The sequence below is a fragment of the Pseudomonas sp. HMSC065H01 genome (assembly GCF_001815235.1).
Lineage (GTDB): Bacteria > Pseudomonadota > Gammaproteobacteria > Pseudomonadales > Pseudomonadaceae > Pseudomonas > Pseudomonas aeruginosa.
Window position 1 is genome coordinate 113,563 of record NZ_KV819899.1, and the last position, 55,217, is coordinate 168,779.

A 55,217-nucleotide genomic window follows, 5' to 3' on the forward strand; every position below is an offset into this window, starting at 1 on the left:
TCGAGCGTGAAGTCAAGCGCGTCGGCTACATCGTGGTGAGCAGTGACCGTGGTCTGTGCGGCGGTCTGAACATCAACCTGTTCAAGTCCCTCGTCAAGGACATGAGCGGCTACCGCGAGCAAGGGGCGGAAATCGACCTTTGCGTGATCGGTAGCAAGGGCGCTTCGTTCTTCCGCAGTTTCGGCGGCAACGTCGTGGCAGCTATCAGCCACCTCGGCGAAGAGCCTTCGATCAACGACCTGATCGGCAGTGTCAAGGTGATGCTCGACGCATACCTCGAAGGCCGTATCGATCGCCTGTTCGTGGTCTCCAACAAGTTCGTCAACACCATGACCCAGAAGCCGACCGTGGAACAGCTGATTCCGCTGGTGGCCGATGACGATCAGGAGCTGAAGCACCACTGGGACTATCTCTACGAACCCGACGCCAAGTCGCTCCTCGACGGGCTGCTGGTGCGTTACGTGGAATCCCAGGTGTACCAGGCCGTGGTTGAGAACAACGCCTGTGAGCAGGCGGCCCGGATGATTGCAATGAAGAACGCTACCGACAACGCCGGCGAGCTGATCAGCGATTTGCAGCTGATCTACAACAAGGCGCGTCAGGCGGCGATCACCCAGGAAATCTCGGAAATCGTCGGCGGCGCTGCCGCGGTGTAAGAACAGGTTCAAAATTCAGAGGAACCAGACATGAGTAGCGGACGTATCGTTCAAATCATCGGCGCCGTGATCGACGTGGAATTCCCGCGCGATGCCGTGCCGAGCATCTATGAAGCCCTGAAGGTTCAGGGCGTTGAAACCACCCTGGAAGTCCAGCAGCAGCTGGGCGACGGCGTGGTTCGTTCCATTGCGATGGGTTCCACCGAAGGCCTCAAGCGTGGCCTGAACGTGGACAGCACTGGTGCTGCCATCTCCGTGCCGGTCGGTAAAGCGACCCTGGGCCGGATCATGGACGTACTGGGCAACCCGATCGACGAAGCCGGTCCCATCGGCGAAGAAGAGCGCTGGGGCATCCACCGCGAAGCTCCGTCCTATGCCGACCAGGCTGGCGGCAACGAGCTGCTGGAAACCGGCATCAAGGTGATCGACCTGGTCTGCCCGTTCGCCAAGGGCGGCAAGGTAGGCCTGTTCGGCGGCGCCGGCGTGGGCAAGACCGTCAATATGATGGAACTGATCCGTAACATCGCCATCGAGCACAGCGGTTATTCCGTGTTCGCGGGTGTGGGCGAGCGTACTCGTGAGGGTAACGACTTCTACCACGAGATGAAGGACTCCAACGTACTGGACAAGGTAGCCCTGGTATACGGCCAGATGAACGAGCCGCCGGGCAACCGTCTGCGCGTCGCACTGACCGGCCTGACCATGGCCGAGAAGTTCCGTGACGAAGGCCGTGACGTTCTGTTGTTCATCGACAACATCTACCGTTACACCCTCGCCGGTACCGAAGTATCCGCACTGCTGGGCCGTATGCCGTCCGCGGTGGGCTATCAGCCGACCCTGGCCGAAGAGATGGGCGTTCTGCAGGAGCGCATCACCTCCACCAAGAAAGGCTCGATCACCTCGATCCAGGCCGTATACGTTCCCGCGGACGACCTCACCGACCCGTCCCCGGCGACCACCTTCGCCCACCTGGACGCGACCGTCGTACTGTCCCGTGACATCGCCTCGCTGGGTATCTACCCCGCGGTCGACCCGCTGGACTCGACCTCCCGTCAGCTCGATCCGCTGGTGATCGGCCAGGATCACTACGACACCGCTCGCGGCGTCCAGTATGTTCTGCAGCGCTACAAGGAGCTGAAGGACATCATCGCGATCCTGGGCATGGACGAACTGTCCGAAGCCGACAAGCTGCTGGTGGCGCGCGCTCGTAAGATCCAGCGCTTCCTGTCCCAGCCGTTCTTCGTAGCGGAAGTCTTCACCGGTTCGCCGGGCAAGTACGTTTCCCTGAAGGACACCATCGCTGGCTTCAAGGGCATTCTCAACGGCGACTACGATCACCTGCCGGAGCAGGCGTTCTACATGGTCGGCGGTATCGAAGAAGCGGTCGAGAAAGCCAAAAAACTGTAATCCTGTGCGCCCGGCGACGGGCGCTCATGTGAGGCAAGCGTATGGCCATAACAGTCCATTGCGACATCGTCAGCGCCGAGGCGGAGATCTTCTCCGGCCTGGTCGAGATGGTTATCGCGCACGGCGCTCTGGGTGACCTGGGTATCGCCCCGGGCCACGCGCCGCTGATCACCGACCTGAAACCGGGCCCCATCCGCCTGGTCAAGCAGGGCGGCGAGCAGGAGGTGTACTACATCTCCGGCGGTTTCCTCGAAGTCCAGCCGAACATGGTCAAGGTCCTCGCCGACACCGTGGTTCGTGCCGGCGACCTCGACGAAGCGGCCGCCCAGGAAGCCCTGAAGGCTGCCGAAAAGGCGCTGCAGGGCAAGGGCGCCGAGTTCGACTACAGCGCCGCTGCCGCGCGTCTGGCCGAAGCCGCAGCCCAGCTGCGCACCGTCCAGCAACTGCGCAAGAAGTTCGGCGGCTGATTTCCAGCCGGTACTTCTAGCGGTGTCAGGGAAAAGGGTAGCCTGTGGGCTACCCTTTTTTCGTTTTGCATCTTCACTCACAGGTTTTGCCTGTGACCACCAGGAACGGTAGTCCAGTCCATGTCCCTTGAAATCGTGATTCTCGCCGCCGGCCAGGGCACCCGCATGCGTTCGGCCCTGCCCAAGGTCCTCCATCCCATTGCCGGCAAGCCGATGCTCGGCCACGTCATCGACTGCGCGCGCCAGTTGCAGCCGGAACGGATCCACGTGGTGATCGGCCACGGCGCGGATCTGGTGCGTGAGCGGATGGCCGCCGACGACCTGAATTTCGTGCTCCAGGCCGAACAGCTCGGTACGGGCCATGCGGTGGCCCAGGCCCTGCCGTTCCTCAGTGCAGACCAGGTGCTGATCCTCTACGGCGACGTGCCGCTGATCCAGCTGGACACCTTGCAGCGCCTGCTGGCGCAAGTCACCCCGGACCAGTTGTCGTTGCTCACCGTCGACATGCTCGACCCCACCGGCTACGGCCGCATCGTCCGTGACGACCAGGGCGCGGTGCAGGCCATCGTCGAGCACAAGGACGCGACCCCGGCGCAGCGCCAGATCGGCGAGATCAACACCGGCATCCTCGCGGTGCCGGGCAAGCGCCTTGCCGACTGGCTCGGCCGCCTGTCCAACGACAACGCCCAGGGCGAGTACTACCTGACCGACGTGATCGCCATGGCGGTCGGCGACGGCCTGGTGGTGGCCAGCGCCCAACCGCTGGACGCGATGGAAGTGCAGGGCGTCAATGACCGCATGCAACAGGCCCAGCTGGAGCGTCACTACCAGCGCCTGCGCGCAGAGGAGCTGATGCGCCAGGGCGTGACCCTGCTCGATCCGCAGCGCCTGGATGTCCGTGGCGAAATCTCGGTCGGCCGCGACGTGCTGATCGACGTCAATGTGGTGCTGGAAGGCCGCGTGGTGATCGAGGACGACGTGCGCATCGGACCGAACTGCGTGATTCGCGACAGCGTCCTGCGGCGTGGCGCGGTGATCAAGGCCAACAGCCACCTGGAAGGCGCGGAGCTGGGCGAGGGTAGCGATGCCGGTCCGTTCGCCCGCCTGCGTCCGGGCAGCGTGCTCGGCGCTCGGGCCCATGTCGGCAACTTCGTCGAACTGAAGAATGCCCGCCTGGGCGAGGGCAGCAAGGCCGGCCACCTGAGCTACCTGGGCGATGCCGAGTTGGGCGCCAACTGCAACATCGGCGCCGGCACCATCACCTGCAACTACGATGGCGCGAACAAGTTCCGCACCGAGCTGGGCGACGATGTGTTCATCGGCTCGAACAACTCGCTGGTGGCGCCGCTGAAGATCGGCGATGGCGCGACGACCGCGGCCGGCTCCACCATCACCCATGAGGTTCCGGCGAAGAACCTGGCCTTCGGCCGCGCCCGGCAGAAGAACCTGGAAAACTGGAAGCGCCCGGAAAAAATCAAGAAGTAACGGAGCGGCACGGATGCCGAAGCCTGCGAAACGGATCGTGCTGGGGCTGCTCATAGCCTGGGCGGTGCTGCCCGAATGGCCGCGGATACCCGTCGAAGGCGCCAGTGCCCGCGACTGGAATCCGCGAACCTTCTGGTTCGAGCCCTGGGGGCGCTCCGGAGTGCACAAGGGCATCGACATCTTCGCCCGCAGCGGCACCCCCGTACGCTCCGCCAGCTACGGCCTGGTGCTCTATCGCGGGGAGATCGCTCTCGGCGGCAAGGTCGTCCTGGTGCTGGCGCCCAAGTGGCGCCTGCATTACTACGCCCATCTCGATAGCCTCGACGCCTATCCGGGCCAGCCGGTCCTTGCCGGTTCCCGCCTGGGTACGGTCGGCACCACCGGCAACGCGCGCGGCAAGCCGGCCCACCTGCACTACGCGATCATCACCTTGCTGCCCTATCCCTGGCTGGCCGACGACAACACCCAGGGTTGGAAGAAAATGTTCTATCTCGATCCCGATACGGTGCTGCCGAGCCGATGAAAAGTCATTGACGGGAAGCGCCGGATAAGTTTTGATTCGCACACTTTTCTTTCGAAACGAAACTTAAGTGATCTCGAAACGTAATACGCCGCAACGTCGCCATGCCATCCTCGCGCTGCTTTCCGAGCAGGGCGAGGTCAGCGTGGACGCACTCGCCAAGCGCTTTTCCACCTCGGAAGTGACCATCCGCAAGGACCTCGCCGCCATGGAAAGCCACGGCCTGCTGTTGCGTCGCTACGGCGGTGCGGTGCCGATGCCGCAGGAACTGATCGGTGAAGCTGCGCAGCCCGTCTCGCCCTACAAGCAGGCTATCGGTCGCGCCGCCGCGGCGCGCATCCGCGAGCATGCGCGGATCATCATCGACAGTGGCAGCACCACCGCGGCGATGATCCCCGAACTCGGGCACAAGCCGGGCCTGGTGGTGATGACCAACTCGCTGAACGTGGTCAACGCCCTGCGCGAACTGGAGCACGAGCCGGTGCTGCTGATGACCGGGGGGACCTGGGATCCGCATTCCGAGTCGTTCCAGGGACAGGTTGCCGAGCAGGTGCTGCGTTCCTATGACTTCGACCAACTATTCATCGGTGCCGACGGCATCGATCTCGAACGCGGGACGACCACGTTCAACGAATTGCTGGGCCTGAGCCGGGTGATGGCCGAGGTCGCCCGCGAGGTGATCGTCATGGCCGAGGCCGACAAGGTCGGTCGGCGCATTCCCAACCAGGAGTTGCCCTGGAGCAGCATCCATACCCTGATTACCGACGAGCGCCTGGATCCTTCCGCGCGCGAACAGATAACCGCCCGGGGCGTCACGCTGATCTGCGCCCCGGTCGAGGCCTGAAAGGAGAAAGACCCCATGTGTGGAATCGTAGGCGCGATCGCCGAGCGCAACATCACCCCCATCCTCATCGAAGGCCTCAAGCGCCTCGAGTATCGCGGCTACGACAGCGCCGGCGTGGCGGTCTTCGATAACGAAGGCAGGCTGCAGCGCTGCCGCCGGGTCGGCAAGGTCGCCAGCCTGGAGGAAGGCCTGGCCGGTACGCCGCTGCTCGGCCGCCTGGGCATCGCCCATACCCGCTGGGCGACCCACGGCGCGCCAACCGAAGGCAACGCCCACCCGCATTTCTCCAGCGACGAACTGGCGGTGGTGCACAACGGCATCATCGAGAACCACGAACCTCTCCGTGAGCGGCTCAAGGGCCTGGGCTACGTGTTCACCTCGCAGACCGACACCGAGGTCATCGTCCACCTGCTGCACCACAAGCTGCAGTCCATCGGCGACCTGACCCTGGCGCTGAAGGACGCGGTCAAGGAATTGCACGGGGCCTATGGGCTGGCAGTGATCAGCGCGGCGCAGCCGGACCGCATCGTCGCCGCTCGCAGCGGCAGCCCGCTGGTAATCGGCCTCGGGCTTGGCGAGAACTTCCTCGCTTCCGACCAACTGGCGCTGCGCCAGGTGACCGACCGCTTCATCTACCTGGAAGAAGGCGATATCGCCGAGATCCGTCGCGACAGCGTGCGCCTGTGGGATGTCCAGGGCAACGACGTGCAGCGCGAGACCGTGCAGTACCACGAAGGCGCCGAAGCCGCCGACAAGGGCGAGTACCGGCACTTCATGCTCAAGGAAATCCACGAGCAGCCCAGCGTCGTGCAGCGCACCCTGGAAGGCCGCCTCGGGCAGAACCAGGTAATGGTGGAAAGCTTCGGCCCGCAGGCGGCGGAGCTGTTCGCCAAGGTCCGCAACGTGCAGATCGTCGCCTGCGGCACCAGTTACCACGCCGGCATGGTCGCCCGTTACTGGCTGGAAAGCCTGACCGGGATTCCCTGCCAGGTGGAGGTCGCCAGCGAGTTCCGCTACCGCAAGGTCGCGGTGCAGCCGGATTGCCTGTTCGTCACCATCTCCCAGTCCGGTGAGACCGCCGACACCCTGGCTGCCCTGCGCAACGCCAAGGAGCTGGGCTTCCTCTCCAGCGTGGCGATCTGCAACGTTGCCACCAGTTCGCTGGTGCGCGAATCCGACCTGACCCTGCTGACCCAGGCCGGCCCGGAAATCGGCGTGGCCTCGACCAAGGCCTTCACCACCCAGTTGGTCGCCCTGCTGCTGCTGACCCTGGGCATCGGCCAGGTGCAGAAGCGCCTGGCCGATGGCGTCGAAGCCGAGCTGGTGGACGAACTGCGTCGCCTGCCGACCCGGCTGGGCGAGGCGCTGGCGATGAACCGGACGGTGGAGAAGGTTTCCGAGCTGTTCGCCGAGAAGCACCACACCCTGTTCCTCGGCCGTGGCGCGCAGTTCCCGGTGGCCCTGGAAGGCGCGCTGAAGCTCAAGGAAATTTCCTATATCCATGCCGAAGCCTACCCGGCCGGCGAACTCAAGCATGGCCCGCTGGCGCTGGTGGACAGCGACATGCCGGTGGTTACCGTGGCGCCGAACAACGAGCTGGTGGAGAAGCTCAAGTCGAACCTGCAGGAAGTCCGCGCCCGCGGCGGCGAACTGGTGGTGTTCGCCGACGAAGGCGCGGGCATCGAGGCTGGCGAGGGCACCCATGTGGTGGGCATGCCGCACATCGGCGACGTGCTCTCGCCGATCCTCTACACCATCCCGTTGCAATTGCTCTCGTACCATGTCGCCGTGCTCAAGGGCACCGACGTCGACCAGCCGCGCAACCTGGCCAAGTCGGTCACCGTCGAGTAACGCCGGCCGCGTGCCCGAGAAGCCGGGGCAGGCATGCGGCCCCGGCGCTCGCCGTCAATCGCGCAACGGCAGCGTCTCGTCGCTCCTGCGGCTGGCGAACCAGTCCAGCACGGTGAGCCAGGCGCCGATCCCCAGGCCGATGCCCAATACCCACAGGGTGGCGGGCGGCCCCTTCAGCTCCAGCAGTCGCACAGCCAGGGGCACGCTGGCGAGAATGGCGATGTTGTTGAACGTCTCGGCGAACGACAGCACCATGCCCTTGTCCGGCCCGGAGCGCGAGGCGAGTACCACCGTGCCCGCCGGCGCGCCCAGGCCCAGCGCGGCGCCCCAGGCGCCCAGGCAGCAGAGCGCCACGGGCAACGGTAGCGGCAGGAGCATGAAGGTCGACATCGATAGCACCAGGAGCGCCAGCACCAGCAGGAGCATGTCTTCGTCGCGCTTCAGATAACGTCGCAGGTAACCCGCGGCGAGGTTGCCCACGGCCAGGCCCACGCCGAAGGCGGCGATGCTGACGCCTATCTGCGCGGTGCTGAAGCCGTAGCGCTGGCGCAGCACCTCTCCCGAGAGAAGCAGGCCGGCGACCCCGGTGCCGTTCCAGGCACCCTTGGCGATCAGTGGCCTGAGGATGCTCCATTGCCTGCACCAGCCCAGCGCATGGCCCTCGGCGCGCGGTGCCACGGCTTGCACGGGAAGGCGCTGGCGTGCCATCAGGAAGACCAGCACGCAACCGCACGAGACCATCAGGAAGGGCGCCGCCCAGCCGAAGAAGTCCGAGAGGAGGCCGGCCAGTGCCGGGCCGGCGGCAATGCCGAGGGTCATGCCGAGCATCACCTGGCCCATGGCACCGGCCTGTCTTTGCGGGGCGACCACCTCCGCGACCAGGGCGAAGGTGGTCGGGATGATGATTGCCGAGGCGATGCCCCCGATCACCCGCAGGACGACGGCAATTTCCAGGGTCGGGGCGATGACGATGGCCAGAGTATCGACCGCGAAGAGGACCAGGGCGAGCAGCAGCAGCTTCCTGCGTTGCATGCGGTCGGAGAAGTAGCCCAGCAACGGCGCGGCGATCGCATAGGAGAACGCGTAGCTGGAGATCAGCCAGGCGGCGCCGCTGGTAGTGGTGTGGAACGCCTGCGCCAGCGGCCCGAGCATGGAGGACAGCATGAACTCGGTCACGCCGACGAAGAATACGGCCATCGACAGGGCCAGCAGGAACAGGCCGTCGAGCTTCTGTGAAGGCGGGGAAATTTTCTGGTTCATGATGTTCTCTTTGGCTGAATGAGCGGACGAACGCCAAGGGGGCGCCGGCTCGTGGAGCCGGCGACAGGGTCAGGGATGAACCGCTCGGGCTATGGAGGGCATGGCTGTTTGGTTGATGCAGGAACGGCGGGGAGAAAAGAAGAGAACGGAGGGAGATTCTGGGGGCCAGTGCACGATTTCGGAGAAGGCTTCGGCGTATCGCCTCAAGCGGCTCTCCCCGGAATCCGCTCGGGGCTCGGGAGTGCTGGAGAAACTATCCTACCGGAACGTTAGCCGAATTTTGCACTCCTGCCGGATATGGCGACGTTCGCTCCCACTTTGGATTGATACTCGGATCAGACCATGTCCGGCAACCGGTCAGCGGAACGGTTTCCAGAAGCGCTCCAGCGCCGCCGCCAGCAGTTCCGTATCGCCGCGCGAGTCGCCCCAGGCGCGCAGGGAGTATTGGGTCAGCGGACCGTAGTGCCGCTCCAGGCGGCAGACTTTCTCGTCGCGCCGGCAGTTGCGGCCGACGATCCTGCCGGTCAGTACGCCGTCTACCACTTCCAGCTCGGTGGCGATCAGGTGCACGCCGAGCTTCTCGGCGAACGGCCTGAGTAGCAGCGAAGGGGAGGCGGAACAGATGGTCACGGTGCTGCCGCTGCTGACCTGGTCGGCCACCGCGGTCAATGCGTGGGGACGCATCAGTGTTTCCCAGAAGCGGTTCTGGTAGGCCAGCGCCCGCTCTTCCAGCACATGTACAGGCACATCGGTGAGGAAGGTGGCGATCAGGCGCGCCTTCAGGTCGTCGCGGTTGATACGCCGGCAGAGATAGGCCAGGCTGGGTCCTGCCATGCGCAGCATGCGGCGGACGAACACCCGGTTGCCGAAGGCGAAACGCAGGAAGGGCACGAAGCTGTCTCGGTATGTCAGGGTACCGTCGAAGTCGAATACGGAGAGAAAGCGTACTTCGCGTGTTTCGAGGGATACGGTCTCGTTCATCGGCATTCCTTATGTCGCTTCCGCTTCCTTTGACAGGGTGTATGCGTCATTCCGTTATTGCAGAAAGGGAAAGTTTGTATATCAGAACTGTCAACTATCCATGGGCAGACTGGCTGCTAACCTGAATCGGAGTGCTCAGGGGTTTTGCATCGATAGATAGGAGGCTAAGTAGTCGATAGCAAAACTCTATCAGGTACTGGACTATAGTGTTCCCGTCTTGTGACCAGGAGGTTTGGCATGATTGCACAGCTCCCCTCTGAGTTGCTGTCCCTGCAACTGCCGTTGCGGATCCGCATCGGCGATGCTCAGGCGTTCGATCTGGGGCCGGATCCACAGGTAACCATGGTCATTCGCGACCCCTCGCTGCTAACCGAGATCACCCATCCCAGCCTCGATGCGCTGGGCAAGGCCTACGTCGAGAAGCGTCTCGACATCGAAGGACCGATCAGCCAGGTCATCGGTATCGGCGATGCCCTCAGCGAAGCGCTCGGCGAACCCGATGGCGGCGCGCCGCCGGTTCGCGAAAGCCACGACAAGGACACAGACGCCGAAGCCATCCATTACCACTACGACCTGTCCAACGACTTCTACCAGCTCTGGCTGGATCCGGAAATGGTCTATTCCTGCGCTTATTTCGAGACCGGCAAGGAAGACCTCGCCACCGCGCAACTGGCCAAGCTCCGTCACCTGTGCCGCAAGCTGCGTTTGCAGCCGGGCGAGAAGCTGCTCGATGTCGGTTGCGGTTGGGGAGGGCTGGCGCGCCTGGCCGCTCGCGAGTTCGGCGTCGAGGTCACCGGCATCACATTGAGCAAGGAGCAGCTGGCGCTCGGCCGGGAGCGAGTCAAGGCCGAAGGCCTGGAGGACCGAGTCACCCTCAAGCTGCTGGATTACCGCGACCTGCCGCGCGATGGCCGCTTCGACAAGGTGGTCAGCGTCGGCATGTTCGAGCACGTCGGGCACGCCAACCTGGGGCTGTACTTCCAGCAACTGTACGAGGCGGTGCGTCCCGGCGGCCTGGTGATGAACCACGGCATCACCTCGCGCTACACCGACGGCCGCCCGGTTGGCAAGGGGGCCGGCGACTTCATCGATCGCTACGTGTTTCCCCACGGCGAGCTGCCGCACCTGTCGCTGGCGGTGGCGCGGATGAGCGAAGCCGGGCTGGAAGTAGTCGACGTGGAAAGCCTGCGTCTGCACTACGCCCGGACCCTGGACTTCTGGAGCGCCAACCTGGAAGCCAGGCTGAAGGAGGCGGCTCGCCTGGTGCCCGAGGAAACCCTGCGGATCTGGCGGCTGTACCTGGCCGGATGCGCCTACGGCTTCAAGCGCGGCTGGATCAACCTGCACCAGATCCTCGCCATTCGCCCCCACGAGGATGGCTCCCACGAGCTGCCCTGGTCGCGGCGCGACCTGTACGCCTGAACGCCGGCGACCGGCTCCCTTGCGGAGCCGGTCGCGCAATCGGTCCTTGCTGATTGTCCTGCGTGGCGGGGCGGTCTAGTCTGCACGAAGTCCTGCGCGGTCGAAGGAAGCCGGGACGCTTCCGCGACAGCGCGACAACAACGATAAGAACAGGAGACTTCCCATGTCGCTGAGCAGACGCTTCGGTCTTTTCACGCTTGCCGCAACGGTGACCTTCAGTACCGTGGTCTTTGCCGCGCCGACCTTCATCAATATCCTCACCGGCGGCACCAGCGGGGTCTATTACCCCATAGGGGTCGGCCTCTCGCAGATCTACGGGCACGATATCCAGGGCGCGAAAACCTCGGTGCAGGCCACCAAGGCTTCGGTCGAGAACCTCAACCTGTTGCAGGCCGGGCGTGGAGAACTGGCGCTGGCGCTGGGCGACTCGGTCGCCGACGCCTGGAACGGGGTCGCCGACGCCGGCTTCAAGGCGCCGTTGAAGAAGCTGCGGGCTATCGGCAATACCTATCCGAACTATATCCAGGTAGTGGCCAGCCAAGCCTCGGGCATCAAGACCCTGGCCGACCTGAAAGGCAAGCGCATTTCGGTGGGCGCGCCCAAGAGCGGTACCGAGCTGAACGCCCGGGCGATCTTCAAGGCCGCCGGCCTGAGCTACGAGGACATGGGCAAGGTGGAGTACCTGCCCTACGCCGAGTCGGTGGAGCTGATCAAGAACCGCCAGCTCGACGCTACGCTGCAATCCTCCGGCCTGGGCATGGCGGCCATCCGCGACCTGGCCTCGACCATGCCGATCACCTTCGTCGCGATCCCGGCGGACGTGGTGGCGAAGATCGACAGCCCGGCCTACCACGCCGCGAGCATTCCCGCCGGCACCTACGACGGCCAGGAGCAGGACGTGCCGACGGTGGCGATCGACAATATCCTGGTCAGCCACTCCGGGGTCAGCGACGAGCTGGCCTACCAGATGACCAAGCTGATGTTCGACAACCTGCCGCGCCTGGTCACCGCCCATGCTGCCGCCAAGGACATCGCCCTGGACAAGGCGGCGAAGAACCTGCCGATTCCGCTGCATCCCGGCGCCGAGCGCTTCTACAAGGAGAAGGGCGTACTGCCCGAGTGAGGCCCGTTTCTCCGTAGCCCCGGTCCGTGCGGCGGACCGGGTTCCCCGCGTTTCCGGCTGTAGGGAGTCGATGCATGAGCGATCATCAGAACGGGCTGCACCTCGAGGCGGAAAACTGGCCGCGCGCGTTGTTCGCCGTGGCCCTGGCCTTTTCCGTGTTCCAGGTCGTCACCGCGGCCTTTCCCCTGATTTCCACCCAGGTCCTGCGGGCAATGCACGTCGGACTGCTGTTGCTGGTGGTGTACATCAGCTATCCCGCCTTCGGCATAGGTCGCCCCTGGCAGCCGCTGGCCTGGTTGCTGGGCATGGCCGGCCTGGGCACGGCGGTCTACCAGTGGGTTTTCGAGGGCGACCTGATCCAGCGCTCCGGAGAGCTGACCCAGGCCGACATGGTCGTCGGCGTGGTGCTGATCGTCCTGGTCTTCGAGGCGGCGCGACGGGTGATGGGCATCGCCTTGCCGATCATCTGCGCGCTGTTTCTTGCCTATGGCCTGTTCGGCGAACACCTGCCGGGCGACCTGGCCCACCGCGGCTACGGCTTCGACCAGATCGTCAACCAGCTGTCGTTCGGTACCGAAGGTCTCTACGGCACGCCGACCTACGTATCGGCCACCTACATCTATCTGTTCATCCTGTTCGGCGCCTTCCTCGAGCAGGCCGGCATGATCCGCCTGTTCACCGATTTCGCCATGGGCCTGTTCGGTCACCGGGTCGGCGGGCCGGCCAAGGTCTCGGTATTCTCCTCGGCGCTGATGGGCACCATCACCGGCTCCGGCGTGGCCAACGTGGTCACCACCGGACAGTTCACCATCCCGCTGATGAAGCGTTTCGGCTACAAGCCGGCGTTCGCCGGCGGCGTCGAGGCGACCGCGAGCATGGGCAGCCAACTGATGCCGCCGGTGATGGGGGCGGTGGCGTTCATTATGGCCGAGACCATCAACGTCCCCTACGTGGAGATCGCCAAGGCGGCGCTGATCCCGGCCCTGCTGTATTTCGGCTCGGTGTACTGGATGGTCCACCTCGAGGCCCGCCGGGCCGATCTAAAGGGCCTGCCGCGCGAGCAGTGTCCGAGCGCCTGGGGTGCCGTCCGCGAGCGCTGGTTCCTGCTGATTCCGTTGCTGGTGCTGATCGCGCTGCTGTTCTCCGGGCGCACGCCGCTGTTCTCCGGAACCATCGGCCTGGCGCTGACCGCCATCGTCATCCTCGGTTCGGCGATCATCCTGCGGGTGTCCTCGCTCGGCCTGCGCATCGCCTTCTGGGTGGCGCTGGGGCTGCTCTGCGCGGGGTTCTTCCGCCTCGGCATCGGGTTGATCTTCGTCGTGATCGCGGCCCTGGCCCTGGCCTGCTGGTTCGTCCGTGGCGGCCGGGAAACCCTGCGCATCTGCGTCCGCGCCCTCGCCGAAGGTGCGCGACATGCGATTCCGGTGGGCATCGCCTGCACCCTGGTGGGAGTCATCATCGGGGTGATTTCGCTGACCGGCATCGCCACCACCTTCGCCAGCTACGTGCTCGACCTGGGACGGGAGAACCTGCTGCTGTCGCTGGTCCTGACCATGGTCACCTGCCTGGTCCTGGGAATGGGCATCCCGACCATCCCCAACTACATCATCACCAGCTCCATCGCCGCGCCGGCGCTGCTGGAACTGGGGGTGCCGCTGATCGTCTCGCACATGTTCGTCTTCTACTTCGGCATCCTCGCCGACCTCACCCCTCCGGTGGCGCTGGCCTGTTTCGCGGCCGCGCCGATCGCCAAGGAAAGGGGATTGAAGATCAGCTTCTGGGCGGTGCGCATCGCCCTGGCGGGTTTCGTGGTGCCGTTCATGGCGGTGTATTCCCCGGCGCTGATGCTGCAGGAAGGCGGTTGGGGGGCGACGCTCTATGTCACCTGCAAGGCGGTGCTGGCCATCGGCCTGTGGGGCATGGCTTCCATCGGCTACCTGCAGGGGCCGCTGGCCTGGTGGGAGCGCCTGGTGGCGTTCGCCGCGGGGGCCAGCCTGGTCCTGGCCTTGCCGATCAGCGACGAGCTGGGCTTCGTCCTCGGCGCGCTGGTGATCGGCTGGCACCTCTGGCGCCAGCGTGCGCGCGAGGCGGTGGCGTGATCGCGCTGTGTCTGGGCATGGCCGGCAGCGTCTGGGCGACGCTGCCGCTGCAGTCGTTCACCCTGGCCTGGCAACACACGGTCGAGAAGGTGCTCTGGGAAGAAGACTATCGCCTGAGTGAGCGCGGCCTGCTGCTGGAAGAGGCCCGGGTGCGGGGCAGCGGGGCGGGGATGGAGATTCCCGAGGGCGCCGTGCTGCGTGACGGCGCCTGGCATTACCACCGTGGGGTGCCGCCGCTGCAACCGTTGCGGCTGGGGCGCACACCGGAGGCCGGCGACTACCGGATCTGCCGTCAGGGGCGCTGCGATGCGCTGGCGCGCTGGATCGGTCCGCCGGACCCTGAGCGCCCGGCGGTCGAACTCTGGGCGTGTCCGATACGGGACCCGAGCGACTGAACGTCCTGTGGATAACCCTGAGACGCCAGTCCACATCCATAAAAACGACGAAGCCGGAGCTGCTTCCGGTCATAAGGAAAACGTCCATGCGTAGCTGTATATCAGTCTTCCGGCCGGCCCTTCTGGCACTGTTCGTCTCGGCAAGCGGCTCGGCCGGCGCCGACGCGGCTGTGGAAAACCCGCGGATCGGCCGTGCCGCCGATCTCTATGAACTGATCCCGGAATACCAGCCGGACACCTACCGGAACATGGACAAGGTCTATCCGACCCGGGTTATCCACAAGGGGACCAAGGTCCGTCCGCTGCCGGCGGGTGTGGCCATCGCACCGCGCTACCGGATCGGCGGCGAGGAATACGGCGTCGACGATTTCATGCGGCGCAACCGCGTTGGCGGGGTGCTGGTCCTCAAGGATGGCAAGGTCGCCCTGGAGCGCTACGGCCTGGGCAACGACGAACGCACGCGCTGGACCTCGTTCTCGGTGGTCAAGTCGATCTCCTCGACCCTGGTGGGCGCCGCCGTGCAGCAGGGCCTGCTGGCTCTCGACCAGCCTGTGGACAAGTACCTGCCGAGCCTGGCCGGCTCCGCCTACCAGGGGGTGACGGTGGAGCAGGTCCTGCAGATGAGTTCCGGGGTCCGCTGGAACGAGACCTATCGCGATCCGAAGTCCGACCGCAGGCAGATGTTCGACGCCCAGCTCGCCGAACGTCCCGGTGGCATCCTGCGGCTGCTGGCGAGCCTGCCGCGGCAGTACCCGGCCGGTACCCACTTCACCTACAGCACCGGCGAGTCGCACCTGCAGAGCGAGCTGCTGCACGCGGCAACCCGCATTCCGGTGAGCGACTACCTGTCCGAGCGGATCTGGGCGCGAATGGGCATGGAGAGCGACGGCTTCTGGCAACTGGAATCGCCGGCCGGGCAAGAGATTGGCAGCAGCGGCTTGAGCGCGACCCTGCGCGACTATGGCCGCTTCGGCCAGTTCGTCCTCGAGAACGGGGTGATCGATGGTGAACGCATCCTTCCCGAAGGTTGGGTCGATCGTGCCAGTCGCGTCGAGGCTTCTTCCCATCTGGCCCCGGGCAAGCTCTACGATGGCGAATACGCGCTCGGCTACGGCTACCAGTGGTGGACCTTCCCGGTGGGCGCCAAGGCCCTGCCCGAGCATGACGGCGGGGCCTTCGAAGCCCAGGGCATCTTCGGCCAGTACCTCTACATCAACCGCAAGGAGAAGATCGTGGCGGTAGTCTGGAGCGCCTGGCCGAAGCCGGAGATGGACGATCGCGAGGAGGAGACCTATGCCTTCCTTGGCGCGGCGGTGAAAGCCCTGCGCTAGGGTCGTGGGCGAACGGATATCCACAGCAGGCTGTGGACAAGACTTCAGCGGGAAAACCGCAGGGGCAGTCCCTGGCAATCGTCGGACAGGCGTCCCGCGTGCCAGGCGAGTTGCCCGGAGACGATGGTGGTATCGATCCGATGGTGGAATGCCCGGTGGCGGAACGGCGTCCAGTTGCAGCGCGACAGCAGCGGCATGGCGCTGGCCAGCGCCGGGTGCTCCAGTTCGCTGACCAGCACCAGGTCGGCCCAGTAGCCTTCGCGGAGGAAACCGCGATCGGCGATGGCGAACAGTTCGGCGACCCGGTGGCTGGTCTTCGCCACCAGGGTGGCCAGCGACAGCCAGCCTTCGCGGACCAGCTCCAGGAGTGCCGGCAACGCATGCTGGACCAGTGGCAGGCCGGCCGGCGCCTGTGGATAAGCCTGCTGCTTCTCGGCCCAGGCGTGCGGCGCGTGGTCGGTGCCGATCACGTCCAGGCGGTTGCCGGCCAGCGCCCTGCGCAGGGCGTCGCGGTCCTCGCGGCTCTTGATCGCCGGGTTGCACTTGAGCAGATGGCCGAGGCGGGCGTAGTCGCTGTCGTCGAACAGCAGGTGGTGGACGCAGACTTCCGCGGTGATGCGTTTCTGGCACAGCGGCTTGTCCTCGAACAGGGCCAGTTCGCGCGCTGTGGATAAGTGCAGGACATGCAGCAGCGTGCCATGTCGTTGCGCCAGTTCCACCGCCAGGGCGGTGGAACGGTAGCAAGCCTCGGCGTCGCGAATGCGCGGGTGGGCGGCTGCCGGAATACGTTCGCCGAAGCGTTGTCGCCAGCGCGCCAGGTTGGCTTCGATCCGCGGCGTGTCTTCGCAATGGCTCAGCAGCAGGGTCGGAACGCTGGCGAACAGGCGCTCCAGAGTCGGCAGGTCGTCCACCAGCATGTCGCCGGTGGAGGCGCCCATGAACACCTTCACCGCGGCGACCTCGCGTGGATCGAGGGCGGCCACGGTGTCGAGGTTGTCGCGGCTGACGCCGAAGTGGAAACCGTAGTTGGCCACGCTATGGGCGGCGGCGAGGCGCTTCTTTTCCGCCAGCGCTTCGAGGCTCAGCGTCGCCGGGCGGGTATTGGGCATGTCCATGAAACTGGTGATGCCGCCCGCCACGGCGGCGCGGGATTCGCTGGCGATCGAGCCCTTCTGTGGATAACCCGGCTCGCGGAAGTGCACCTGGTCGTCGATCATTCCCGGCAGCAGGTAGCGTCCGGCGGCATCGATCTCCCGGCTGGCGCCGCAGTTTTCCAGGCAGCCGGCGATGCGTTCGATGCGACCGTGGCGGACCAGCAGATCGCCTTCGCGTACCTGTCCCTCGTTGACCATCCGGGCATTGCGGATCAGCAGGCTTTGCATGTTCAGAACTCGTTCTGCAGCGACTTGTAGCCGCGTACCAGGTCGACGTTGGTGCGCGCCACGTCTTCCGAGAACTCGCTGGCCGAAACGCTGACCCGCGGCATGCTCGCCAGGTCGGTGCGCGGACCGATGCGCTCGGTGGACGGTACGTAGAAACCCGCTGGCAGGTCGCAGCCGTCGACCACCGCGTTGTGGCGGACCACGCAGCCATCGCCGACCCGGCAGTTGAACAGCACGCTGTTGAAGCCGATGAAGACCCGGTCGCCGACTTCGCAAGGACCGTGGACGATGGAGCGGTGGGCGATGGAGCTGTGCTCGCCGATGGTCACCGTGGCACCCGACTTGGAATGGATCACCACGCCGTCCTGGATGTTCGAGTTGGCGCCGATCACGATCGGTTGCATGCCGCCGTCGGCGTCGACTTCGTCGGCACGGATCACCGCGTAGGGACCGACGAAGACGTTGGCCTGGATGATCACCTTGCCGCAGATGATTGCGGTCTTGTCCACATAGGCCGATTCGTCGATCACCGGCAGGTCGCCGGAGGGATTCTTGCGGATCATGCGGCACCTCGCTGCCAGTGGCTTTCGGCGACGGCGTCGTGGGCATGCAGGCTTTCCGCATGGACGACCCGTACGGAGAACCGGCTCGCCTGTGGATAACCCTGCAGGGCGCGGTGCAGCCGACGCACCGCGTCTTCGCAGAACATCAGGTTCTGTCCGTTGGCGAGGGCGAAGGCCTGCTCGTCGGCGCGTTTCACCGCAGTCTGCACCGCGGTGCCGAGGGCGCTTTCGCCGAGATCCGCCAGCTCTTCCAGGGGCAGTCCGATGCAGTCTTCCGCCAGGCCGATGCGCAGGTGCGCGCTGCTGCGCTGGCTGTGCGGGGTGGCGACGATGCCGGCGCTGCTGCCGAGCCAGGCGAGCACGCTGGCATGATCGAGCGGCTGTCCGGCGAAGTCCTGGTCGAAGCGCTCCTGGATCAATTGCCGGGCCAGTGCCGCCGAACAAGGGCAGGTCGAGGAGTAGGTCAGCTCGAGATGGACTTCGGCCTGGAAGTCATCGCCTTCCAGGCGCGTGTCCAGCACCAGTGGATAACGTTTCCAGCCGCTCAGCGGGCTGACCAGCGCCGGACGCCGCAGCAGCGGCGCGAGGCGCAGGCGCAGGTAGGCGCGACGCGACAGGCCGGCGTGGCTGTCGAGGAAGCGTTGCAGGACGGCGCGCAGGCGGGAAAGGTCTAGCTCGCCCTGTTCCAGTTCGGCCAGCGCCAGGTAGAGGCGCGACATATGGATGCCGCGGGCCTGCGGGTCGTCCAGGCTGACACCGGCATCGGCTTCGGCGGCGACCCTCTGCCCGCCGATCTGCACGGGAAGGGCGATGCCCTGCATGCCGACCCAGTCCAGGGGAAGATCGGCGGTGGTGGTCTGGCGGGCGATATCGGGAAGCGTCAAGGCATTCATGGAGAACTCGAAGAAGGGTAGGCAAGGCCTGGAAATGGCTTGAATGTTATAATATAACGTATTAGCTAATGCCGACCCTTGCAATCGGGTATTTCGTCGATGAAGCGCCGTCGTCTCCTGCAAAGCCTGCTCGCCGGCCTGGCCCTCCAGCCGTTCCTGGCCGCCAGCGCCAATGTACGGATCCGCCAGGCCCGGGCCTGGAATTCCTCGGAAAGCTGGCGCCTGGTGCTGGAACTGGACGGCCCGCCGCGTTATCGAACCTTTCCCCTGCAGGCCCCCGAGCGGTTGATCCTCGACCTGCCCGACGCGCAATTGCTCGCAACGCTCTCCGAGCTGCCGCTGGACGGCCCCGTGCGCGCCATACGCAGTGGCCAACTGGGTGGCGGCGGGACGCGCATCGTCCTCGATCTGCGCCAAGCGGTCAGGCCGCGCAGCTTCGCCCTGGAACCGCAGGCGGGAAAGGGCCATCGCCTGGTCCTGGACCTTTATCCACAGGCGCTGGCGGCTCCCCCCGAGCCGATGCTGGCGCTGGCCCGCCCGCTACCCTCGACGGGCCGCGACATCCTCGTGGTGGTCGATGCCGGCCATGGCGGCAAGGACCCCGGCGCGGTCGGTAGCAAGGGCGAGCGCGAAAAGGACGTGGCGCTGGCCATCGCCCGCCTGCTGGCGCGGCGGATCGACCGCGAGAAAGGCTTCAAGGCGCGCCTGGTGCGCAACGGCGACGTGTTCGTTCCGCTGCGCAAGCGGCCGGAAGTGGCTCGGCGCTACAACGCCGACATGTTCGTTTCGGTGCACGCCGACGCGGCGCCGCGACTGACCGCCTCCGGCGCATCGGTATATGCCCTCTCCGAGCATGGCGCCAGCTCGACCATGGCGCGCTGGATGGCCGATCGCGAGAACGGCGCCGACCTGATCGGCAACAGCGGCAACCTGCCGCTACAGGGCCGCGACAAGGTACTCGCCGGGGTGATCCTCGACATGGCCCTGAGTTCGACCATCGCCAGCAGCCTGGACCTCGGCCACAGCGTGCTCGGCCAGTTGTCGGACGTCACCGCGCTGCACCAGAAGCGTGTCGAGCAGGCCGGCTTCGCCGTGCTCAAGTCGCCGGACATCCCTTCGATCCTGGTGGAGACCGGCTTCATCTCGAATCGCGGCGATTGTCGCCGGTTGATGGACGAACGCCATCGCCAGCGCCTGGCCGAGGCGATCTTCGCTGGCGTGCAGGGCTACTTCCGGCAACGCCCTCCCGCCGGCAGCTACCTGGCGGCGCTCAGCGCGCAGTCTCCCGGCTAGGGCCTTCGCTGCAGCCGCTGACCCGCCCGCAGGTCAGGCGTTGGCGCTGGCCCGATGAACTGCTCAGGCGGCTGACGTTGGTCCAGCCGATGTTGCGGCTGAGGCCGACCCAGATTTCCCCGTCGCTGGCGATGCCGCTGAAGAAGGTCAGGCGCCCGTAGCGCGTATTGGTCTGGGCCCAGCGTCGTCCGCTCGCCGCGTCGTAGCCGCGCAGCCAGGTGTCGTTGCCGCCGGTGGCGACGCTGTAGTGGTTGCCCAGCCGATCCATGCAGGCCAGAACGGTGCGCAGGTAAGCGCATTCCGCCGGGCGGGTGCCGGGAAGAAAGCCCTGCGCCTGTGCCGCCGGAGCGAGCAGCAGGAGGGCCAGGCAGTAAAGGCGGAGGACGCGGCGCATCGGTGGATCCCGGGATGACGTGGGCCCAGGGTAGCCGGAAGGCGATTGGCGGGCCATCGATTGTGGTGTTAATTGTTATAGTATAACGTTTTAAATTTCCCAGGTTCAGCCTATGACCGAACAGGAACTGCTTGCCCAGCCCGACGCTGCCTACATGGACGAAGCCCAGCAGGACTTCTTCCGCGACCTGCTGCTGCGCCAGCGCCAGGAACTGCAGGCGCGCATCGAAGGCGAATTCGGCGAGCTGCGCGATCTCGAACGCCCCAGCGACGAGGCCGACCTGGCTTCCCGCGAGGAACAGCGGCAATGGCAACTTCGCCTGCTGGAGCGGGAGAAGAAGCTGCTCGACAAGATCGACGAAGCGCTGGAGCGCCTGGCCCGCGGCGACTACGGCTGGTGCCAGGAAACCGGCGAGCCGATCGGCCTGCGCCGCCTGCTGTTGCGTCCCACCGCCACCCTCTGCATCGAGGCGAAAGAGCGCCAGGAGAAGCGCGAACGCCACGTGCGGCACAACTGAAGAGGTTACCAACCGTGAACCAACGCCTACCTGTCACCGTGCTGTCCGGCTTTCTCGGCGCCGGCAAGAGCACGCTGCTCAACCATGTGCTGAAGAACCGCGAGAACCGCCGGGTTGCGGTGATCGTCAACGATATGAGCGAAATCAATATCGATGGCAGCGAAGTCCAGCGCGATGTCAGCCTGAACCGCGCTGAAGAGCGCCTGGTGGAGATGAGCAACGGCTGTATCTGCTGCACCCTGCGCGAAGACCTGCTGGAAGAGGTCGGCCGTCTCGCCCGGGAAGGCCGCTTCGACTACCTGCTGATCGAGTCCACCGGGATTTCCGAACCGATGCCGGTGGCCGAGACCTTCACCTTCCGCGACGAGCTGGACCGCAGCCTGTCCGACGTGGCGCGACTGGATACCATGGTCACGGTGGTCGACGGGATGAATTTCCTCCGCGACTACCAGGAGGCCGCCAGCCTGGCCAGCCGTGGCGAAACCCTCGGTGAGGAGGATCAGCGCTCGATCACCGACCTGCTGATCGACCAGGTCGAATTCGCCGATGTGATCCTGGTCAGCAAGATCGACCTGATCTCCAGCGAGCAGCGCGAGGAACTGCTGGCGATCCTGCGCCAGCTCAATGCCGAGGCGGAGATCCTGCCGATGGTGATGGGTCAGGTGCCGCTGGCGAAGATCCTCGATACCGGTCGCTTCGATTTCGATCGCGCGGCGTCCGCGCCGGGCTGGCTGAAGGAACTGCGCGGCGAGCACCTGCCGGAAACCGAGGAATATGGCATCGCCTCCATGGCCTACCGGGCGCGCCGGCCGTTCCACCCCGCGCGCTTCCACGCCTTCCTGCACAATCCGCTGAAGCAGGGGCGGCTGCTGCGCTCCAAGGGCTTCTTCTGGCTCGCCAGCCGGCCCCGCGAGGCCGGCAGCTGGTCGCAGGCCGGCGGCCTGATGCGCTACGGCCTGGCGGGCCGCTGGTGGCGCTTCGTGCCGACCGGACAGTGGCCACAGGACGAAGAGGGCCTGCGGGCGATCATGCGGCACTGGGAGGAAGGCGTCGGCGACTGTCGCCAGGAGCTGGTTTTCATCGGTCAGAACCTGGACTTCGCGGCCCTGCGCGCAGCCCTGGACGCCTGCCTGCTGGATGACGCCGAGATGAACCTGGGCATCCCCGGCTGGCAGGGCCTGGACGACCCCTTCGAGGACTGGGGGCACGCCGCATGAGCGCACTGCCGCAGGAAAAACCGTTGCCGTGCCAGGCGTTCGATGACGACCCCCAGGTGCTGGCCGAGGTGCTTCGCGAGGGCGTCAACCTGGCGGTCTGGACACGCCGGTTGAGCCCGGCGCTGCGCGACTTCGCCGCCGCCCTGGTGCGCAACCGGCCGGGACTGGCGCTGAGCCAGACGCTGGAGATGGAAGAGGAACGGCTACCCGTCTTGGACGGCCTGCTCGACGCGCAGCAACTGCCGGGACAAACCGATTTCCTCGACGACCTGGGCTGGCTGGTCGAGGCCTTCTCCTGCCTGACCGGGGCGCGGCGTATCGGCCTGCGCCTGCGCGTTCTGGATAAACCGATGTGCCCGCGTTTCCACGTCGACCACGTGCCGCTGCGGCTGGTCACCACCTACCAGGGCGCCGCCAGCGAATGGCTGGACGAGTCCGGCCTGGACCGTCGGCTGCTTGGCGGAGCGCAGGCTGAAGTTGTCGATGAACAGCTTATCCACAGCTTGTCCACGGGCGACGTGGCGCTGCTCAAGGGCGAACGCTGGGAGGGTAACGAAGGTGCCGGGCTGGTGCATCGCTCGCCGCGAGCGGAGCCTGGGCTGGCGCGCCTGCTGTTGACCCTGGACTGGCTTGCCTGAGCCTGTGGACAAGTGTCTTTCGAGGAATAAAAAAAGGCCATCCGCAGATGGCCTATCACCAAAAAGTCGTCCTACCTTGGGGATGGGGACGAAGGGTGCTGAGGTACCCGACTCCCATTTAGCCCTGACGCTGTGACAGGCTGATGACGCGCTCAGGGCTTTTTCGCGGCGCTAGGCTCTTCCCAGCGACCTTGGCTCTGGCTGGCGCAGAACGGCTCCAGGTAGCGTGCGTCGGTCGCGATGCCGTAGTAGAAGATGTCCTGCCGATAGGGCGCGTTGGGTACCCTGGCGTCGCGGCAGACACCGAAGGCGCCCGTCGGACACTCCTCGGCGAACGTCACCTCGACCTTCTGGCCCTGCAGTTGTGGCTGGCAGAAGCCTTCGTGGAACAGCTTGGCCGGGATGCTGCGGTTCTGCTGGCAGACCTTCACGTCGAGATTCTTCGCCTGGCTATGGACGATGCAGGCTTCGGCCAGGGCCAGGCCCGGCAGGCAGGACAGGAAGAACAGGAACGGACGCATGCGAGGACTCCATTGCAGACGGGCGCGACTCTAGCACGGGGCCTGGCTCCCCGCAGGCAAGGACCGCATTGATCCACAGGCTTTCACATTCCGGTTGCGCAGATGCTTCGAGAGATACCCACACACCTGATCGGCGGCCCCCTGGGGGCCGGCAAGACCAGCCTGATCCGCTCGCTGCTGGCGCAGAAGCCGGCGGGCGAGCGCTGGGCGGTGCTGGTCAACGAGTTCGGCGAGATCGGCCTGGATGCCGCGCTGCTGGCCACGGACGTCGACGGCGTGGCCATCGGCGAGGTGGCGGGCGGGTGCCTCTGCTGCGTCAATGGCGTGCCGTTCCAGGTGGGGCTCGGTCGCTTGTTGCGTCGGGCACGGCCGGACCGGCTGTTCATCGAACCCTCCGGGTTGGGACATCCGCAGGCGCTGTGGAAACAGCTGCAGGCTCCTCCCTGGTCCGGCGTCCTGGCCCTGCAACCCCTGGTAGTGGTGCTGGATGCCGCGGCGCTGGCCTCCGGCCAACCGCTGCCGGAGGCACAGGAACAGGCGCTGGAAGCGGCCGGCATGTTGCTGCTGAACAAATCCGAAACGCTCGACGCGACGCAGCGCTGCGCCGTGCGTGCGCGCCTGCCGGTCCTGCCGTTGCGCTGGAGCGTGCGCGGTCACCTGGCATTGCGCGATCTGCCGACCAGCGTTGCCGGGGAAGGTAGCGCGACGACCTGGGCGGCCCTGCCGGAGGCGCCTGCTCAGTTGGGAACGGTGCTGCCCGCCGAGCGACCGCTGCGCGCCGTGCGCGAGCAGGACGGCCAGTTCGCCATCGGCTGGCGGCTGGCGCCGTCGGTGCGTTTCGATCGGGTCGCAGTGGACGCCTGGCTGAACCGTTTGTCCGGACTGCGGCGGGCCAAGGCGGTGCTGCATTGCGCGGACGGTTGGTATGCAGCGAATGCCGCGCCGTTTGTGGATAACTGGGGCAAGTCCTCGTGGCGGCGGGATAATCGGCTGGAACTGATCCTCGCCGCAGGCGCGGATGAAGAGGCGCTCGAAGAGGCGTTCCTGGCGTGTCGGATGGTCGCGGAATGATCCGCCAAGGTTGCCCTGAGGATGCGACTGAATGATAATAATTATCAGAAGACTCTACTTCCTTACCTTTCACTTCTCCGCAGGTCGCCCTCATGTCGCCACAGCCTTCACGGTCGCCTGACCGTTTTTCGCTGGCCGCGCTCGCCGAAGACCACCCCACCGCTCCCGCCCAGGGAGACGAAAGCGAGTCCCTGCCATGCGTGAATGCCCAGCGCGGAGAACCCAACCTGCGCGTGGTGGACTGCTCCGGCGCGCGCCGCGACGAGGAAGTGGCGGTCGAGGAAGTGCTGATCCCCTACGCCCATGGCAGCGATCCCGAAGACGTCCCCGGCGAGCCGCCCAAGTCGCGCTGGTGGTTGTCCTCCGGCGCGGCGGTGGCGATGCATGTGGCGATCATCGGTGCGCTGGTGTGGGTGATGCCGACCCCGGCCGAACTCAACCTTGGCCACGGCGAACTGCCGAAGACCATGCAGGTGAATTTCGTCCAGCTCGAGAAGAAGGCCGAGCCGACCCCGCAGCCGCCGGCTGCCGCGCCGGAGCCGACGCCGCCGAAGATCGAGGAACCCAAGCCGGAGCCGCCGAAGCCGAAGCCGGTGGAAAAACCCAAGCCCAAGCCGAAACCCAAGCCCAAACCGGTGGAAAACGCCATTCCCAAGGCCAAGCCGAAGCCGGAACCCAAACCCAAGCCGGAACCCGAGCCGAGCACGGAGGCATCCAGTCAGCCCAGCCCGTCCAGCGCCGCCCCGCCGCCGCCCGCACCTACCGTCGGGCAGAGCACGCCCGGCGCGCAGACCGCGCCCAGCGGCTCGCAAGGTCCGGCCGGCCTGCCCAGCGGCAGCCTCAACGACAGTGACATCAAGCCGTTGCGCATGGATCCTCCGGTCTATCCCCGGATGGCCCAGGCCCGGGGTATCGAAGGCCGGGTGAAGGTGCTGTTCACCATCACCAGCGATGGCCGCATTGACGACATCCAGGTGCTGGAGTCGGTGCCGTCGCGCATGTTCGACCGCGAAGTGCGCCAGGCCATGGCCAAGTGGCGTTTCGAGCCGCGTGTCAGTGGTGGCAAGATCGTCGCCCGCCAGGCGACCAAGATGTTTTTCTTCAAGATCGAGAAGCGCCGCTGAGGCGGTTCTCTGACAACGAAAAGAGCCGCGCCTTCGAGCGCGGTTTTTTTATTCCCGGTAGGTCTCGCAGACGGGGCTTCGCTGCCTGGGGACGGCAGGCCCCTTGCGCTGTTCCACCGTGGGAACGCGAGGAGATCGGCGTTTGCGCGCCAAGGTTCCAGCCCCGCCGGAATGACGAGCCGCAGGGCGAATAACCGCTTGCGGTTATCCGCCGTGGAACGCAGGGACACCGGATGATTACGCCGCCGGCGTTGCGCGCCCTAGGGCTCCGGTCGGGATGCCGTGCCGTAGACCAACAGTCGGCGGGTGTGGGGGAATCGGTTGCCGCGCCAAAAAGCAGGACGGCGACCCGAAGGTCGCCGTCCTGTGGATAAAAAGGCCCGGAGTGTGTCGGGGCCATGAGCACGAGGCTCAATCAATCGGTCGTGATCTTCGAGTGCTTCTGGGTGTCTTTCATGAACACATAGACCAGCAGCGAGCAGGCGATACAGGCGGTGACGTACCAGTAGAAGCCGCTCTCCAGGCCGACGCTCTTGAACCACAAGGCAACGTATTCGGCGGTGCCGCCGAAGATCGACACGGTCAGGGCATACGGCAGGCCGACGCCCAGGGCGCGGATCTCGGTGGGGAACAGTTCGGCCTTCACCACCGCATTGATCGAGGTGTAGCCGCTGACGATCACCAGCGCCGCCATGATCAGGAAGAACGCTCCCCACCAGCTGTCGACGCTGTGCAGGGTGCTGAGGATCGGGTAGGTGAAGACGGTGCCGAGTACGCCGAAGGCGATCAGGATCGGCCGCCGGCCGATCTTGTCGGAGAGGGCGCCGACGATGGGCTGCAGCAGCATGAAGAGGAACAGGGTGGCAGCCGAGATCATGGTCGAATCGGTCTTGCTCATGCCTACCGTGTTCACCAGGTACTTCTGCATGTAGGTGGTGTAGGTGTAGAAGGCCAGGGTGCCGCCCATGGTCAGGCCGACCACGGTCAGCACTTCCTTCGGGTGGCGCAGCAGGGTGCGCAGCAGGCTTTCCTTCGGCTCTTCCTTCTTCTTCGAGAAGGACTCGGTCTCTTCCATGCCGCGACGCAGGAACATCGCCACCACTGCGCACAGCGCGCCGATGAAGAAGGGGACGCGCCAGCCCCAGCTTTCCAGTTGTTCTACGGTCAGGGTCTGTTGCAGGACGATCAGCACCGCCAGGGCGATGAGCTGGCCGGAAATCAGGGTCACGTACTGGAAGCTGGAGAAGAACCCGCGCTGTTCCTTGTTCGCCATCTCGCTCAGGTAGGTGGCGGAGGTGCCGTATTCGCCGCCGACCGACAGGCCCTGGAGCAGGCGCGCGACCACCAGCAGGATCGGCGCGGCGACGCCGATGGTTTCATAGCTGGGGGTCAGGGCGATGATCAGCGAGCCAAAGCACATCAGCAGCACTGAGGCCAGCAACGCCGCCTTGCGGCCCTTGCGGTCGGCATAGATACCCATCAGCCAGCCACCGATCGGGCGCATCAGGAAGCCCACGGCGAAGATAGCTGCGGTGTTCAGCAGTTGGGCGGTCATGTCGCCCTGGGGGAAGAATGCCTTTGCGAAGTACAGCGAGAAGGCGGCGTAGACGTACCAGTCGTACCACTCGACCAGGTTGCCGACGGAACCGCTGAAGATCGACTTGATGCGTTGCGAAGTGGTGCGGGGCTGGGCAGACGCGGAAATGGCGTTGGCGCTTTCCATCGTGTTTCCTCTTTTCGTTGTTGTCTTGGATGTGCTGATCAGGGCGCAGCACACCGGCACATCGCGAGGGCGACGTATTGGATGGCTCGATAGCAGGTGCCGTGCCAACGCGGGAAAGCCGCGTGGGGACTGGGTTGGAAGAGGAGCGGGGTGGTCTTGGCCGAGCGGGAGTCCGCCGACCGGGAGAGTGGATAAGCGGAAATCCGCCGATCCTTCAGGGCAAAGGGTCCGATAGCGACACCAGGTGCAGGCGAGGGCGAATAACCGCAGCGTGGTTATCCGCCGATTCGACGGCAGGCCGGGATCGCTTGGCTCTCAGTGGCTGCCCTTTTCCTGGTCGAGGGTTTCCATCAGCGCGATCTGCATCCGCGAATGCACGCGGATCAGCCAGCGCCAGAGCACTGCGATCACCAGGCCGGCGACCAGCACCACTACGACCAGCAACTCGCCCGGCGGCAGGATGCTCGAGCTGAGCGCCGCCAGCAGCACCATCATGCCGGCCAGCGACAGCAGCGGGATGATCTCGGAGATCACCCGACGTACCCGCGCCGTATGGCGTCCGGCTTTCTCCGGCTTGACCCCGAGTTCGGCCAGCAGCATCGACAGGGCCTTGAGCTTGCGGTACGCGGCGATCAGGAAGGCCAGCGAGACCAGCAGCGCGCCGCCCCAGATCAATGCCTTGTGTAGCCCGTCGTAGGCGACCCACTGGCTCATCCAGGCGGAAAGCGTATCGGCGAAATAACCGCCGGCGAGGAAGATCGCGATCACCAGCGCCAGGTTCACCCCGACCTGCAGCAAGATGCGCCGGATCATCGCCGCCAGCACCGCACGGTCGCCCTGCGGCTGGATGCTGCGCAGCCAGTCGCCGTAGTGGCCGAAGATCCTCGCCATGCGCTGCGGCATGGCGTTGGCCAGGTGCTGCGAGAGCGGGTCGGCGGCGCGGATCAGGTACGGGGTGAGCAGGGTGGTGATGGCCGAGACCGCTACCGCCACCGGGTAGAGGAAGTCGCTGGTGACTTTCAGAGTCATGCCCAGGGCGGCGATGATGAAGGAGAACTCGCCGATCTGCGACAGGCCCATGCCGACCCGCAGCGAGGTGCGTCCGTCGTTGCCGGCGATGAACGCACCCATGCCGCAGGAGAACATCTTGCCGAGCACCACCGCGACGGTGATCAGGGCGATCGGCCAGGCGTACTCGACGAGGATCTTCGGGTCGATCAGCAGGCCGATGGCGACGAAGAAGATCGCACTGAACATGTCACGGACCGGCTCGATCAATCGTTCGATCTGCACCAACTGGCGCGACTCGGCCATGATCGCGCCGATCAGGAAGGCGCCGAGCACCATGCTGTATTCCAGCTTCACCACCAGCAGGCAGAAGCCGAAGCACAGGCCGAGCACGGTGACCAGCAGCATCTCGTTGCTCTCGAACTTCGCCACGTAGGCCAGCAGGCGTGGCACCAGGAGGATGCCGACGACCAGCGCGACGATCATGAACAGGCTGAGCTTGCCGACCGTGGAGAACACCTCGCCGGTTTCCACCGAACCGCTCACGGCGATTCCCGACAGCAGGGCGATGATGCCGATGCCGAGGATGTCCTCGACGATCAGCACGCCGAAGATCAGTTGGGCGAAGCGCTCGTTCTTCATCTTCAGGTCGCCGAGCGCCTTGACGATGATGGTGGTGGATGAGATCGCCAGGATCGCGCCGAGGAACAGCGAGTCCATGGTGCTCCACTCGAAGAAGCGACCGATCTCGAAGCCGATCCAGATCATCAGGACGATTTCCAGGAACGCCGCGATGAACGCCGTGGCGCCGACCTGGAAGAGCTTGCGCAGGCTGAACTCCAGGCCGAGGCAGAACATCAGGAAGATCACCCCGAGTTCGGCCAGGGTCTTGATCGTGTCTTCGTCGTGGATCAGTCCGAAGGGCGGGGTGTGCGGGCCGATGATGAAGCCGGCGACGATGTAGCCGAGGACCACCGGTTGGCGCAGGCGGTGGAAGAGGATAGTGACCACACCCGCCACCAGCATGATCACGGCGAGGTCCTGGATGAAATCGACGGCATGCATGGCGGCGGTCCTCGCTCGGGGAATGGGTCGGCAGACGCGGCGACCGGGCGGCCTCGCAGACCCGCAGACTAGCATCCGCAAGTGCTTGATCGGTGGGCTGAAAAAAACTGTAACAGACGTTTCGGCGAGGCTCTGCGTTGTGCTTCCCGGGTCGCCGGGCGGATCTTCGCGCGCCGATCCGCGTGCATGCCTGTCGTCCCCGGCAACGAGGGTGTACCCTGGCGCCGACCCGCGAGCCAGACGCGGCGGGCGAAAAAACGGCGGCCGGGGAGCAATAGCCCGAAACAAAATCCGGCTGGTCCTGTCGCCCGTACCGCCGCAACATGGCGCGCGTCGATTCCCCCAAGAGAGAAAGACTACAATGCAGCGTGTTCTCAGCATCGCCCTCGCCTTCTGCCTGGCGCTGACCGTCAGCCTGGATGCCAATGCCAAGCGCTTCGGCGGCGGCAAGAGCCTCGGCTCGGCACCCAGCCACCAGACCCGCCAGGCGCAGCCGGCCACTGCGCCGAACGCCACTGCTGCCGCCCCCAACGCCGCTCGTCCCGCCGCTGCCGCCAGCGGTGCTTCGCGCTGGCTCGGCCCGCTGGCCGGTATCGCCGCGGGCGGCCTGCTCGCTTCCATGTTCATGGGCGACGGCTTCGAGGGCATCCAGATGCTCGACATCCTGTTGATCGCCCTGGTGGCCTTCATCGCCTTCCGCTTCATCGCCGCTCGCCGGCGCCAGCAGAACCAGGGCCAGCCTGCAATGGCCGGGCACGCGCCGATGCAGCGCGAAATGCCGGCCCAGGCGCCGATCTTCGGTGGCGCCGCCGCTGCTGCCGCTGCGCCGAGCCCGGTGATCAACGCGCCGAGCTGGTTCAACGAGGAGCGCTTCGTCGGTGCCGCTCGCGAACACTTCATGTCCCTGCAGCAGCATTGGGATGCCAACGAGATGGACAAGATCGCCGAGTTCGTCACCCCGCAGATGTTGCAATGGCTGAAGCAGGAGCGCGCCGAGATCGGCGACGCCTACCAGTCCACCTACATCGACAACCTGGTCGTGCAACTGGACGGCGTCGACGACCAGGCCGACAAGACCATCGCCACCCTGACCTTCAGCGGTGTGTCGAAGACCTCGCGCTTCGACCAGGGCGAAGCCTTCAGCGAAAGCTGGCGGATGGAGCGCGCCCAGGGCGAGAACCAGCCATGGCTGGTGGCCGGTATCCGGCAGAACTGATCCCGAGTGGTTGCGGTCCCTTCGGGGGCCGCCGAAACCCCCGCTTCCGCCAGGGAACGGGGGTTTTTTCATCTCCGTTGGCGGGTTGACCGACCATTCGTCCGGCGCCATGGCCGAAGGCCAGCCGCGACACTTGTCTTGCGCTCGGTGCGGCTACTGTATAAAAAGCGCGCCACCCGTTGCGAGAGAGCCTGTCGTGGAAGATGTCATCGAAAAACTGCGTGAACTCAACGAACCGGTTCCGGTGCCCCTGGAACTGCCGGAAGAAGAACTGCTGGTGGAAATCGAGGAAGAGCTGCTGATCGGCATTCCCGCCGAGTTCCGCGAATTTCTCCTGCTGGTCAGCGATGTGGTCTACGGCCGCCTGGAGCCGGTGACCGTCACCGATCCGCACTCGCACACCTACCTGCCCGAAGTGGCGGCCACTGCCTGGGACCTGGGCGTTCCGCGCGAGCTGATCCCGCTTTGCGAGGACGACGGCAGCTACTACTGCGTGGCGGAGGACGGCGAGGTGGTGCTCTGGGCCGATGGCGACCTCACCGATGAAAGCTGGGATTCGGTGTGGGTCTGGGCTCGCGACGTCTGGCTGGAGAGCTGAGCCTGAACCACCGCAAAGGCTCTGCAACGCGCCTTTGCCGCTGACTCCCCGACGTCGCGCGAGGCTGCCTGGAGGCCCAGCGCGTCGCCGTCGGCGCTTCGTCTCCGACAAAGCGCCGCTGCGCTAAGGAATTTCCCTCGATTGCGACGGTCACAAGGGCAATTCCGCACTTGTCGCTCCGGATGTAGGCAAGTGCGCTGCCCCGTGTGGAGATTCTATGAAGTTCAAAGCTCTGTTCGCTGCATTGCTGCTGACCAGCCTGGCGGGTTGCGCCAACCAGGCGGTGGTCACTTTGCAAGATGGCAGCGAGGTCCTGGTCAAGGATCAGTCGGATTACGACAAATACAATGACTACTACGAGTTCGAACAGCTGAATGGCGACACCATTCTGATCAAGAAGGACAATGTGCGCACCATTCGCCCGCAGTAGCGGCGCTTATCTCCCGTCAGGCGTGCTCGCCGGAACGGTGTCGCTTTCGTGGCCGGGCCTCCAGCTCCAGGAGGTTCAGCAGGTACTGGCCGAAGTAGGCCAGGTCCTGTTCGATCGCCGCGCGCGCGGCCGGGCCGTCGCCGCGGCGTAGCGCGTCCAGGGCGTCCTCGTGGAAATCGTTCAGACGTAGGGAGAGGTCGGCCTCGGTGAACAGCCGGTTGAAGAACGGCCCGACCTGTAGCCAGAGCGTCTCGATGAGACGCAGCAGCACCGGGTTGCCGCAGGCGCGGTAGAGCGTCAGGTGGAATTCGCTGTTGGCTTCCAGGTAGGCCTGTACCTCGCGTCGGCGCAAGGCGTCCTCCATTCGCCGCAGACAACCTTCGAGTCCTTCCAGTGCCTGCTCGTCCAGCCGGCCGCTGGCGCTTTCGGCCGCCAGCCCTTCGAGGGACAGGCGCACCTGGAGGATCTGCAGGAAACGCTCGCGGGTCATCAGCGGCACCCTGAGCGAGCGTTGTGCCTCGCCCTCCAGCGCCCCTTCCGCCACCAACCGTTGCAGGGCGGCGCGAACCGGCATCGGGCTGGTGCCCCATTGGTTCGCCAGGTCGCGGATCTTCAGTCGCTCGCCGGGCTGGAAACGTCCGGCCAGCAAGTCTTCCCGCAGTCGTTGGTAGAGTCGTTCCTGGAGATTCTCGGCCATGGTCAGCTCCGGGTCGCCGGTGGCGCCGGAAGCTGGGAAAGCGTCAGGTTGCAGTTGCGCATGTTCAGCTCCGTTTGTTTTCGATCAGGCAGTTGCCGCCGTCCACCACCAGCAGTTCGCCGTTGACGAAGCTGGCTTCGGGCGAGGCGAGGAAGGCCACCGCGGCGGCCACCTCTTCGGGCCGGCCGGCACGTCCGCTGGGGCTGGCCAGGGCGGCCTTGCGTTCTTCGGCGGTGCTCGAGGCGGTGGCGATCCAGCCCGGCGCGACGCTGTTCACCGTGATGCCGCTCTTCGCCACCTCCAGCGCCAGGCCCATGCTCCAGCCGACCAGACCGGCCTTGGCCGCGCTATACGCGGCTTCGCCCGGGTTGCTGCCGCGGGTTCCGGTGGTGGAGGCGACGTTGACGATCCGCCCGTAGCCGCGCTCGCGCATGCCCGGCAGCAGGCCGCGGGTGAGCAGGAAAGCGCTGGTCAGGTTGCGCGACAGGGACAGTTGCCAATCCCGCAGCGAGGTCGCTTCCACTGCGCTGAAGGGCTCCGCGCTGTCCAACTGGGCCATGCCGGCATTGTTCACCAGGATGTCGACCCGTCCCCACTGGGCTTCGGCCCAGTCCAGCAGGCCCTGCACCTGGGCTTCGTCGGTCAGGTCGGCGCTCGCGGCGCGCACGTCGTGACCACATGCGCTCAGTTCCTCCGCTCGTTGCCTAATCCGCTCGCTGCTGGCGGTGATCAGCAGGCGCACGCCTTCGCGGGCCAGCCGCCGGGCAATGGCGAAACCGATGCCGAGTTCGCTGCCGGCGCCGCTGATGAGCGCGACCTGGCCTGTCCACTTCGAAAAGTCATTCATTTTTGTGATCACAAAATTGATATGGAAAACAGATTATCAGTGCTTTCAAATACTGTATTGACTTTTTTGTGATCACAAATGAAAGTTGTGCGAAATAAAAAACGAGGTGTTCGAAATGACCGCCAGTGGCATCGCCGAAGCCGCCGTGGAAACCTTCATGGCCCGCGAGCAGCAACGTTTCCTTGCGCAGAATCCACAGTCCGTCGCGCTCGCCGAGCGAGCCCGGCGCGCCTTGTTCGACGGCGTACCGATGCACTGGATGAGCGATTGGTCAACACCCTGTCCGCTGTTCGTGGCGCGTGCCCACGGCGCGCGTTTCCATGATGTGGACGGCCACGCCTACGTGGACTTCTGCCTGGGCGATACCGGCAGCATGTTCGGCCATTCTCCGGCGCCGATCGCCCGGGCGCTCGCCGAGCAGGGCGCGAACGGCCTGACCACCATGCTTCCGGGGGAGGATGCCATCGTCGCAGGCGAGCTGCTGGCGCAGCGCTTCGGCCTGCCGTTCTGGCAGGTAGCGACCACCGCTACCGACGCCAACCGCTTCGTCCTGCGCTGGGCGCGTGCGATCACCGGTCGCAAGGTGGTGCTGGTATTCGACGGTTGCTACCACGGCACGGTCGACGACACCCTGGTTCGCTGCCGCGACGGCCGCACCGTGCATCGCTCCGGCCTGCTCGGCCAGGCCCACGACCTCACCCAGTTCAGCCGCGCGGTGCCGTTCAACGACCTCCAGGCCCTGGAGCGGGCGCTGGCCGGCGAAGACGTGGCCGCCGTGCTCTGCGAGCCGGCGATGACCAACATCGGCATGGTCCTGCCGCAACCCGGCTTCCACCAGAAGCTGCGCGAGCTGACCCGTCGTCACGGCACGCTGCTGATCATCGACGAGACCCACACCATCTCCACAGGTCCTGGCGGCTGTACCCGCGCCTGGAAGCTCGAGCCGGACTTCATCACCCTCGGCAAGCCGATCGCCGGCGGCGTACCGTGCTCGGTGTATGGTTGCAGCGCGGCGATGGCCAGCGCCATGCAACTGGCCAGGGCACGTGCCAGCGAGCAGAGCGAAGGCCACGGCCACAGCGGCATGGGTACCACGCTGTCGGCCAACGCCCTGGCGATGCGCTGTATGCGCGCCAACCTGGAAGAGGTGATGACCGATACCGCCTATGCCCACATGCTGCCCCTGGCGGCGCGTCTGGCCGAGGGCTTCCGCAGGATTATCCACAAGCACGGCCTGGCCTGGTCGGTGACCGAGCTCGGCGCGCGCAGCGAGTTCCAGTTCTGCCCGCAACCCCCACGCGACGGCGCGGCCGCCGAGGCGGCGTTCCACGACAGCCTGCAGATGGCCTTGCACCTGTATCTGATCAACCGCGGCATCCTCATCACGCCGTTCCACAACATGACCCTGTGTTGCCCGGACACTCGCGAAGAAGATGTCGACCGCCTGCTCTCCAGCCTCGACGAGGCGCTCGGCGAGCTGCTCGCCATACCCGGCGCGCGGGAGGCCTGAGATGCATTTCGCCGATCCGCGGGAAGCCCGCGAGTTCCTCGCCGCACACCCCGAGGTGCGCAGCATCGAGCTGTTCCTGATCGACGCCAACGGCGTGCCGCGCGGCAAGCTGCTGCACCGCGACGAGCTGCTGGCGGTCTACGAAAGCGGGCGGCCGCTGCCGAGCACCATCCTCGGCCTGACCATCAATGGCGATGACGTCGAGGAGACCGGCCTGGTCTGGGACGTCGGCGATGCCGATTGCTGGACCTTCCCGCTGCCCGGCAGCCTGACCCTGCAACCCTGGCGGCAGTCACCGACCGGCCAGGTGCAGGTAAGCATGCATCCCGAGCTCGGGCTACCGGCCGCGGCGGGCGATCCCCGGCATGTGTTGCAGCGGGTTATCCACAGTCTGCAGGCGGAGGGTTTCCACCCGGTGATGGCGGTGGAACTGGAGTTCTACCTGCTCGACCGCGAACGCGACAGCGACGGCCGGCCGTTGCCGGCGTTACAGATGAATGGCCAGCGGCCGCGGGCGACCCAGGTCTATGGCGTCTACGAGCTGGAGCAGTTGCAGCCATTCCTCGATGACTTGTATGCCGCCTGCGAGGCCCAGGGCCTGCCGGCGCGCACGGCGATTTCGGAGTACGCGCCGGGGCAGGTGGAAATTACCCTGCAGCATCGCTTCGACACGCTCCAGGCGATCGACGAAGGCGTGCGCTACAAGCGCCTGGTCAAGGGCGTGGCGAATCGCCATGGGTTGCAGGCCTGCTTCATGGCCAAGCCGTTCGCCGATCTTTCCGGCAGCGGCCTGCACCTGCACGTCAGCCTGGCCGACGCCGCTGGCAACAATCTGTTCGCCAGCGAGGACCCGGCCGGGACCCCGCTGCTGCGCCAGGCCATCGGTGGAATGAAGGCGTGCCTGCTGGAGTCTTTGGCGCTGTTCTGTCCGAACGCCAACTCGTTCCGCCGCTTCCAGGCGAACAGCTACGCGCCGCTGGCGCCGACCTGGGGAATCAACAACCGCACCGTGTCGCTGCGGGTTCCCGGCGGCCCGGCGTCCAGCCGGCACATCGAGCACCGCATCTGCGGCGCCGACGCCAATCCCTACCTGGCGGCGGCGGCGTTGCTCGCGGCGGTGCGCCTGGGGATTCGCGAGCGACTCGACCCCGGTGCGCCGATCACCGGCAACGGCTACGCTCAAGCCACCCAGGCGTTGCCGAGCGACTGGCTGACCGCGCTGCGCGCGCTGGAGGGCTCGGCCTGGGCGCGCGAGGCGCTCGGCGAGGATTTCCTGAAGATCTACCTGGCGATCAAGCAGGCCGAATACCGTGCCTTCATGGGCGAGGTCGGCGAGCAGGACTGGCGCTGGTATCTCAACCAGGCCTGAATGAACGGCTGCCGGCGTTGCCGGTCAGTCATTGAAGCGGGCGGCCGATTGGCCGTCGGTGTTTTCCACGCGGCACAGGAGTAAGGAAAAGCAGATGAGCACGCCCGTCGTTCTTATCACTGGTGCAGCCGGCGGCTTGGGCCGGGCAATCGCCAAGCGTTTCGCCCAGAGTCATTGGCGCATCGCCGCCACGGATGTGGATAAGGAGGGCCTGCACGCGCTGAACGCGCAGGTGCCGTTGGACGCCAGCGGGGTCGCCGACCTGCGCAGCGCGGATAACTGCCATACCCTGATGTCGAAGATTCTCGCCCGTACCGGACGTCTCGACGCCCTGGTGAATGCCGCGGGCGTCTGGCGCGAGGGGCCTGTGGAAAACTTCACCGAGGAGGATTTCGACCTGGTCCTGGGAGTCAACCTCAAGGCCTCCTTCTACATGTGCCAGGCCGCGATTCCCTACCTGAAGGAAAACCAGGGCAGCATCGTCAACATCTCCAGCGACTCCGGACGCCAGGCCTACCGGGGTTCGGCGGCGTATTGCGCGAGCAAGGCGGCGCTGACCATGCTGAGCAAGACTCTGGCGCTGGAACTGGCCGAGCAGGGCGTGCGGGTCAACGCCGTGTCGCCGGCGGATATCGCCACGCCGATGCTCGACTACCAGGCCGAACGCTATGGGATGGGCAATCCGGATGGCTACAAGCGCGCGCTGCTGAAGGATTATCCACAGGGCAAGGCGGCACGCTTCATCCGCCCGGAAGAAGTCGCCGAGCTGGTCTGGTATCTCTGCGGCCCTCAGGCCGAAGCGATCACGGGCGCCGACCTGGCGGTGGACTTCGGCCTGTCCGCTGGCCGCTGAGTGGATTTTCCACGGGTCGCTCCGCTGGAGCGGCCTGTGGAAAAGTTTCAGTCGTCCCTGGCCTGACTGGATATCTTCACCCAGTTACCGGCGGCGGCGATGCCCATGCCGCCGTAACCCTGGCAGTTCCCGCCAAGGCTCTCCACCACTCGCAGGTCGATGCCTTCCTGCCATACCAGCAGGCTGCAGCCGGCGCCCAGGCCTTCGCTGCGCAGCCGGTAGAGCGCGCCTTGCCCCTCCAGCCGACCGGACAGCTCGCCGACCGCCGCGGGCCCATATTCCATCAGTTTCTCCGGATTGCCGATGCGCATCAGGGCGAAGCTCGCCTGGTAGCCGCCCTTCACCGGTTCGATCTGCAGGCTTTCCCATTCGGCCTGCCCGGCGTAGCGCAGGTAGTGCCCGGCGAGGCCCTGGAGGGACGGATAGTCGACTTTCAGGGCAACCTGTTCCAGGTTGTAGCGCGTGGCCTTGCCGCTGTAGCCGCGATCCAGCGCCAGGTTCATCCAGGCGCGGGCGCGTCCCGGTTGCCCGGCCTTGAGGCTGGTCAGCGCGAGATTGTTCAGCGCCTGTTCCGAGTCGGCTCCGCCCTGTTCCTGGCGCTCGGCCAGGCGCAATTGCCAGGCGAAGGCGTCCAGCGCCTGTGGATAACTCCCCTGTCGATAAGCCTGGGTGCCGCGCGTGTTGCATTCCGCGGCGGTGGCGCAGGGCGTATCCTCGGCCTGGATGGCAGCGGCACCGATGCCGGCAAGCACGGCCATGGCCAGGAGAAGGATGCGAATGGCGGCAGGCATTGGCGCGATTCCCGGTGGAAAAGGGCCAGTCTAGAAAAGCCCGCGGATGTCTGCACGACCCGGCGCGATTTCGATCATGACGATTGAAAATTTGTGGCCGCTGCCGTCTTCGTTTGCGTCTATGGTGTCCCCCGCCCGTCCTGATGAGAGAAAAAGCGCTATGCAACCCGGAAACAACCAACTGTCGATGACCGTGCTGATGACCCCGGACATGGCCAATTTCTCCGGCAATGTCCATGGCGGTACCCTCCTGAAGTATCTCGACGAAGTCGCCTATGCATGCGCCAGTCGCTATGCCGGTCGCTACGTGGTGACCCTGTCGGTGGATCAGGTGATCTTCCGCGAGCCGGTGCATGTCGGCGAACTGGTGACCTTCCTCGCTTCGGTCAACTACACCGGGCGGACTTCCATGGAGATCGGCGTCAAGGTCATCACCGAAAACATCCGCGAGCAGTCCGTGCGTCATACCAACAGCTGTTTCTTCACCATGGTCGCTCTGGATGACGAGCGCAAGCCGGTGGCCGTCCGCCCGCTGGAGCTGGAAACCGCCGAGCAGAAGCGCCGCTTCGCCCAGGCCCAGCAACGCCGCCAGCTGCGCGCGGAGCTGGAGGCCCGCTACCAGGCGATTCGCGAAGACGGTTGAGGAAGGCTGCCGGTGTCCGGTCGAGCCCGCTTCGGACCTGATGCCGTTTCGCGAATTTTCGCAGCTTTTCATAAGAAAACGCAGAAGTTTGCCTCTGCTGGCGTCCATTCCTGACATTTCTTGATAAGAAACCGGCGTGCCTGTTAAAACTCCAGAAACGTCAACGGGTTAACCTGTCGGTATCGCGCCGGGTTTCTCCAGGAACCATAGCCGCCGTCGGGTCGCTCGAATGCCATGGGCCGGTCGCTCTGCCCGGCTCCGTTGGCGGAAAGCCTTTCCGCCTTGCCGTCACGGGCGCGGGTCCGTGATCCATTTCGAACGTCGTCGTCCGCCGGCCAGGCCGCGGAGGACGCGTTCCCCGTGTTGCCGGGAGTCCTGATGCACCATACGCCGTTACTCACCACACTCGCCGCGGGGTTCGTCCTCGCCTTCCTCTTCGGGGCCCTGGCCAATCGCCTGCGCATTTCGCCGCTGGTCGGCTACTTGCTCGCGGGCGTCCTGGCGGGGCCGTTCACTCCCGGCTATGTCGCCGACCAGGCGCTGTCGCAGGAAATCGCCGAACTCGGCGTGATCCTGCTGATGTTCGGCGTCGGCCTGCACTTCTCGCTCAAGGACCTGCTCTCGGTGAAGGCCATCGCCATTCCCGGGGCGCTGGTGCAGATCGGCGTCGCCACGCTGCTTGGCATCGGCCTGGCCAAGCTGCTCGGCTGGAGCTTCGGCGGCGGCCTGGTATTCGGCCTGAGCCTGTCGGTGGCCAGTACCGTGGTGCTGTTGCGCGCCCTGGAGCAGCGCCAGTTGCTGGACACCAAGCGTGGCAGGATCGCCATCGGCTGGCTGATCGTCGAGGACCTGGCGATGGTCCTGACCCTGGTACTCCTGCCGGCGCTCGCCGGCACCCTCGGCGGCAAGACCGACGGCGGCGACGCCGGTCTGCTCTGGCCGCTGCTGATTACCCTGGGCAAGGTCGCCGCCTTCGTCGCCCTGATGATCTTCGGCGGTCGCCGGATGGTGCCCTGGGTGCTGGAGAGGATCGCCGCCAGCGGTTCGCGGGAACTCTTCACCCTGGCCGTGCTGGCCATCGCCCTGGGCATCGCCTATGGCTCGGCGGTGCTGTTCGGGGTGTCCTTCGCGCTAGGCGCCTTCTTCGCCGGGATGATCCTCAACGAGTCCGAACTCAGCCACGAGGCGGCGGAGAACTCGTTGCCGCTGCGCGACGCTTTCGCGGTGCTGTTCTTCGTCTCGGTGGGGATGCTGTTCAATCCGATGATCCTGTTGCAGGAGCCGCTGACGGTCCTGGCCACCTTCCTGGTCATCGTCTTCGGCAAGTCGGTGGCCGCCTACCTGATCGTCCGCGCCTTCGGCCATCCGAACAGCACCGCACTGGTGATCGCCGCCAGCCTGGCGCAGATCGGCGAGTTTTCTTTCATTCTCATCGGCCTGGGCATTGGCCTCGAACTGGTGCCGGAGCAGAGCCGCGACCTGGTGCTGGCCGGGGCGATCCTGTCGATCCTGGTCAACCCGCTGCTGTTCATCGCCATCGATCGCCTGCAGCAACGCAAGGAGCAGCGCCTGGCGGAGGCCGCTGGCGGAGTCCGCGAGATGCCGGCGCAGGACCTGCCGCCGCCGATCCTGGAGCGCGAGCATGCGGTGCTGATCGGTCATGGCCGGGTTGGCGGGTTGGTCAGCGCTCGCCTGCGCGCCGCCGGGACGCCCTTCGTGGTGGTGGTGGACAAGCGCGACAAGGCCGACGAACTGCGCGAACAGGGCTACAGCGTGGTCCTCGGCAACGCCGCCAGTCCCGGCGTGCTGGAACTGGCCAACATCGCCGAGGCGCGCTGGTTGCTGATCGCCATTCCCAACGGCTTCGAGGCCGGGCAGATCGCCAGCCACGCCCGCGCGGTGAACCCGCCGCTGGACATCGTCGCCCGGGCGCATTTCGACGCCGAGGTGGACTACCTGGAGCAGAACGGCGCCAACCTGGTGATCATGGGTGAGCGCGAGATCGCCTGCGGCATGGTCCATCGCCTGGGACTCGACCGTGACGAGCGCGGCGCCGACGCACCGCTGCCGCAGTCGGCCTGACATGTTGCGCCGTCTCTACGACTGGACCCTGCGCCTGGCCGGCCATCCTCGCGCGGAGCTGGCCCTGGGCGGGGTGACCTTTGCCGAAAGCTCGTTCTTCCCGATTCCGCCGGACGCCTTGCTGGTGCCGATGGTCCTGGCCAACCGGGCCAAGGCCTGGCGCTACGCGACGATCTGCGCGATCAGCTCGGTGCTGGGCGGCATCGCCGGCTATTTCATCGGCTTGCTGCTGTTCGAGAGCGTGGCCATGCCGATCCTGGCGTTCTATGGCTTGCTGGAGAACTTCGAACAGGTCGCCGAACGCTACAACGAACTGGGCTGGCTGATGGTGCTGCTGGGCGGCGGCTTCACGCCGCTGCCGTACAAGGTGATCACCATTACCAGCGGAGTGACCCAGCTCGACCTCTGGCTGTTCGTCGGCCTCAGCCTTGTCGCCCGCAGCCTGCGCTTCGCCGCTACCTGCGCTTTGCTGTTCTGGGCTGGCCCACGCCTGAAGACCCTGATCGAGCGGCGTCTGGGCATGGCTTTCGTGCTGATGGCGGTGATGGTGGTCGGTGGGTTGATGTTGGGGAAATACGTTCTTTGAGCCGCCTGTGGATGATTTTCACCCACAGGGGCGGAGACTAAAGGCGCACTGCGTCGAAACGAACCCTTGGGTGTGCGATCCGATCCTGCGCCCGCACCAGTTCCAGCTCGTAGCTGCCGCAGGCCTGGGTTTCCAGCAGCACTTCATGGACCGCGGCGCCGGTGAATTCGAAGGCGTTACGCAAGTCGTCGCCGAGCAGCAGGCGAGAGAGGAACAGCCCCGAGGCCAGGTCGCCGACCCCGACCGGTTGCCGCGGGAAGGCCAGCAGCGGGCGTTGCAGGTGCCAGGCCTGGTCGGCGGCCACCAGCAGCATCTCGAAGGTGTCGCCGGCCTTGCCCGGATAGTTCAGGTGCTTTACCAGGATTGCCCTGGGACCGCGTGCCAGCAGACTCCGTGCCATTTCCACGCAGTCGGCGAGGGAGTCCGGCTGGCGGTCGCAGAAGCTGTCCAGCTCCAACTGGTTGGGGCACAGGTAGTCGGCGACCGCGGCGGCTTCTTCCAGCAGGAAGTCGCTGACTTCCGGGGCCACGATGCAGCCTTTTTCCGGGTGGCCCATGACCGGGTCGCAGAGGTACAACGCCCGAGGGTTGGCCTGTTTGATCCGTGCCACCACATCGAGAATGGCGCGGCCCTGGGCGGCGCTGCCGAGATAGCCGGACAGCACCGCGTCGCAGTTGCCCAGTTCGCCGATGCCGGCAATACCGTCCACCAGCGCCGGAATCTGCTCCGGCGGCAGCACCTGCCCGGTCCATCGACCGTACTGGGTGTGGTTGGAGAATTGCACCGTGTTCAACGGCCAGACGTTGATTCCGATGCGCTGCATCGGGAACACCGCCGCGGCATTGCCGGCGTGGCCGAAGACCACATGGGACTGGATGGCGAGCAGGTGGGGCGTACGTGGCATGAGACGACTTCCTACAGCTGAGTCGGCGCAGTATGGGGGCTAATTCACATGGCGAAAACACCCCCCACTCGCTGCCTGCCGGGAGAACGGGTAAGCTGGCCGTCCCCCTACACCGGATTCCGCTCGTGACCCTGGGTAACCTTTTCGTCATGCTCCTGTTGGGCGCCGCCGCAGCCTGGTGGTGGCGCGCCCATGGCGTGCGCGAGCGGGCGTTGCTGCTGGCCAAGCAGCATTGCGCCAAGCAGGGCGTGGAACTGCTCGACGAGAATGTCGCGCGCCGGCGCCTGCGCCTGGCCCGTGACCACCGTGGTCAGTGGCGGCTGAGCCGCGAGTTCGGTTTCGAATTCACCGTCAGCGGCGAGGAACGCTACGCCGGGCGCATCGTCATGTATGGCTATCACCTCGGCGCCATCGAATTGGCCCCGCATCGCTTCGAGGCGGCCGCCGAGGTCGACAACCCGCCGGTGCATAGCGCCGAGGTGATTCGCCTCGACGAGTGGCGGCAGTCCCGGCAGAAAAAGGTCGGCGACTGAGGCGGCAGAGCGTCAGGGCAGTATCCCGAGAGCCTTGAGACTGGCCTTGCCCAGTTCGACGCGCTTGCCGATGTCGGCCTCGCCGCCGGGCATGTCGATGTTCAGGGCGAAGCCGTAGAGCCGCTCGTTGCGCTTCACCCAGCCCACCCACCAGCCGAGTTCCGGCGTGCAGTCGAAGCACCAGCCGGTCTTGCCGTGCAGCTCCCAGCCCGGGCCGCTTTCCAGCAGGGTCATGGCGCGCACGGTGGACTGCACCGGGGCGGGGAATGGCAATTCTCCCTGCGCCAGTCGGAGCAGAAAGCGGGTCTGTTCCATCGCGCTGATCTTCAGCGGTCCCACCAACCAGAAGTTATCCACAACCTGGCCGATTTCCGCGTTGCCGTAACCCAGGCGCGAGACATTGGCGCGCATCCGCTCCAGGCCGATGCGCCGCGCCAGTTCCTGGTAGACCGGTACGTTCGATGCCTTGATCGCGTCGCGCAGGCTCATGTCGTGCTCCCAGGCCTTGAAGCGCTGGGGCTTGCCGCCATAGGGAAGAACCTCGTCGGCGGATCTAACCGCCCCTGTGGATAAGCCGATCAGGCTGTTCGCCACCTTGTAGGTGGAAGCGGGAACGAAGCGGGTTTCCGCGCGCTCCCGGTCATGGCCAACATAGCGCTGCCGCTGCACATCGTAGAGGACGAAGGTGCCTTTCACCCCGGCCGCGCCGAATAGCTTGTCCACGGCCTGGCTGTCGTTCCATTCGCTGGCCTGGGTATGCCCGGAAAGCAGGAGAAGGGCACTGAAGAGGAGAGGGCGCATGGCTCGGTCCTGTGGGGTCATCCTCCCTGGGACCGATGGATGAGCGCCGGATTCCCCACGGAAGGAGCGTTCATGGATTGGGCAGGAGAAAGTCGCGTACGCGTTCGGCGGCATCGGCCGGGTCTTCCTGCATGAAGCAGTGGCCGCCGACCACCACGTGGGCGCTGACCTGGGGGTTGAGCGAGCACCAGCGCGCCACCGACTTGGCGACGAAAGGGTAGGTGCGGTCACCGTAGAGCACGCGGGTCGGCGTGGTGATCTTGCCCAGCGACGGCCACAGCCGCCTGGGGAAGGAGCTGAAGATCTCCGCTTCGCGGCTTGGCCGGCACTTCAGCTCGACTCCGCCGTCGCTCTCCTTCAGCGCATATTCCACGTAGGCCCACAGCGCCTCGTCGGTCCAGCCCTTGAAGATACCGCGGCCGCGCAAGCCGGCGTAGGCGGCTGCGCGATCGGGCCACTGGCTGCGGCGCAGGCGCGCCTTCTTCGCCAGGCTGCCGCGCAATTGCAGGCCGAGGGTCTCGGAAAGTGCCATCACGCCGATCATCGCCGGGGTGAACAGTACCGGGTCGAGCAGCACGGCGCGGGCGAACAGGGTGGGATGGCGGGCCAGGACGAGGCTGCTGAGGACGCCGCCGAAGCTGTGCCCGCAGGCCAGTCGCTGGACATCTCCATAGGGACCGCGCCCGGCCTCGAAGGCCTCCACCGCCATCTCGGCGTTGCGGTTCCAGCCGTGGAAGCGGCCGCCGTGGTCGCTTTCGCCGTGGCCCTGGATGTCGCACAGCCAGAGGTCGAAATCCTCCGCCAACAGACGCAGCATCGGTTCGTAGGTGCGGCCGCAGAAGCCGTTGCCATGGAGGAAATGCAGCAACGGCTTGCCGCTCGGTTCGCTGCGCCAGCCGCGCAGGGTGAAACCGGCCGAGCAGGAATGGGACCAGGGGGATAGCGACATGGGCGGACTCCTCGTACGGCGCGCAGTGTAACCGGGCGCCGTGCTATCGTCGCCGCTTCCCGCCGCCGTTTCGATCCGCCGATGTCCTTGTCCCGTCCGCTGCGCCTGTTCCTGCTGTTGCTGCCGCTGCTCGGCGGCCTGCTGCTGTCCATGGACTGGGCGGGTCGCCAGGCGCGGCAGCAGGCGCTACGCGCCGAGGGCGAACAGGTGCGCAAGCAGCTGGACCTCTACGCCGGCTCGCTGCAGACCCTGATCGAACGCTTCCGCAGCCTGCCGGCGGTACTGGCGCTGGATCCGGACCTGCGCGCGGCGCTGGCCGGGCCGATCGACGGCGAGTTGCAGCAGCGCCTCAACCTCAAGCTGGAAAGCATCAACCTGGCCGCCCGCTCCTCCACCCTGGAGCTGCTCGACCGTACCGGGCTGGCCGTGGCGGCGAGCAACTGGAACCTGCCGACCAGCTACGTGGGCCACAACTACGGTTTCCGTCCCTATTTCCGCCAGACCATCGCCCAAGGCTCCGGACGTTTCTATGCGGTCGGGGTGATCAGCGGGATTCCCGGTTATTTCCTGTCCCACGCGGTGCGCGCCGAGGACGGCAGCTTCCTGGGCGCAATCGTGGTCAAGCTGGAGTTTCCCGATCTGGAACGGCAGTGGAACCAGACCCCCGACCTGGTCCTGGCCAGCGACGCCAAGGGCATCGTGTTCCTCGCCAACCACGCCGGTTGGCGCTACCGCGAACTGGAACCGCTGGATACCGTGGACCGCTTCGAACTGGCGGAGACCCGGCAATACGATCGCCAGCCCCTGACACCCCTGCGTCACCAGACCTTGCGCAGCTACGGCGAAGACCGCCGTCTGGCGCGGGTGGAAAGCGCCGACGGCGAGAAGGACTACCTCTGGCAATCGCTGGACCTGCCCAACGACGGCTGGACCCTCCACTTGCTGCGCGACACCGCGAGCATCCAGGACGACGTCGCCACCGCGCGCCTGGCCGCCGCCGGCACCTGGCTGGCGCTGGTCTTCCTCGGCTTGTTCCTGCACCAGCGCTGGCGTATCGCCCGCCTGCGGCAACGTAGCCGGGAGGAGCTGGAGCGCCTGGTCGAGCAGCGCACCGCCGACCTGCGTACCGCGCAGGACGGCCTGGTGCAGGCGGCCAAGCTGGCCGCCCTGGGGCAGATGTCGGCGGCCCTGGCCCATGAGATCAACCAGCCGCTCACCGCCCAGCGCATGCAACTGGCCAGCCTGCGCCTCCTGCTCGACGCCGGACGCCACGACGAGGCGCGCCAGGCGTTGCCGCGCATCGACCAGATGCTCGAACGCATGGCCGCGCTCACCGGCCACCTGAAGACCTTCGCGCGCAAGAGCGCCGGCGGCCTGCGCGAGCGTATCGAGTTGGGTCACGTGGTCGAGCAGGCGCAGCAGTTGTTGCTGCCGCGAATCCGCGCCGAACGGGTGGAGATCGAGCAGGCGCTGCTCTGGCCGGCCTGGGTGATGGGTGACGCGATCCGCCTGGAACAGGTGCTGGTCAACCTGCTGCGCAACGCCCTGGATGCCGTTGCCGGCCAGGAGCGGCCATGGATCCGCCTGGTCCTGCAACGGCTTGGCGGCGACTGGGTGCTGAGCGTTGCCGACAACGGCGGCGGGATTCCCGCCGAGCACCTGGGCAGCGTCTTCGATCCGTTCTTCACCACCAAGCCGGTGGGAGAGGGACTCGGCCTCGGCCTGGCGGTATCCTATGGGATCGTCCACGAACTCGGCGGCCGCCTGCAGGTCGCCAATGCCGAGGCGGGAGCGGTGTTCAGCCTGATCCTGCCGGCGGCCCCCGATGACACGAGCGTAACGACATGAGCGACCAGGTGATCTTCGTCGACGACGAAGCGACGATCCGCGAAGCGGTGCAGCAATGGCTGGAGCTGTCCGGCTTCGAGGTGCGCCTGTGCCTGCGCGCCGAGGAATGCCTGGGAGCGTTGGACAAGTCCTTCGCCGGGGTGGTCATCAGCGATGTGCGCATGCCCGGCATGGACGGCCTGCAACTGCTCGCCAACCTGCAGGCGGTCGATCGCGACCTGCCGGTGATCATGGTCACCGGGCACGGCGACGTGCCGATGGCGGTGGAGGCCATGCGCCAGGGTGCCTACGACTTCATCGAGAAACCCTTCACGCCCGAGCGCCTGCTCGGCAGTTTGCGGCGCGCGCTGGAAAAGCGCCGCCTGGTGCTGGAGAACCGGCGCCTGAAGGAGCAGGCCAGTCTCAAGGACCAGGTCGATGCGCGTCTGCTTGGCGTGTCCAAGCCGATGGAAGCGTTGCGCCGGCAGGTTCTGGCCCTGGCGCCGACCCCGGTGAACGTCCTGATCCGTGGCGAGACCGGCAGCGGCAAGGAACTGGTTGCCCGCTGCCTGCACGACTTCGGGCCGCGCGCCGACAAGCCGTTCGTGGCGCTGAACTGCGCGGCGATTCCCGAGCAACTGTTCGAGAGCGAGCTGTTCGGTCATGAGAGCGGCGCCTTCACCGGCGCGCAGGGCAAGCGCATCGGCAAGCTCGAGCATGCCCATGGCGGCACCCTGTTCCTCGACGAGATCGAAAGCATGCCGTTGGCGCAGCAGGTCAAGCTGCTGCGCGTCCTGCAGGAGCAGCAACTGGAGCGGCTCGGCTCGAACCAGAGTATCCACGTCGACCTGCGGGTGATTGCCGCGACCAAGCCCGACCTGCTGGCCGAAGCACGCGCCGGACGCTTCCGCGAGGACCTGGTGTATCGCCTGAACGTCGCCGAGCTGCGCCTGCCGCCGATCCGCGAGCGTCGCGAGGACATCCCGCTGCTCTTCGAACATTTCGCCAGCGTTGCCAGCCAGCGCCTCGGCCGCGAGCCGCAGCCCGCCGCGCCGGCGGAACTGGCGCGGCTGATGGCCCACGACTGGCCGGGCAATGTACGCGAGCTGGCCAACGCCGCCGAGCGTCATGTCCTCGGCCTGGAGCGTGGGGACGCGGAGGAAGGCGGCGGCCTCACCTCGGGGCTGGCGGAACGCATGGAAGCCTTCGAGGCGGAGTGCCTGCGCCAGGCGCTCGGCCAGTGCCGCGGGGACATCAAGGCGGTGATGGAGTTGCTGCAACTGCCGCGCCGGACACTCAACGAAAAGATGCTGCGGCATGGCCTCAGCCGCAGCGATTTCGTCGGCGAAGAGCCGGCCTGAACCAGCCCTCGCGAGACGTCAGAGATCCTTCGCCAACTCCGTTGGCGCCTGGCGCCCGCCGCGTTGCAGCAACGCCAGGTAGACCAGCCCCACCGCGATCCAGGCCAGTCCGAGCAACTGTGCGTCGAGGCTCATGCTGTACAGCACGTAGGCGATGATCGCCAGGCCCACCAGCGGGAACAGTAGATGCCGCAACCACTGGCCGGAGCGCTGGCGGCGGTAGTAGTGGTTGATCACGCTCAGGTGCAGCAGGCAGAAGCCGGTGAGGGCACCGAAGTTCACCAGTGAGGTGAGTACGTCCGGTGCGTCGAGGAAGGCCCAGCCGATTCCCAGCGACAGCACCGCCACCAGGTACAGGCTGACGTGCGGCGTCTGGTAGCGCGGATGGACCCTGGCCAGCGCGCGCGGCAGCCTGCCGTCGCGGGCCATCGAGTAGAGCAGGCGCGAGACCGCTGCCTGCGAGGTGATCGACACGGTGACACCCCAGGCCAGCGCGGTGGCTACCGCGGTCAGCATCGACAGCCACTGGCCACCGGCCGCTTCGGCGATCTCGTAGAAGGCGGTGTCCGCCGACTTGAAGTTCATCCCGGCGGCGAGGTCGGTGGCCAGCCAGGTCTGCGCGATGAAGATGCCGCCCATGATGAACAGCGCGATCAGCGCGGCGCGGCCGATCTGCCGGGCGGGATCGCCCTTGACCTCCTCGGCGAGGGTGGAGATGGCGTCGAAGCCGAGGAACGACAGTACGGCGATCGAGGCGGCCTTCATCACCAGGCCGAGATCGAAGGCTTCCGGGCGATACAGCGGTTCGAGGGTCAGCCGGCCGTTGCCCAGGCCGCCTTCCAGCGCCTGGTAGCCGACCACCAGGAAGATCGCCAGGACCACCAGCTCTCCGATCAGGAACAACAGGTTGGCGCGGGCGGCGAAGGTGATGCCGCGCAGGTTGACCAGGGTCGCCGAGACCAGGAACAGCAGCATCCAGGCCAGCTTGGGGATCGCCGGGAACAAGTGGTTCAGCGCCAGCGCGCTGAACACGTAGAGCAGCGGCGGGATCAGCAGGTAGTCGAGCAGCAGCACCCAGCCGGCGATGAAGCCGACATGGGGGTGGATGCCGCGCTGGGCGTAGGAATACACCGAGCCGGCAATCGGAAAGGCCTTGGCCATGGCTCCGTAGCTGAGGGCGGTGAAGAGCATCGCCAGCATGCCCACCAGGTAGGCCATCGGCACCATGCCGTGGGCGTCGGCATGGACCCAGCCGTAGACCCCGAACGGGGCGATGGGGATCATGAAGATCATCCCGTAGATGATCAGGTCGCTCAGGGACAGGCTGCGGCGCAGCTGTTGCCGGTATCCGAACTGTTCGATGGCCATGACGGGCTCCTCGGGAAAAGGCAGCGTATTGTCGTTATCGGCGCCGCACGCGAAGCGGGCCTCTTTCTCGTTGTTGGCGACCGGCGGCGCCGGTCATCGCATCAGAGCCAGGGATACAGACGCTCGGCCCAGGCGTACACCGCATCCGGCGTGCGCAATCCATCGTTGCGGATCTCCAGCAGCACCGCTTCCAGACCGCGTGCGTCGCCATGCACCGGAACGGTAGTGTCTTCCGCCGGGTCGATCGCATAGGGCTGGTTGCCGGCGACTTCCAGGCCGTGCCGGCGCAAACCGTCGAGGATGCGCCTGGCGTAGGCGCCGGCGTTGCGATAAAGCACCCCGGCAACCAGCGGGCGGGGTCTGCCGTGGTACACCGGGGTAAAACTGTGCACGCCGACCACGCGGGTCGGCACGCCGGCGGCCTGGCGCTCGTCGAGCAGTTGCGTCAGGCGCTGGTGGAACGGATGGAACAGGCAATCCTGGCGATAGCGGCGCACCGTCTCGGACAGCTCGCGGTTGCCGGGAACGGGGTAGACCTCGCTGTGCGGCGGAATGCTGTCGGGCGCCTCCAGCGGTCGGTTCAGGTCGATCAGCAGACGCGAGTAGCCGGCCGCCAGCAATGGCGCGTCGAGTCGCCGGGAAAGCTCTTCGGCCAGCGCCAGGGCGCCGATATCCCAGGCGATGTGTTCTTCCGCCGCGGCCTGGTCCAGGCCGAGGCGCTGCAACTCCAGCGGAATGTGCCGGCTGGCATGCTCGCAGACCAGGACCACCGGGCTGCGCCCTTGGGGATTGAGCAGGCGGTAGGGCGGCAGCTGGTAGATGCCGAGTTCGGGGTTGTCAGTAGAGCTCGGCATAGTGGCGGCACAGGTCGTCGTCGGAAAGGCCCGCCGTCAGCGCCAGTTCGTGGCGCTTCATGGCGAGGTAGGTGTCCAGCAGCGGCTTTGGCAGCTCGGCACAGAGCGCCTCGTCGCGTTGCAGGCAGTCGAGCGCATCGCCGAGGGTCGCCGGCAGGGCCTGGATGCCGCGGGCCTGGCGCTCTTCGTCGCTGAGGCCGTGCGGATCGATATCGGCCAGGGCGCGCAGCGGCAGGCGTCGTTCGATGCCCAGGCGGCCGGCGATCAGCACCGCGGCCATCGCCAGGTGCGGACAGGCGGTGGCGTCCATCGGCCGGAATTCCAGGTTGTACTGCTTGCCCAGCGGCTTGCCGCCGACGCTCACCACCGGGCAGATGCGCAGCGCCGCTTCGCGGTTGCGCAGTCCCAGGCAGGCGTAGGCGGCGCTCCAGTGGTGGGGTTTCAGGCGCAGGTAGGAGGCGGCGGTAGGCGCGGTCAGCGCGCACAGCGCTGGCAGGTGCGCGAGCACGCCGGCGGCCCAGTGCTCGCCGAGTTCGGAGAGATCGTTGGGTCGACCGGGCTCGTACAGCAGCGGGCTGCCGTCGGCATGTTGCAGGCTCAGGTGCAGGTGCACCCCGTTGGTCACCGCGCCGGGTGCCGGCAGCGGTGCGAAGCAGGTACGCAGGCCCATCTGCCGCGCCACTTCGCGAGTGACCTCGCGGACGTTCACCGCGCGGTCGGCGGCGGCCACGCCCTGCGCCGGGCGGCAGGTGACCTCGTACTGGCGCTGGCCGTATTCGGGGAGGAACATCTCCGGCTCGGTGCCAGCCTGGGCCAGGGCGCTGACCAGCCAGCCGGGGAACTGCCCAGCGGCACGCTGGGCCTGCAGCGAAAACGCCGCGGCCGGACGCTCGCCGGGCAGGCCGAGCAGGCTGAATTCGTGTTCGAACGCCGCGATGACCTGCAGGCCGCTGTCGCGATAGCGTTCCACCTCGGCCCGCAGCAGGCTGCGCGGGCAGGCCGGCCACGGCGTGCCGTCGGTTTCCACCAGGTTGCCGTGCAGGTAGTCGAGCGCCGGCGCAGCGGCGTCGGGACCCTGCTCGACGCGCACCCGGCTGTTCGGGTCGGGCAGCAGGCGCAGGTCGCCGTGGCTGCCCCAGGGGCTGCTCTCGTCGATCAGGTCCTGCGGGGTCAGCGAGCTGTTCGCCGGTACCCAGCCGCAACCGCTGGCCAATTGCTCCTCCAGGGTCGCCAGGGGCAGCGAACGCCCGCGGGTGATGCCGGCCAGGTCGGTGGTGACGAAGCTGACCAGGCGTACCGGCTGCAGGCGGTTCACAGGTTGCTCCGGCCGAGGGCGGCGATGCGTTGCAGGACGGTCTCGGTGTCGCTGATCCAGCAGTAGCCCTTGATCGCTTCCAGGCAGGCCTGGTGGCGTTCCGGGGTATGGGTGGCGCAGGCATCCTCGACCAGGGTGACCAGGTAACCGCGGTCGGCGGCATCGCGCACGGCCATGTCCACGCACTGGTCGGTGACCACCCCGCAGACGATCAGGTGGCGGGTGCCGAGGTTGCGCAGTACGTAGTCGATGGCGGTGGAGTTGAAAACACCGGAAGAAGTCTTCGGCAGCACGATCTCGTTGGCGGTCGGCTCCAGGGCGTCGATCACCCTGGCGTCCGGGCTGCCCTTGGGCAGGTGCATCTCCGACAGCTTGTGATCCAGCGAGCGGTCGCGACCATCGGCGGTAAGGCTCTCGATGACGGTGTGCAGGACGTTCTCGTCCACTGCGCGCATGGCCCTGAGCAGGCGCTGCTGGTTGGGGATCACCTGGTTCTGCACGCGCTCGTAGAAGTAACCGGCTGCCTGCGGATCGACGTGCGGGTCGCGCCCCGGCTCGACCCAGGCACGCTGCATGTCGACGAACAGGATGGCGGTCTGCCGGCGGCCGAATGGCAGGTCGCGCGGCGAGTGGTGGGGCAGGCTGAACATCGGGTCATTCCTCCAGAATATGACTGCTGAACGCGTTGCGGAGCTGGTCGATGCCCTCCAGGCGTTCGTCGAGCGGCGCGCCCATGCGCGCCACCAGGGTCGCTACCAGTGCCTCGACCTGGGCCATGGCCGGCACCAGCGAGTCGAAGGGCGAGGCGGATTCCACTGGCGAACTGACGATCAGGTCGGCGTGTTCGCGCAGCGGCGAGGCGTAGATGTCGGTGAACAGCACCAGCCGTGTGCCGCGTGCCTTGGCGGCCTGGGCCACGTGCTGGGCCTGGCTCTGGTAGCGGCGATAGTCGAACAGGACCAGCAGGTCCTGGCGGCCGAGGTCGTAGAGCTGGTCGGGGAGCAGGGCGCCGTCGTCGAGCAATCGGCACTGCGGGCGCAGCAGGCGCAGATGGGTGACCAGGTAGCCGGCGAGGAAACGGCTGAAGCGTCCGCCGTGGCAGTGCACGCGCAGGCGGCTGTCGAGCAGCCAGTCGGCGAGGCGCTGGATGTCATCGGGGCGGGTCAGGCCGAGGGTCTGTTGCAGGCTCTGGCCAGCCTGGTCGAGGTAGCGCGCCCAGGTGTCGTCGCGGCCCATCCGCTCGCGGCGTTCGGCGAGCAGGGTGCGCGGCGAGCGCAGGCGGTCGTCGACGTCGGCCAGCAGCGCTTCCTGGAAGTCGCCGTAGCCGGCGAAGCCGAGCTTTTTCACCAGGCGCATGATCGTCGGGTCGCTGACTCCGGCGTGCCGGGCCAGGCGCGTCATCGGACCGAGGCCGAGGCGCGGGTAGTCATCGAGCAGGGCACGCACCACCTTGCGCTCCGCGGGCGTCAGTTCGGCGGGCGGGGAGGCCAGGCGTTGTTTTAGTTCTTGCATGGGGCATCCTCGAAGGTGGGTCGATTGTGTAGTGAATTTTTCAGATTGTTCAATATGTGACGGAATGTTTTTTTCACTACATTTCCCGCAAACGGCCGAATGACCTCTGTCGTGGTACGGCAGGCAGACGTACGGCGGGGACGGAAACGAAAAAGCCCGGTCGAAGACCGGGCTTTTTCCAGGGGCGGTTACGCGGCTTGGCTCAGAACGCCGGTACCACCGCGCCTTTGTATTTCTCCTGGATGAACTGCTTGACCTCGGCGCTGTGCAGGGCCTTGGCCAGCTTCTGCATGGCGTCGCTGTCCTTGTTGTCCGGCCGCGCGACGAGGATGTTCACGTAGGGCGAGTCGCTGCCTTCGATGGCCAGCGCATCCTTGGTCGGGTTCAGCTTGGCTTCCAGGGCGTAGTTGGTATTGATCAGCGCCATGTCGACCTGGGTCAGCACGCGCGGCAGGGTCGCGGCTTCCAGTTCGCGGATCTTGATGTTCTTCGGATTGTCGACGATGTCCTTCGGCGTGGCGGTGATGCTCTTGTTGTCCTTGAGCTTGATCACCCCGGCCTTGTCCAGCAGGAGCAGGGCGCGGCCGCCGTTGGTGGCGTCGTTGGGGATCACCACGGTAGCGCCGGAAGGCAGTTCGTCGAGCTTCTTGTACTTGCTCGAGTAGGCGCCCAGCGGCTCGATGTGTACGCCGGTCACGGCGACCAGGTCGGTGCCCTTGGCCTTGTTGAACTCATCGAGGTACGGCTGGTGCTGGAAGAAGTTGGCGTCCAGGCGCTTTTCCGAGACCTGCACGTTCGGCTGCACGTAGTCGGTGAACTCCTTGATCTTCAGGTCCACGCCTTCCTTGGCCAGCAGCGGCTTGACCACGTTGAGGATCTCCGCGTGCGGCACCGGGGTGGCCGCGACGGTGAGGGACTCGGCGGCCTGGGCGGCGGTGAGGCCGAGCGCCGCGACAGCGGAGAAAGCAGCAAGCAGTTTTTTCATCTTCAACTCCTTTCGAGGTGTTCCTGGCGGCTGTGGATAACCGCGGCGCTCAGGGTTTTGGGCTTGGCCGGCAAGCTTACTTGCGCGAGAAGTGCACCACCAGCTTGTCGCCCACGGTTTGCAGAATCTGGACGAGGATCAGCAGCATCACCACGGTGACCACCATCACGTCGGTCTGGAAGCGCTGATAGCCGAAGCGGATCGCCAGGTCGCCCAGCCCGCCGGCGCCGACCACTCCGGCCATCGCGGTGTACGAGACCAGGGTGATGGCGGTGACGGTGATGGCGGCGATGATGCCCGGCCGGGCTTCCGGCAGCAGGGCGTTCCAGATGATCTGCCGGGTGCTGGCGCCCATCGCCTGGGTTGCCTCGATGATGCCCTTGTCGACCTCGCGCAGCGCGGTTTCCACCAGGCGCGCGAAGAACGGCGTGGCGCCCACCACCAGCGGCGGGATGGCCCCGGCGACGCCCAGCGAGGTACCGGTGATCAGTACGGTCAGCGGGATCATCACGATCAGCAGGATGATGAACGGCAACGAACGGAGGATGTTCACCACTAGCGAGAGCAGGGTGTAGACCGCCTTCTGCTCGAACATCTGCCGTGGCCCGGTAAGGAACAGCAGGACGCCGAGGGGCAGGCCGAGGACCACCGTGAACAGCAGCGAACCGCCGAGCATCCAGAAGGTGTCGACGCTGGCCAGCCAGATTTCGTACCAGTCGATGTTGGCGAAGCTCATGGTTTCGAAGAAGTCCATCAGCGCAGTACCTCCACATGTACGTCAGCGGCGTTCAACTGGCTCATGGCGGCTTCCAGGTCACCGCCGACCAGGGCCAGGGTCAACTGGCCGTAGGGCGTGTCCTTGATGCGGTCGATGCGTCCGGAAAGGATGCTGTAGTCGACCCCGGTCTGCCGCGCCACGGTGCCCAGCAGCGGCGCATAGGTGGCTTCGCCGCGGAAGGTCAGGCGCAGGATGAGACCCGGCACGTGGGCGAAATCGTCGTGGCGCTCGTCCTCGTCGACCCGTTCGGCCTCGAACACGAAGCGGCGGGTGGTCGGGTGCTGCGGATGGAGGAAGACATCGGCGACATCGCCCTGCTCGACGATGGCGCCGCCGTCCATGACCGCGACCTGGTCGCAGACACGACGGATCACGTCCATCTCGTGGGTGATGAGGACGATGGTCAGCTTCAGCTCGCGATTGATTTCCGCCAGCAGTTGCAGGACCGAGGCGGTGGTCTGCGGATCGAGGGCGCTGGTGGCCTCGTCGCAGAGCAGGATGCTCGGCCGGCAGGCCAGGGCGCGAGCGATGCCGACGCGCTGTTTCTGTCCGCCGGAGAGCTGGGCCGGATACTTGCGCGCGTGGTCGGACAGGCCGACCCGCGCGAGCAGCTCGGAGACCCGCGCATCGACTTCGGCACGGCTGAAGCCGCCGGCCAGGCGCAGGGGCATGGCGATGTTGTCGGCGACGGTCTTCGAGGACAGCAGGTTGAAGTGCTGGAAGATCATCCCGACGCGCTGGCGGAAACGGCGCAGGCCTTCGGCGTCGAGGGCGGTGACGTCTTCGCCCTCGACCAGGATGCGGCCGCCGCTGGGCTCCTCGAGGCGGTTGATCAGGCGCAGCAGGGTGCTCTTGCCGGCACCGGAATGGCCGATCAGGCCGAAAATCTGCCCGGCCTGGATGTTCAGGCGGGTCGGTTGCAAGGCGGGGATTTCCCGACCGGCAACTCGATAGGTCTTGTGGACGTCGTGGAATTCGATCACTGGGCGAACCTTGTGGGTGCGGCGATGCTGTTACGGCTGGAGCACGGGCTTGGCGGGAAGCATGGGCGGTCAGCTAAACCGAGCATTTTACCTTGCTTTCTTATGCATTATTAATATTTATTGGTGATGAAAAATCATTGAAATGGAATAAGCGTCTAGTGCGCTCCCGACAAGC

General features: G+C 66.1%; 53 protein-coding genes (1 of these 53 running past the window's edge). 30 read left to right on the forward strand and 23 right to left on the reverse strand.

From position 1 onward, the window contains the following. From atpG to glmS, 7 genes are all read left to right on the forward strand, one after another. Positions 1–656, forward strand: partial view of a F0F1 ATP synthase subunit gamma gene (gene atpG / locus HMPREF3014_RS19390; protein ID WP_003097132.1) — the 3' portion only. Its footprint begins 205 nt before the window's first position; the window shows 656 of its 861 coding nt (coding positions 206–861); its start codon lies off the left edge, out of view; its stop codon occupies positions 654–656. A 30-nt stretch (positions 657–686) separates the two neighbouring features. Next, a complete protein-coding gene (gene atpD, locus HMPREF3014_RS19395; RefSeq protein WP_003097130.1) occupies positions 687–2,063 on the forward strand; it encodes a F0F1 ATP synthase subunit beta in 1,377 nt (458 codons plus the stop codon). Positions 2,064–2,104: 41 nt separating this feature from the next. Beyond that, positions 2,105–2,530: a F0F1 ATP synthase subunit epsilon gene (locus tag HMPREF3014_RS19400; RefSeq protein WP_003097128.1), complete on the forward strand. Its 426-nt coding sequence runs from the start codon at positions 2,105–2,107 to the stop codon at positions 2,528–2,530. A gap of 120 nt (positions 2,531–2,650) precedes the next feature. Next, positions 2,651–4,015 (forward strand): bifunctional UDP-N-acetylglucosamine diphosphorylase/glucosamine-1-phosphate N-acetyltransferase GlmU, encoded by a 1,365-nt coding sequence (gene glmU / locus HMPREF3014_RS19405; protein ID WP_003114651.1) that lies wholly within the window; start codon positions 2,651–2,653, stop codon positions 4,013–4,015. 13 nt (positions 4,016–4,028) lie between these two features. Next, the gene (locus tag HMPREF3014_RS19410) at positions 4,029–4,538 is read left to right on the forward strand and encodes a M23 family metallopeptidase (protein ID WP_023087942.1); all 510 of its coding nucleotides are present in this window, start codon (positions 4,029–4,031) and stop codon (positions 4,536–4,538) included. 67 nt (positions 4,539–4,605) lie between these two features. Further along, the gene (locus tag HMPREF3014_RS19415) at positions 4,606–5,379 is read left to right on the forward strand and encodes a DeoR/GlpR family DNA-binding transcription regulator (RefSeq protein ID WP_023087941.1); all 774 of its coding nucleotides are present in this window, start codon (positions 4,606–4,608) and stop codon (positions 5,377–5,379) included. A gap of 15 nt (positions 5,380–5,394) precedes the next feature. Beyond that, complete coding sequence (gene glmS / locus HMPREF3014_RS19420; RefSeq protein WP_003097120.1) at positions 5,395–7,230, forward strand: glutamine--fructose-6-phosphate transaminase (isomerizing); 1,836 nt, start codon at positions 5,395–5,397, stop codon at positions 7,228–7,230. A 54-nt stretch (positions 7,231–7,284) separates the two neighbouring features. Here glmS and HMPREF3014_RS19425 read toward each other — a convergent pair whose 3' ends face one another. Together HMPREF3014_RS19425 and HMPREF3014_RS19430 are read right to left on the reverse strand one after the other, a co-directional pair. Next, entirely contained in the window at positions 7,285–8,490 is a 1,206-nt protein-coding gene (locus HMPREF3014_RS19425) for an MFS transporter (protein WP_023087940.1), read from the reverse strand. A 357-nt stretch (positions 8,491–8,847) separates the two neighbouring features. Next, the gene (locus tag HMPREF3014_RS19430; protein WP_003161085.1) at positions 8,848–9,471 is read right to left on the reverse strand and encodes an HAD-IB family phosphatase; all 624 of its coding nucleotides are present in this window, start codon (positions 9,469–9,471) and stop codon (positions 8,848–8,850) included. A gap of 237 nt (positions 9,472–9,708) precedes the next feature. Between HMPREF3014_RS19430 and cfaB the strand changes: the two genes are divergently transcribed. The 5 genes from cfaB to HMPREF3014_RS19455 all read left to right on the forward strand — a co-directional run bounded on the left by cfaB (position 9,709) and on the right by HMPREF3014_RS19455 (position 15,841). Beyond that, positions 9,709–10,893: a C17 cyclopropane fatty acid synthase CfaB gene (gene cfaB, locus HMPREF3014_RS19435; RefSeq protein ID WP_003114148.1), complete on the forward strand. Its 1,185-nt coding sequence runs from the start codon at positions 9,709–9,711 to the stop codon at positions 10,891–10,893. A 163-nt stretch (positions 10,894–11,056) separates the two neighbouring features. Further along, a complete protein-coding gene (locus HMPREF3014_RS19440; RefSeq protein ID WP_003118440.1) occupies positions 11,057–12,016 on the forward strand; it encodes a TAXI family TRAP transporter solute-binding subunit in 960 nt (319 codons plus the stop codon). A gap of 74 nt (positions 12,017–12,090) precedes the next feature. Next, complete coding sequence (locus HMPREF3014_RS19445; protein ID WP_023087939.1) at positions 12,091–14,115, forward strand: TRAP transporter permease; 2,025 nt, start codon at positions 12,091–12,093, stop codon at positions 14,113–14,115. After that, the gene (locus HMPREF3014_RS19450; protein WP_003099655.1) at positions 14,112–14,510 is read left to right on the forward strand and encodes a DUF1850 domain-containing protein; all 399 of its coding nucleotides are present in this window, start codon (positions 14,112–14,114) and stop codon (positions 14,508–14,510) included. The genes HMPREF3014_RS19445 and HMPREF3014_RS19450 overlap by 4 nt, the downstream gene beginning before the upstream one ends. 86 nt (positions 14,511–14,596) lie before the next feature. After that, positions 14,597–15,841: a serine hydrolase domain-containing protein gene (locus tag HMPREF3014_RS19455; RefSeq protein WP_003161086.1), complete on the forward strand. Its 1,245-nt coding sequence runs from the start codon at positions 14,597–14,599 to the stop codon at positions 15,839–15,841. 44 nt (positions 15,842–15,885) lie between these two features. Here the strand turns inward: HMPREF3014_RS19455 and HMPREF3014_RS19460 are convergent, their stop codons facing one another. The 3 genes from HMPREF3014_RS19460 to folE2 are packed head-to-tail and all read right to left on the reverse strand — an operon-like array spanning position 15,886 to position 18,679. Next, positions 15,886–17,223 (reverse strand): dihydroorotase, encoded by a 1,338-nt coding sequence (locus HMPREF3014_RS19460; RefSeq protein WP_003097095.1) that lies wholly within the window; start codon positions 17,221–17,223, stop codon positions 15,886–15,888. A gap of 2 nt (positions 17,224–17,225) precedes the next feature. Beyond that, a complete protein-coding gene (locus HMPREF3014_RS19465) occupies positions 17,226–17,786 on the reverse strand; it encodes a gamma carbonic anhydrase family protein (protein ID WP_023085893.1) in 561 nt (186 codons plus the stop codon). After that, the gene (gene folE2, locus HMPREF3014_RS19470; protein ID WP_003146842.1) at positions 17,783–18,679 is read right to left on the reverse strand and encodes a GTP cyclohydrolase FolE2; all 897 of its coding nucleotides are present in this window, start codon (positions 18,677–18,679) and stop codon (positions 17,783–17,785) included. The genes HMPREF3014_RS19465 and folE2 overlap by 4 nt, the downstream gene beginning before the upstream one ends. 99 nt (positions 18,680–18,778) lie before the next feature. Here folE2 and HMPREF3014_RS19475 point away from each other — a divergent pair, with 99 nt between their 5' ends. After that, positions 18,779–19,972 (forward strand): N-acetylmuramoyl-L-alanine amidase, encoded by a 1,194-nt coding sequence (locus HMPREF3014_RS19475; RefSeq protein ID WP_003161088.1) that lies wholly within the window; start codon positions 18,779–18,781, stop codon positions 19,970–19,972. Here HMPREF3014_RS19475 and HMPREF3014_RS19480 read toward each other — a convergent pair. Further along, positions 19,950–20,366 carry a hypothetical protein gene (locus HMPREF3014_RS19480; protein ID WP_003118444.1) on the reverse strand — a complete coding sequence of 139 codons (417 nt, stop codon included), beginning with the start codon at positions 20,364–20,366 and terminating at the stop codon, positions 19,950–19,952. The genes HMPREF3014_RS19475 and HMPREF3014_RS19480 overlap by 23 nt on opposite strands. Before the next feature lie 112 nt (positions 20,367–20,478). Here HMPREF3014_RS19480 and dksA point away from each other — a divergent pair, with 112 nt between their 5' ends. Genes dksA through HMPREF3014_RS19495 form a run of 3 tightly spaced genes read left to right on the forward strand, consistent with a single transcriptional unit; the run spans position 20,479 to position 22,738 of the window. Then, positions 20,479–20,883: an RNA polymerase-binding protein DksA gene (gene dksA / locus HMPREF3014_RS19485; RefSeq protein ID WP_003097086.1), complete on the forward strand. Its 405-nt coding sequence runs from the start codon at positions 20,479–20,481 to the stop codon at positions 20,881–20,883. A gap of 14 nt (positions 20,884–20,897) precedes the next feature. Further along, positions 20,898–22,100, forward strand: a complete 1,203-nt coding sequence (gene zigA / locus HMPREF3014_RS19490; RefSeq protein ID WP_003099674.1) for a zinc metallochaperone GTPase ZigA — start codon at positions 20,898–20,900, stop codon at positions 22,098–22,100. Next, a complete protein-coding gene (locus HMPREF3014_RS19495) occupies positions 22,097–22,738 on the forward strand; it encodes a DUF1826 domain-containing protein (RefSeq protein ID WP_003099676.1) in 642 nt (213 codons plus the stop codon). Before zigA ends, HMPREF3014_RS19495 begins: the two co-directional genes overlap by 4 nt. A 152-nt stretch (positions 22,739–22,890) precedes the next feature. Here the strand turns inward: HMPREF3014_RS19495 and HMPREF3014_RS19500 are convergent, their stop codons facing one another. Continuing rightward, on the reverse strand, positions 22,891–23,259 hold the full coding sequence (locus HMPREF3014_RS19500) for a hypothetical protein (RefSeq protein WP_003121401.1): 369 nt from the start codon (positions 23,257–23,259) through the stop codon (positions 22,891–22,893). A gap of 102 nt (positions 23,260–23,361) precedes the next feature. Between HMPREF3014_RS19500 and HMPREF3014_RS19505 the strand changes: the two genes are divergently transcribed. After that, complete coding sequence (locus HMPREF3014_RS19505) at positions 23,362–24,330, forward strand: CobW family GTP-binding protein (RefSeq protein WP_023082784.1); 969 nt, start codon at positions 23,362–23,364, stop codon at positions 24,328–24,330. Positions 24,331–24,422: 92 nt separating this feature from the next. Continuing rightward, complete coding sequence (tonB1, locus tag HMPREF3014_RS19510; protein WP_003121399.1) at positions 24,423–25,454, forward strand: energy transducer TonB1; 1,032 nt, start codon at positions 24,423–24,425, stop codon at positions 25,452–25,454. A gap of 415 nt (positions 25,455–25,869) precedes the next feature. On the opposite strand, the gene HMPREF3014_RS19515 is transcribed toward tonB1, so the two are convergent. Both HMPREF3014_RS19515 and HMPREF3014_RS19520 read right to left on the reverse strand, forming a co-directional pair. Beyond that, the gene (locus tag HMPREF3014_RS19515; RefSeq protein WP_003097074.1) at positions 25,870–27,177 is read right to left on the reverse strand and encodes an MFS transporter; all 1,308 of its coding nucleotides are present in this window, start codon (positions 27,175–27,177) and stop codon (positions 25,870–25,872) included. 315 nt (positions 27,178–27,492) lie between these two features. Next, positions 27,493–29,250, reverse strand: coding sequence for a cation:proton antiporter (locus HMPREF3014_RS19520; RefSeq protein WP_003099684.1), 1,758 nt, complete (start codon positions 29,248–29,250; stop codon positions 27,493–27,495). 361 nt (positions 29,251–29,611) lie between these two features. Between HMPREF3014_RS19520 and HMPREF3014_RS19525 the strand changes: the two genes are divergently transcribed. From HMPREF3014_RS19525 to HMPREF3014_RS19535, 3 genes are all read left to right on the forward strand, one after another. Then, positions 29,612–30,466: a Tim44 domain-containing protein gene (locus HMPREF3014_RS19525; protein WP_003099685.1), complete on the forward strand. Its 855-nt coding sequence runs from the start codon at positions 29,612–29,614 to the stop codon at positions 30,464–30,466. Between the two features lie 196 nt (positions 30,467–30,662). Further along, the gene (locus HMPREF3014_RS19530) at positions 30,663–31,064 is read left to right on the forward strand and encodes an SMI1/KNR4 family protein (protein ID WP_003099687.1); all 402 of its coding nucleotides are present in this window, start codon (positions 30,663–30,665) and stop codon (positions 31,062–31,064) included. A gap of 217 nt (positions 31,065–31,281) precedes the next feature. Further along, a complete protein-coding gene (locus HMPREF3014_RS19535) occupies positions 31,282–31,494 on the forward strand; it encodes a YgdI/YgdR family lipoprotein (RefSeq protein WP_003097061.1) in 213 nt (70 codons plus the stop codon). Positions 31,495–31,510: 16 nt separating this feature from the next. Here HMPREF3014_RS19535 and HMPREF3014_RS19540 read toward each other — a convergent pair whose 3' ends face one another. Both HMPREF3014_RS19540 and HMPREF3014_RS19545 read right to left on the reverse strand, forming a co-directional pair. Beyond that, positions 31,511–32,191, reverse strand: coding sequence for a GntR family transcriptional regulator (locus tag HMPREF3014_RS19540; protein ID WP_003097059.1), 681 nt, complete (start codon positions 32,189–32,191; stop codon positions 31,511–31,513). 64 nt (positions 32,192–32,255) lie between these two features. Next, a complete protein-coding gene (locus HMPREF3014_RS19545) occupies positions 32,256–33,038 on the reverse strand; it encodes an SDR family NAD(P)-dependent oxidoreductase (RefSeq protein WP_016852294.1) in 783 nt (260 codons plus the stop codon). A 115-nt stretch (positions 33,039–33,153) separates the two neighbouring features. Here HMPREF3014_RS19545 and HMPREF3014_RS19550 point away from each other — a divergent pair, with 115 nt between their 5' ends. The 3 genes from HMPREF3014_RS19550 to HMPREF3014_RS19560 all read left to right on the forward strand — a co-directional run bounded on the left by HMPREF3014_RS19550 (position 33,154) and on the right by HMPREF3014_RS19560 (position 36,770). Continuing rightward, positions 33,154–34,548: an aspartate aminotransferase family protein gene (locus HMPREF3014_RS19550; protein WP_003114139.1), complete on the forward strand. Its 1,395-nt coding sequence runs from the start codon at positions 33,154–33,156 to the stop codon at positions 34,546–34,548. A gap of 1 nt (position 34,549) precedes the next feature. Next, positions 34,550–35,917: a glutamine synthetase family protein gene (locus HMPREF3014_RS19555; RefSeq protein ID WP_003114138.1), complete on the forward strand. Its 1,368-nt coding sequence runs from the start codon at positions 34,550–34,552 to the stop codon at positions 35,915–35,917. A 94-nt stretch (positions 35,918–36,011) separates the two neighbouring features. Next, a complete protein-coding gene (locus HMPREF3014_RS19560; RefSeq protein ID WP_003097046.1) occupies positions 36,012–36,770 on the forward strand; it encodes an SDR family NAD(P)-dependent oxidoreductase in 759 nt (252 codons plus the stop codon). Between the two features lie 47 nt (positions 36,771–36,817). Here HMPREF3014_RS19560 and HMPREF3014_RS19565 read toward each other — a convergent pair whose 3' ends face one another. Next, entirely contained in the window at positions 36,818–37,561 is a 744-nt protein-coding gene (locus HMPREF3014_RS19565; protein ID WP_016562514.1) for a hypothetical protein, read from the reverse strand. Positions 37,562–37,721: 160 nt separating this feature from the next. On the opposite strand from HMPREF3014_RS19565, the gene HMPREF3014_RS19570 reads away from it, so the two are divergent. The 3 genes from HMPREF3014_RS19570 to HMPREF3014_RS19580 all read left to right on the forward strand — a co-directional run bounded on the left by HMPREF3014_RS19570 (position 37,722) and on the right by HMPREF3014_RS19580 (position 40,872). After that, positions 37,722–38,204 (forward strand): acyl-CoA thioesterase, encoded by a 483-nt coding sequence (locus HMPREF3014_RS19570; protein WP_003097040.1) that lies wholly within the window; start codon positions 37,722–37,724, stop codon positions 38,202–38,204. 378 nt (positions 38,205–38,582) lie between these two features. Continuing rightward, a complete protein-coding gene (ybaL, locus tag HMPREF3014_RS19575; RefSeq protein ID WP_016562513.1) occupies positions 38,583–40,286 on the forward strand; it encodes a YbaL family putative K(+) efflux transporter in 1,704 nt (567 codons plus the stop codon). A 1-nt stretch (position 40,287) separates the two neighbouring features. Continuing rightward, entirely contained in the window at positions 40,288–40,872 is a 585-nt protein-coding gene (locus HMPREF3014_RS19580) for a YqaA family protein (RefSeq protein ID WP_003097034.1), read from the forward strand. A 37-nt stretch (positions 40,873–40,909) separates the two neighbouring features. Here HMPREF3014_RS19580 and pdxY read toward each other — a convergent pair whose 3' ends face one another. After that, a complete protein-coding gene (pdxY, locus tag HMPREF3014_RS19585) occupies positions 40,910–41,776 on the reverse strand; it encodes a pyridoxal kinase PdxY (RefSeq protein ID WP_009877302.1) in 867 nt (288 codons plus the stop codon). Between the two features lie 32 nt (positions 41,777–41,808). On the opposite strand from pdxY, the gene HMPREF3014_RS19590 reads away from it, so the two are divergent. Further along, on the forward strand, positions 41,809–42,309 hold the full coding sequence (locus HMPREF3014_RS19590) for a DUF3301 domain-containing protein (RefSeq protein ID WP_003121391.1): 501 nt from the start codon (positions 41,809–41,811) through the stop codon (positions 42,307–42,309). Positions 42,310–42,321: 12 nt separating this feature from the next. On the opposite strand, the gene HMPREF3014_RS19595 is transcribed toward HMPREF3014_RS19590, so the two are convergent. Together HMPREF3014_RS19595 and poxA are read right to left on the reverse strand one after the other, a co-directional pair. Beyond that, positions 42,322–43,110: an oxacillin-hydrolyzing class D beta-lactamase OXA-50 gene (locus HMPREF3014_RS19595; protein WP_003099707.1), complete on the reverse strand. Its 789-nt coding sequence runs from the start codon at positions 43,108–43,110 to the stop codon at positions 42,322–42,324. Positions 43,111–43,180: 70 nt separating this feature from the next. Further along, positions 43,181–44,059 (reverse strand): alpha/beta hydrolase PoxA, encoded by an 879-nt coding sequence (gene poxA / locus HMPREF3014_RS19600; RefSeq protein ID WP_003099708.1) that lies wholly within the window; start codon positions 44,057–44,059, stop codon positions 43,181–43,183. Between the two features lie 81 nt (positions 44,060–44,140). On the opposite strand from poxA, the gene HMPREF3014_RS19605 reads away from it, so the two are divergent. Together HMPREF3014_RS19605 and HMPREF3014_RS19610 are read left to right on the forward strand one after the other, a co-directional pair. Then, positions 44,141–45,907: a sensor histidine kinase gene (locus HMPREF3014_RS19605; RefSeq protein WP_023087938.1), complete on the forward strand. Its 1,767-nt coding sequence runs from the start codon at positions 44,141–44,143 to the stop codon at positions 45,905–45,907. After that, positions 45,904–47,247, forward strand: a complete 1,344-nt coding sequence (locus HMPREF3014_RS19610; protein ID WP_003099712.1) for a sigma-54-dependent transcriptional regulator — start codon at positions 45,904–45,906, stop codon at positions 47,245–47,247. Before HMPREF3014_RS19605 ends, HMPREF3014_RS19610 begins: the two co-directional genes overlap by 4 nt. Positions 47,248–47,265: 18 nt before the next feature. Here HMPREF3014_RS19610 and HMPREF3014_RS19615 read toward each other — a convergent pair whose 3' ends face one another. The 8 genes from HMPREF3014_RS19615 to HMPREF3014_RS19650 all read right to left on the reverse strand — a co-directional run bounded on the left by HMPREF3014_RS19615 (position 47,266) and on the right by HMPREF3014_RS19650 (position 55,042). Beyond that, positions 47,266–48,615: an APC family permease gene (locus HMPREF3014_RS19615; protein ID WP_003099715.1), complete on the reverse strand. Its 1,350-nt coding sequence runs from the start codon at positions 48,613–48,615 to the stop codon at positions 47,266–47,268. A gap of 101 nt (positions 48,616–48,716) precedes the next feature. Further along, positions 48,717–49,385: an N-formylglutamate amidohydrolase gene (locus tag HMPREF3014_RS19620; RefSeq protein ID WP_003122323.1), complete on the reverse strand. Its 669-nt coding sequence runs from the start codon at positions 49,383–49,385 to the stop codon at positions 48,717–48,719. A 67-nt stretch (positions 49,386–49,452) separates the two neighbouring features. Beyond that, positions 49,453–50,784 carry a glutamine synthetase family protein gene (locus HMPREF3014_RS19625; protein WP_003122324.1) on the reverse strand — a complete coding sequence of 444 codons (1,332 nt, stop codon included), beginning with the start codon at positions 50,782–50,784 and terminating at the stop codon, positions 49,453–49,455. Then, entirely contained in the window at positions 50,781–51,434 is a 654-nt protein-coding gene (locus tag HMPREF3014_RS19630) for a cysteine hydrolase family protein (RefSeq protein ID WP_003099724.1), read from the reverse strand. Before HMPREF3014_RS19630 ends, HMPREF3014_RS19625 begins: the two co-directional genes overlap by 4 nt. Before the next feature lie 4 nt (positions 51,435–51,438). After that, a complete protein-coding gene (gene qapR, locus HMPREF3014_RS19635) occupies positions 51,439–52,296 on the reverse strand; it encodes a transcriptional repressor QapR (RefSeq protein ID WP_003099726.1) in 858 nt (285 codons plus the stop codon). A 202-nt stretch (positions 52,297–52,498) separates the two neighbouring features. After that, on the reverse strand, positions 52,499–53,281 hold the full coding sequence (locus HMPREF3014_RS19640; protein WP_003097007.1) for a MetQ/NlpA family ABC transporter substrate-binding protein: 783 nt from the start codon (positions 53,279–53,281) through the stop codon (positions 52,499–52,501). Between the two features lie 76 nt (positions 53,282–53,357). Beyond that, a complete protein-coding gene (locus HMPREF3014_RS19645; RefSeq protein WP_003097004.1) occupies positions 53,358–54,035 on the reverse strand; it encodes a methionine ABC transporter permease in 678 nt (225 codons plus the stop codon). After that, positions 54,035–55,042: a methionine ABC transporter ATP-binding protein gene (locus tag HMPREF3014_RS19650; RefSeq protein ID WP_003097002.1), complete on the reverse strand. Its 1,008-nt coding sequence runs from the start codon at positions 55,040–55,042 to the stop codon at positions 54,035–54,037. Before HMPREF3014_RS19650 ends, HMPREF3014_RS19645 begins: the two co-directional genes overlap by 1 nt. Between the last annotated feature and the right edge of the window lie 175 nt (positions 55,043–55,217).

Coding starts and splice junctions, on each gene's coding strand:
- HMPREF3014_RS19465 (WP_023085893.1), bottom strand. CDS start 17,786: ATGATCCGCAAGAATCCCTCCGGCGACCTGCCGGTGATCGACGAATCG.
- HMPREF3014_RS19610 (WP_003099712.1), top strand. CDS start 45,904: ATGAGCGACCAGGTGATCTTCGTCGACGACGAAGCGACGATCCGCGAA.
- HMPREF3014_RS19630 (WP_003099724.1), bottom strand. CDS start 51,434: ATGTTCAGCCTGCCCCACCACTCGCCGCGCGACCTGCCATTCGGCCGC.
- glmS (WP_003097120.1), top strand. CDS start 5,395: ATGTGTGGAATCGTAGGCGCGATCGCCGAGCGCAACATCACCCCCATC.
- cfaB (WP_003114148.1), top strand. CDS start 9,709: ATGATTGCACAGCTCCCCTCTGAGTTGCTGTCCCTGCAACTGCCGTTG.
- HMPREF3014_RS19425 (WP_023087940.1), bottom strand. CDS start 8,490: ATGAACCAGAAAATTTCCCCGCCTTCACAGAAGCTCGACGGCCTGTTC.
- glmU (WP_003114651.1), top strand. CDS start 2,651: ATGTCCCTTGAAATCGTGATTCTCGCCGCCGGCCAGGGCACCCGCATG.
- HMPREF3014_RS19645 (WP_003097004.1), bottom strand. CDS start 54,035: ATGGACTTCTTCGAAACCATGAGCTTCGCCAACATCGACTGGTACGAA.
- HMPREF3014_RS19475 (WP_003161088.1), top strand. CDS start 18,779: ATGAAGCGCCGTCGTCTCCTGCAAAGCCTGCTCGCCGGCCTGGCCCTC.
- HMPREF3014_RS19605 (WP_023087938.1), top strand. CDS start 44,141: ATGTCCTTGTCCCGTCCGCTGCGCCTGTTCCTGCTGTTGCTGCCGCTG.
- HMPREF3014_RS19570 (WP_003097040.1), top strand. CDS start 37,722: ATGCAACCCGGAAACAACCAACTGTCGATGACCGTGCTGATGACCCCG.
- tonB1 (WP_003121399.1), top strand. CDS start 24,423: ATGTCGCCACAGCCTTCACGGTCGCCTGACCGTTTTTCGCTGGCCGCG.
- dksA (WP_003097086.1), top strand. CDS start 20,479: ATGACCGAACAGGAACTGCTTGCCCAGCCCGACGCTGCCTACATGGAC.
- HMPREF3014_RS19400 (WP_003097128.1), top strand. CDS start 2,105: ATGGCCATAACAGTCCATTGCGACATCGTCAGCGCCGAGGCGGAGATC.
- HMPREF3014_RS19640 (WP_003097007.1), bottom strand. CDS start 53,281: ATGAAAAAACTGCTTGCTGCTTTCTCCGCTGTCGCGGCGCTCGGCCTC.
- HMPREF3014_RS19455 (WP_003161086.1), top strand. CDS start 14,597: ATGCGTAGCTGTATATCAGTCTTCCGGCCGGCCCTTCTGGCACTGTTC.
- HMPREF3014_RS19615 (WP_003099715.1), bottom strand. CDS start 48,615: ATGGCCATCGAACAGTTCGGATACCGGCAACAGCTGCGCCGCAGCCTG.
- HMPREF3014_RS19460 (WP_003097095.1), bottom strand. CDS start 17,223: ATGCAAAGCCTGCTGATCCGCAATGCCCGGATGGTCAACGAGGGACAG.
- HMPREF3014_RS19580 (WP_003097034.1), top strand. CDS start 40,288: ATGTTGCGCCGTCTCTACGACTGGACCCTGCGCCTGGCCGGCCATCCT.
- HMPREF3014_RS19515 (WP_003097074.1), bottom strand. CDS start 27,177: ATGGAAAGCGCCAACGCCATTTCCGCGTCTGCCCAGCCCCGCACCACT.
- HMPREF3014_RS19560 (WP_003097046.1), top strand. CDS start 36,012: ATGAGCACGCCCGTCGTTCTTATCACTGGTGCAGCCGGCGGCTTGGGC.
- ybaL (WP_016562513.1), top strand. CDS start 38,583: ATGCACCATACGCCGTTACTCACCACACTCGCCGCGGGGTTCGTCCTC.
- HMPREF3014_RS19430 (WP_003161085.1), bottom strand. CDS start 9,471: ATGAACGAGACCGTATCCCTCGAAACACGCGAAGTACGCTTTCTCTCC.
- HMPREF3014_RS19545 (WP_016852294.1), bottom strand. CDS start 33,038: ATGAATGACTTTTCGAAGTGGACAGGCCAGGTCGCGCTCATCAGCGGC.
- HMPREF3014_RS19410 (WP_023087942.1), top strand. CDS start 4,029: ATGCCGAAGCCTGCGAAACGGATCGTGCTGGGGCTGCTCATAGCCTGG.
- HMPREF3014_RS19480 (WP_003118444.1), bottom strand. CDS start 20,366: ATGCGCCGCGTCCTCCGCCTTTACTGCCTGGCCCTCCTGCTGCTCGCT.
- HMPREF3014_RS19445 (WP_023087939.1), top strand. CDS start 12,091: ATGAGCGATCATCAGAACGGGCTGCACCTCGAGGCGGAAAACTGGCCG.
- HMPREF3014_RS19590 (WP_003121391.1), top strand. CDS start 41,809: ATGGGGGCTAATTCACATGGCGAAAACACCCCCCACTCGCTGCCTGCC.
- HMPREF3014_RS19540 (WP_003097059.1), bottom strand. CDS start 32,191: ATGGCCGAGAATCTCCAGGAACGACTCTACCAACGACTGCGGGAAGAC.
- folE2 (WP_003146842.1), bottom strand. CDS start 18,679: ATGAATGCCTTGACGCTTCCCGATATCGCCCGCCAGACCACCACCGCC.
- HMPREF3014_RS19565 (WP_016562514.1), bottom strand. CDS start 37,561: ATGCCTGCCGCCATTCGCATCCTTCTCCTGGCCATGGCCGTGCTTGCC.
- HMPREF3014_RS19535 (WP_003097061.1), top strand. CDS start 31,282: ATGAAGTTCAAAGCTCTGTTCGCTGCATTGCTGCTGACCAGCCTGGCG.
- HMPREF3014_RS19500 (WP_003121401.1), bottom strand. CDS start 23,259: ATGCGTCCGTTCCTGTTCTTCCTGTCCTGCCTGCCGGGCCTGGCCCTG.
- atpD (WP_003097130.1), top strand. CDS start 687: ATGAGTAGCGGACGTATCGTTCAAATCATCGGCGCCGTGATCGACGTG.
- HMPREF3014_RS19550 (WP_003114139.1), top strand. CDS start 33,154: ATGACCGCCAGTGGCATCGCCGAAGCCGCCGTGGAAACCTTCATGGCC.
- HMPREF3014_RS19495 (WP_003099676.1), top strand. CDS start 22,097: ATGAGCGCACTGCCGCAGGAAAAACCGTTGCCGTGCCAGGCGTTCGAT.
- poxA (WP_003099708.1), bottom strand. CDS start 44,059: ATGTCGCTATCCCCCTGGTCCCATTCCTGCTCGGCCGGTTTCACCCTG.
- HMPREF3014_RS19555 (WP_003114138.1), top strand. CDS start 34,550: ATGCATTTCGCCGATCCGCGGGAAGCCCGCGAGTTCCTCGCCGCACAC.
- HMPREF3014_RS19440 (WP_003118440.1), top strand. CDS start 11,057: ATGTCGCTGAGCAGACGCTTCGGTCTTTTCACGCTTGCCGCAACGGTG.
- HMPREF3014_RS19595 (WP_003099707.1), bottom strand. CDS start 43,110: ATGCGCCCTCTCCTCTTCAGTGCCCTTCTCCTGCTTTCCGGGCATACC.
- HMPREF3014_RS19520 (WP_003099684.1), bottom strand. CDS start 29,250: ATGCATGCCGTCGATTTCATCCAGGACCTCGCCGTGATCATGCTGGTG.
- HMPREF3014_RS19525 (WP_003099685.1), top strand. CDS start 29,612: ATGCAGCGTGTTCTCAGCATCGCCCTCGCCTTCTGCCTGGCGCTGACC.
- qapR (WP_003099726.1), bottom strand. CDS start 52,296: ATGCAAGAACTAAAACAACGCCTGGCCTCCCCGCCCGCCGAACTGACG.
- HMPREF3014_RS19505 (WP_023082784.1), top strand. CDS start 23,362: ATGCTTCGAGAGATACCCACACACCTGATCGGCGGCCCCCTGGGGGCC.
- pdxY (WP_009877302.1), bottom strand. CDS start 41,776: ATGCCACGTACGCCCCACCTGCTCGCCATCCAGTCCCATGTGGTCTTC.